Annotated in this window: 41 protein-coding genes; 8 read left to right on the top strand and 33 right to left on the bottom strand. The window is 41.9% G+C overall.

Annotated features, from left to right (window positions below; all coding sequences use genetic code 11):
- Nucleotides 1-422: 422 nt before the first annotated feature.
- The 11 genes from AB5213_RS15035 to AB5213_RS14985 form a co-directional block, all read right to left on the bottom strand.
- Nucleotides 423-1,124 (bottom strand): hypothetical protein, encoded by a 702-nt coding sequence (locus AB5213_RS15035; RefSeq protein ID WP_173690802.1) that lies wholly within the window; start codon nucleotides 1,122-1,124, stop codon nucleotides 423-425.
- Nucleotides 1,125-1,197: 73 nt separating this feature from the next.
- Nucleotides 1,198-2,442, bottom strand: a complete 1,245-nt coding sequence (locus AB5213_RS15030) for an aminopeptidase P N-terminal domain-containing protein (RefSeq protein ID WP_195369052.1) — start codon at nucleotides 2,440-2,442, stop codon at nucleotides 1,198-1,200.
- A 25-nt stretch (nucleotides 2,443-2,467) separates the two neighbouring features.
- Nucleotides 2,468-3,952: a carboxypeptidase M32 gene (locus AB5213_RS15025; RefSeq protein ID WP_055158218.1), complete on the bottom strand. Its 1,485-nt coding sequence runs from the start codon at nucleotides 3,950-3,952 to the stop codon at nucleotides 2,468-2,470.
- A 103-nt stretch (nucleotides 3,953-4,055) separates the two neighbouring features.
- Entirely contained in the window at nucleotides 4,056-4,892 is an 837-nt protein-coding gene (locus AB5213_RS15020) for a PRD domain-containing protein (RefSeq protein ID WP_215634610.1), read from the bottom strand.
- A 241-nt stretch (nucleotides 4,893-5,133) separates the two neighbouring features.
- Nucleotides 5,134-6,756, bottom strand: a complete 1,623-nt coding sequence (gene ptsP / locus AB5213_RS15015) for a phosphoenolpyruvate--protein phosphotransferase (protein WP_368276881.1) — start codon at nucleotides 6,754-6,756, stop codon at nucleotides 5,134-5,136.
- A gap of 4 nt (nucleotides 6,757-6,760) precedes the next feature.
- Nucleotides 6,761-7,024: an HPr family phosphocarrier protein gene (locus AB5213_RS15010; protein WP_008368491.1), complete on the bottom strand. Its 264-nt coding sequence runs from the start codon at nucleotides 7,022-7,024 to the stop codon at nucleotides 6,761-6,763.
- Between the two features lie 99 nt (nucleotides 7,025-7,123).
- Complete coding sequence (locus AB5213_RS15005) at nucleotides 7,124-9,313, bottom strand: PTS transporter subunit IIABC (RefSeq protein ID WP_055158214.1); 2,190 nt, start codon at nucleotides 9,311-9,313, stop codon at nucleotides 7,124-7,126.
- Nucleotides 9,314-9,549: 236 nt separating this feature from the next.
- Nucleotides 9,550-10,935, bottom strand: coding sequence for a sodium-dependent transporter (locus AB5213_RS15000; RefSeq protein ID WP_055249337.1), 1,386 nt, complete (start codon nucleotides 10,933-10,935; stop codon nucleotides 9,550-9,552).
- A gap of 349 nt (nucleotides 10,936-11,284) precedes the next feature.
- Complete coding sequence (locus AB5213_RS14995; protein WP_368276880.1) at nucleotides 11,285-12,019, bottom strand: amino acid ABC transporter ATP-binding protein; 735 nt, start codon at nucleotides 12,017-12,019, stop codon at nucleotides 11,285-11,287.
- Nucleotides 12,020-12,024: 5 nt separating this feature from the next.
- Nucleotides 12,025-12,669, bottom strand: coding sequence for an amino acid ABC transporter permease (locus AB5213_RS14990; RefSeq protein WP_008368496.1), 645 nt, complete (start codon nucleotides 12,667-12,669; stop codon nucleotides 12,025-12,027).
- A 46-nt stretch (nucleotides 12,670-12,715) separates the two neighbouring features.
- On the bottom strand, nucleotides 12,716-13,387 hold the full coding sequence (locus tag AB5213_RS14985) for a transporter substrate-binding domain-containing protein (protein WP_368276879.1): 672 nt from the start codon (nucleotides 13,385-13,387) through the stop codon (nucleotides 12,716-12,718).
- Between the two features lie 279 nt (nucleotides 13,388-13,666).
- Between AB5213_RS14985 and hydF the strand changes: the two genes are divergently transcribed.
- Nucleotides 13,667-14,914: a [FeFe] hydrogenase H-cluster maturation GTPase HydF gene (gene hydF / locus AB5213_RS14980; protein ID WP_055249342.1), complete on the top strand. Its 1,248-nt coding sequence runs from the start codon at nucleotides 13,667-13,669 to the stop codon at nucleotides 14,912-14,914.
- 731 nt (nucleotides 14,915-15,645) lie between these two features.
- On the opposite strand, the gene AB5213_RS14975 is transcribed toward hydF, so the two are convergent.
- The 15 genes from AB5213_RS14975 to AB5213_RS14905 form a co-directional block, all read right to left on the bottom strand.
- Entirely contained in the window at nucleotides 15,646-16,860 is a 1,215-nt protein-coding gene (locus tag AB5213_RS14975; RefSeq protein ID WP_349096604.1) for an LL-diaminopimelate aminotransferase, read from the bottom strand.
- Between the two features lie 26 nt (nucleotides 16,861-16,886).
- Nucleotides 16,887-17,714 carry a diaminopimelate epimerase gene (gene dapF, locus AB5213_RS14970; RefSeq protein ID WP_055249346.1) on the bottom strand — a complete coding sequence of 276 codons (828 nt, stop codon included), beginning with the start codon at nucleotides 17,712-17,714 and terminating at the stop codon, nucleotides 16,887-16,889.
- Between the two features lie 23 nt (nucleotides 17,715-17,737).
- Nucleotides 17,738-18,283 (bottom strand): ANTAR domain-containing response regulator, encoded by a 546-nt coding sequence (locus AB5213_RS14965; RefSeq protein ID WP_008368502.1) that lies wholly within the window; start codon nucleotides 18,281-18,283, stop codon nucleotides 17,738-17,740.
- Nucleotides 18,284-18,320: 37 nt separating this feature from the next.
- Complete coding sequence (gene glnA / locus AB5213_RS14960) at nucleotides 18,321-19,652, bottom strand: type I glutamate--ammonia ligase (RefSeq protein ID WP_055262089.1); 1,332 nt, start codon at nucleotides 19,650-19,652, stop codon at nucleotides 18,321-18,323.
- Between the two features lie 269 nt (nucleotides 19,653-19,921).
- A complete protein-coding gene (pta, locus tag AB5213_RS14955; RefSeq protein WP_055158222.1) occupies nucleotides 19,922-20,911 on the bottom strand; it encodes a phosphate acetyltransferase in 990 nt (329 codons plus the stop codon).
- A 139-nt stretch (nucleotides 20,912-21,050) separates the two neighbouring features.
- The gene (locus tag AB5213_RS14950; protein ID WP_055158205.1) at nucleotides 21,051-21,755 is read right to left on the bottom strand and encodes a TetR/AcrR family transcriptional regulator; all 705 of its coding nucleotides are present in this window, start codon (nucleotides 21,753-21,755) and stop codon (nucleotides 21,051-21,053) included.
- Nucleotides 21,756-21,959: 204 nt separating this feature from the next.
- Nucleotides 21,960-23,276, bottom strand: a complete 1,317-nt coding sequence (locus AB5213_RS14945) for an ATP-binding protein (RefSeq protein ID WP_055158203.1) — start codon at nucleotides 23,274-23,276, stop codon at nucleotides 21,960-21,962.
- Nucleotides 23,266-23,946, bottom strand: a complete 681-nt coding sequence (locus AB5213_RS14940) for a winged helix-turn-helix domain-containing protein (protein WP_008368508.1) — start codon at nucleotides 23,944-23,946, stop codon at nucleotides 23,266-23,268. The genes AB5213_RS14945 and AB5213_RS14940 overlap by 11 nt, the downstream gene beginning before the upstream one ends.
- A gap of 22 nt (nucleotides 23,947-23,968) precedes the next feature.
- Nucleotides 23,969-24,625, bottom strand: coding sequence for a phosphate signaling complex protein PhoU (gene phoU, locus AB5213_RS14935; protein ID WP_055158201.1), 657 nt, complete (start codon nucleotides 24,623-24,625; stop codon nucleotides 23,969-23,971).
- Complete coding sequence (pstB, locus tag AB5213_RS14930; RefSeq protein ID WP_055297679.1) at nucleotides 24,626-25,375, bottom strand: phosphate ABC transporter ATP-binding protein PstB; 750 nt, start codon at nucleotides 25,373-25,375, stop codon at nucleotides 24,626-24,628. It lies immediately after the preceding gene.
- Between the two features lie 13 nt (nucleotides 25,376-25,388).
- The gene (gene pstA / locus AB5213_RS14925; protein WP_008368513.1) at nucleotides 25,389-26,276 is read right to left on the bottom strand and encodes a phosphate ABC transporter permease PstA; all 888 of its coding nucleotides are present in this window, start codon (nucleotides 26,274-26,276) and stop codon (nucleotides 25,389-25,391) included.
- Complete coding sequence (gene pstC, locus AB5213_RS14920) at nucleotides 26,269-27,162, bottom strand: phosphate ABC transporter permease subunit PstC (protein ID WP_008368514.1); 894 nt, start codon at nucleotides 27,160-27,162, stop codon at nucleotides 26,269-26,271. The genes pstA and pstC overlap by 8 nt, the downstream gene beginning before the upstream one ends.
- Nucleotides 27,163-27,182: 20 nt before the next feature.
- A complete protein-coding gene (locus tag AB5213_RS14915; protein WP_215634146.1) occupies nucleotides 27,183-28,112 on the bottom strand; it encodes a substrate-binding domain-containing protein in 930 nt (309 codons plus the stop codon).
- A 228-nt stretch (nucleotides 28,113-28,340) separates the two neighbouring features.
- Nucleotides 28,341-29,048, bottom strand: coding sequence for a GTP pyrophosphokinase family protein (locus AB5213_RS14910; RefSeq protein ID WP_022220501.1), 708 nt, complete (start codon nucleotides 29,046-29,048; stop codon nucleotides 28,341-28,343).
- Nucleotides 29,049-29,210: 162 nt separating this feature from the next.
- Nucleotides 29,211-30,047 carry a glucosaminidase domain-containing protein gene (locus AB5213_RS14905; RefSeq protein WP_055249355.1) on the bottom strand — a complete coding sequence of 279 codons (837 nt, stop codon included), beginning with the start codon at nucleotides 30,045-30,047 and terminating at the stop codon, nucleotides 29,211-29,213.
- Between the two features lie 230 nt (nucleotides 30,048-30,277).
- Here AB5213_RS14905 and AB5213_RS14900 point away from each other — a divergent pair, with 230 nt between their 5' ends.
- Nucleotides 30,278-30,541, top strand: a complete 264-nt coding sequence (locus tag AB5213_RS14900; protein ID WP_055158192.1) for a hypothetical protein — start codon at nucleotides 30,278-30,280, stop codon at nucleotides 30,539-30,541.
- 250 nt (nucleotides 30,542-30,791) lie between these two features.
- Here AB5213_RS14900 and AB5213_RS14895 read toward each other — a convergent pair whose 3' ends face one another.
- On the bottom strand, nucleotides 30,792-32,807 hold the full coding sequence (locus AB5213_RS14895; protein WP_215634144.1) for a beta-galactosidase: 2,016 nt from the start codon (nucleotides 32,805-32,807) through the stop codon (nucleotides 30,792-30,794).
- Nucleotides 32,808-32,924: 117 nt separating this feature from the next.
- On the bottom strand, nucleotides 32,925-33,797 hold the full coding sequence (locus tag AB5213_RS14890) for a phosphoribosylaminoimidazolesuccinocarboxamide synthase (RefSeq protein ID WP_211134149.1): 873 nt from the start codon (nucleotides 33,795-33,797) through the stop codon (nucleotides 32,925-32,927).
- A gap of 398 nt (nucleotides 33,798-34,195) precedes the next feature.
- Here AB5213_RS14890 and AB5213_RS14885 point away from each other — a divergent pair, with 398 nt between their 5' ends.
- Nucleotides 34,196-35,527 (top strand): threonine/serine exporter ThrE family protein, encoded by a 1,332-nt coding sequence (locus AB5213_RS14885; protein WP_368276878.1) that lies wholly within the window; start codon nucleotides 34,196-34,198, stop codon nucleotides 35,525-35,527.
- Nucleotides 35,528-35,583: 56 nt separating this feature from the next.
- On the opposite strand, the gene AB5213_RS14880 is transcribed toward AB5213_RS14885, so the two are convergent.
- The gene (locus AB5213_RS14880; RefSeq protein WP_055158184.1) at nucleotides 35,584-36,336 is read right to left on the bottom strand and encodes a DUF4866 domain-containing protein; all 753 of its coding nucleotides are present in this window, start codon (nucleotides 36,334-36,336) and stop codon (nucleotides 35,584-35,586) included.
- Nucleotides 36,337-36,587: 251 nt separating this feature from the next.
- On the opposite strand from AB5213_RS14880, the gene citC reads away from it, so the two are divergent.
- Together citC and citX are read left to right on the top strand one after the other, a co-directional pair.
- On the top strand, nucleotides 36,588-37,658 hold the full coding sequence (citC, locus tag AB5213_RS14875) for a [citrate (pro-3S)-lyase] ligase (protein WP_055262075.1): 1,071 nt from the start codon (nucleotides 36,588-36,590) through the stop codon (nucleotides 37,656-37,658).
- An 11-nt stretch (nucleotides 37,659-37,669) separates the two neighbouring features.
- Complete coding sequence (gene citX / locus AB5213_RS14870; RefSeq protein ID WP_173685928.1) at nucleotides 37,670-38,164, top strand: citrate lyase holo-[acyl-carrier protein] synthase; 495 nt, start codon at nucleotides 37,670-37,672, stop codon at nucleotides 38,162-38,164.
- Between the two features lie 63 nt (nucleotides 38,165-38,227).
- Here the strand turns inward: citX and AB5213_RS14865 are convergent, their stop codons facing one another.
- The 3 genes from AB5213_RS14865 to AB5213_RS14855 are packed head-to-tail and all read right to left on the bottom strand — an operon-like array spanning nucleotide 38,228 to nucleotide 39,492.
- Entirely contained in the window at nucleotides 38,228-38,797 is a 570-nt protein-coding gene (locus tag AB5213_RS14865; protein WP_055262071.1) for a GNAT family N-acetyltransferase, read from the bottom strand.
- 16 nt (nucleotides 38,798-38,813) lie between these two features.
- On the bottom strand, nucleotides 38,814-39,203 hold the full coding sequence (locus tag AB5213_RS14860; RefSeq protein WP_044998490.1) for an HI0074 family nucleotidyltransferase substrate-binding subunit: 390 nt from the start codon (nucleotides 39,201-39,203) through the stop codon (nucleotides 38,814-38,816).
- On the bottom strand, nucleotides 39,190-39,492 hold the full coding sequence (locus AB5213_RS14855; protein WP_008368542.1) for a nucleotidyltransferase family protein: 303 nt from the start codon (nucleotides 39,490-39,492) through the stop codon (nucleotides 39,190-39,192). The genes AB5213_RS14860 and AB5213_RS14855 overlap by 14 nt, the downstream gene beginning before the upstream one ends.
- A 235-nt stretch (nucleotides 39,493-39,727) precedes the next feature.
- On the opposite strand from AB5213_RS14855, the gene AB5213_RS14850 reads away from it, so the two are divergent.
- Genes AB5213_RS14850 through AB5213_RS14840 form a run of 3 tightly spaced genes read left to right on the top strand, consistent with a single transcriptional unit; the run spans nucleotide 39,728 to nucleotide 41,595 of the window.
- Nucleotides 39,728-40,099 (top strand): GntR family transcriptional regulator, encoded by a 372-nt coding sequence (locus AB5213_RS14850; protein ID WP_008368544.1) that lies wholly within the window; start codon nucleotides 39,728-39,730, stop codon nucleotides 40,097-40,099.
- 3 nt (nucleotides 40,100-40,102) lie between these two features.
- Nucleotides 40,103-40,960: an ABC transporter ATP-binding protein gene (locus AB5213_RS14845; protein ID WP_215634143.1), complete on the top strand. Its 858-nt coding sequence runs from the start codon at nucleotides 40,103-40,105 to the stop codon at nucleotides 40,958-40,960.
- Nucleotides 40,961-40,962: 2 nt separating this feature from the next.
- Complete coding sequence (locus tag AB5213_RS14840) at nucleotides 40,963-41,595, top strand: ABC-2 transporter permease (RefSeq protein ID WP_008368548.1); 633 nt, start codon at nucleotides 40,963-40,965, stop codon at nucleotides 41,593-41,595.
- Between the two features lie 60 nt (nucleotides 41,596-41,655).
- Here the strand turns inward: AB5213_RS14840 and AB5213_RS14835 are convergent, their stop codons facing one another.
- The gene (locus AB5213_RS14835; RefSeq protein ID WP_055262065.1) at nucleotides 41,656-42,615 is read right to left on the bottom strand and encodes a bifunctional oligoribonuclease/PAP phosphatase NrnA; all 960 of its coding nucleotides are present in this window, start codon (nucleotides 42,613-42,615) and stop codon (nucleotides 41,656-41,658) included.
- Nucleotides 42,616-42,780: the final 165 nt, after the last annotated feature.

The following is a 42,780-nucleotide window of genomic DNA, read 5'->3' as shown; positions in this document are numbered from 1 at the left end:
TTGCTGTTGTGAAGCAATCCCTCACGCGACAGCTTATTTAGAATAGCATATTCATCAAGGCTTGTCAACAGCTTTTTGATTTCTTTTTGCAATTTACTTTTTTCAAAGTTTTCGTCTGAATATTCCCATACTCATGCTCGAATTTTTATGCAAAACTTTTTATTTTTCATCCGCTCTGCCTCTGCATGCCACTCCTTAGTCTCTGTCTCGACCAGCGAACGAATGTTATCTTACCACGGCTTTCCGGAATTGTCAATGTTGTTTTTATATTTTGCGCAATTCAGAATATTCTGACATCAATTCAACATGCTTTTGCGAATGGCGCGGCTGAACATCCCCTTCCATTTGCCTTTCCATTTCCTTTTTCATTTCACATTTACAAAAAGCAGCCGTACCAACACTCTGATACAACTGCTTGTATTTTAAAACATTGATTTCATTTTAATTATCAGATATATGGTTGCAAAAACTGCAAACAGATACACACACCCAATAATTGCAGAACTCTTTTTCCCTCTTCCCCATTTTTCCGTTGCAAGATACATTGCATCCAACACATCAAACAGAAAGAAAAACTGGAATACCGTATGTACAACTGCTTCGGCAAACCCTATTTTCCCACTTTTATAGGTCATACGGATCACCTGGATCCCATAAAAGCTTCCCGGTAAAATAGCAAGCCATGTTGCACCAACCGAAAAAACGACTGCTACAATCAGCCACGGCAGCAATACCGGAGCAAAGATTATCGCGGCTCCCCGGCTTCCTACCAGCACTGCCATACTTATGAAAAAATAATAAATGAACAGAACCAGAAAATTTACACAGAAAAAGACAACCAGCCCATATTTATGGATCAGCATGCGGTTCACGCATTCAATCGGATTTCCCGTTTTGTATATCTTAAATGACTGTCCAATATTTATGATTCCCACAACTGCCACAAGTCCCCAATAAAAAAACAGTGGAAGAAACACAATCATCAACGTTAATCCGATATGCCCCTCCTGTATTTTATCCAGCAGTCCCGTAACAAGAATAAGATATACATATGCAAGTGGTACACATAAAGTTAATAGTATTACATAAAGAAATGTACTTTTCCGTGATTTTCTATTTTCCATATCCTGGCTCTCCATATTTCAGGAAAAGGGAACCGTAATTTTCTATACAGCTCCCCCTTTCCCTGTTTTCTATTTATCTGCGTCCCATAAATGCTTCAATCTCATCGATCTGTCTCGGAATTGCTCTTGACAGATTTTCACATCCGTCTTCTGTGATCAGGCAATTATCTTCCAGACGGAATCCAATGCCCCATTCTTCATGGTAAACACCGATATCTACACAGAATACAACACCCGGTACAGCAAGTCCGCTTCCTTCTACCACGTCATGTACATCAAATCCAACATGATGTGCTCCACCGTGCCACATGTAAGTCCCAATATCTTCAAAATTTTTGCATACTCCTGCTTCTTTTAACTGTTCAAATGTATATTTACGGATGATCTTATCCACATCCAGAAGCGGTACACCCGGTTTCAGTGTACTAAACATATATTCTGAAGTATTGTAAATGCACTCATAAAGCAATTTCTGACGGTCATTAAATCTTCCATTGCACGGAAATGCCCTGGATACATCGTTGATCTCATAATCCCATACAGCACCAACGTCATTCAGGATCATATCTCCATCCTGGGCCTGTCCGCGATAATCATAGTAATGAATTTTAAAGTTGTTCTTTCCTGATGAAATGATAGACGGAAATCCTGGTGAAAGCACTCCCCTCTGAGCCAGTGCATAATCAAATTCTGCTTTATACTGGTATTCGTACATTCCCGGTTTAGATGTTTTCATCATTGCTTCGATTCCGGCCTTTGTGATCGTTTCCGCTTTCTTCATTGCCTCAATCTCACATGGCTTCTTGATCAGGCGAAGCTGTTTCATGATCGGATGAAGGTTGCCAAGTCCAACAAACGGAGCATGTTCTTTCAGATACTTGCCAAGGCGGTATGCTTCTACTGCCGGCGTATTTTCATAAACCTTGTCAAAATCAAGATAAACTTTCTTAACATTGCCAGAAAATAATTGTCTGGAAAGATCATTCCGGAATGCTGCCACATATTTGTAATTCGTAATTCCGGAAAGTTCTTCTGCTTCCTCTTCTTTTATACGTCTTCCGGTCCAGCGTTCTGCAAATGCATCCGGTGGAAGAAGATACAGAGTTTCTTCAATTGTTCCCTCTCCGACATAAGCCATCAGTACAATATTTTCCTGCTCAATTCCTGTCAGATACAAAAAGTTACGATTTGTAAAAAAAGGATAATTCTCATCATTGGTCTTGATCGGTGCATGTCCGCTGAATACAACCACCAAAGATCCCGCTTCAAGTTTCTGATACAGGCTCTTACGATTTCCTGCGTAAAATTCTTTATTCATTGGTCAATCCTCCTGCCCTCTGCGCTTAGTGTAAATATTTTTCTTTCAGATATTCAATATAATAACCGGTATTCAGCTCTTCTCCTGTTGCTTTTTTGAGCATCTCGCGCGCAGAATAGGTCTGTCCGTACTGGTGAATATGTTCTTTTAACCAGTTTCCAATTACAGATGAATCTCCTTTTCCCAGCTTTTCAAATGCATCCGGGCAATCAGCAAGAAGCTTATGAGCAAACTGTGCTGCGTAAGCATCTCCAAGTGCATATCCCTGAAAATATCCTACACATCCTGAAGCCCAGTGCACATCCTGCAGGATTCCTTCCTGATGATTCTTTGGAGTAAATCCCAGATATTCCTGATATTTTCTGTTCCATGCTTCTTCAATTGTATCCACTGTCAGTTTTCCATCGAAATATTCTTTTTCAATTTCGTAACGGATGATGATATGCAGGGTATTGGTAAGCTCATCCGCTTTCAGACGGATCAGTCCCGGTTTTACTTTATTGAGTGCCGCAAGGAATGTATCCAGAGAAATCTCTTTGTATTTTGGCACTTCCTTCTGCAGATATGGGTACAAGTTCTCCCAGAATTCTCTGGTTCTTCCTACATGATTCTCGTAGAATCTGGACTGGGATTCATGCATTGCACCTTCAATTCCGCCCCAGAGTCCGCTTTCTGCAACCTCATCGTTCGCATTATAATTATAGAGTCCGTGTCCAGTCTCATGAACCACTGCCAGAATCGCATGGATCAGCTCATCACAGTTTGTGGATGGTCTGGAATCACGAGGTCCGGTGCAGACACATACCGGATGATGGATCTCAAATAAAGTACTCTTATCTTTATCAAGTCCCAAGATCTCCTGCGCTTTCTTCACAATACGAAGTACTGTATCATGATCTGCTTCACATTCCAGAATGGAATCATCAATCTTACTCTGTTCTTCTCTTACCGCATTTAAAATTTCGCAGACAGCATCTTTGATTTTTGCCAAAATTGCATCAATCTCTTCCAGACGATAATCCTTATCAAACCGGTTCACCAGAACCTGATATGGTTTTTCATCCGGATTGATCGCTGTTGCTATCTTCTCCTGTAAATCAAACTGTTTTTTCAGTACCGGCTTAAAGCTTTCAAAATCATCTGCCTCATAGCATTTTCCCCATGCCAGCTGTCCATCTGCATTTGCCTGATTCAATTCTCCCTGCAGGCTTGCCGGAATCTGTACTGCTTCTTTATACTTTCCGATCAGATAACGTACCATACCTTTGTCTGTATCTGAATCAAAAGCTGTCTCTCCTTCCAGTGACTCTACCAGTTCTTTTGTCTCTTTGCTCGTCAGTTTCTCATTAGAAAGCTCTGTCAGATATGCTCCGACTTTCCCTTCATAATCAAATCCGTCCTTCGGGCAGTTATTCCATCTGTCATAGTAAATGATATTATCCATACACTCCAGATAACGGAGTTTCACAACAATATCCTTCACCTTTTCCATCTGTTCTTTTGTAGCCATTACCGTACCAACCTTTCTCCTTAGACTAATGTTCAAACTTTGGTCCGATTATACCATTTGTTTCTCCGTAGTGTCAATCTTTTGGCAAAAGCCGGTTCCTCTGTTATGCCTTTATTTCTTCACTGTAGATTCGTTCGATATGCATTGCCAGATACCCGATTTCCATCTCATCAAGTTCTTTTCCAATACTCTTTCCGAGCATATCGCAGACTTTTTTTGCAGTCATATACGCTTCCGGAAATTTGGATTCTATATATTCATTCATATTGATACGAAGATCCTCCCCCGTCATAGCACGTGCTACCATATATTTGATATGGTTCATCAGACGATTATAGGAAAGCGAGATCACATCGATCTTTTTTCCTGTTTCTTTTTCGATCATCTCAATACATTCTCTCACTGCACGGGCCGTCTGCATTGCCACAGACACTTTTTCATCCTCGATTGCTGAATGAATGTGAAGTGCCACGTATCCGATTTCATGCTCATCGATCGTGATCTGCATTCTCTTCTGCAAAATATCTCTGAGCACGGATGCTGCTTGAAATTCATTATGAAAAAGTACTCTGATATCATCTGTCAGTGGATTGCTGATCTGCTCCTGATTCCGGATTCGCGAAACAGCAAAGGAGATATGATCTGCCAGCGGGATCATGATCCGGCGGTCTACTTTCCCAAAAACTTTTTCCGCTTCCCGGATCACCTCATCTGCAATTTCCAGAAATTCCGGATCCATCTCCTGCACCAGAGATTTGGCAGATCCTCTGTCTGTCTGTTCGGTCAGGCGGTAAGTTGCTGTATCTTCTGTCACTTCAAAACACTGACTGACCTTCTTTCCAAAGCCAATTCCTTTACCGAGAAGAACGTATTCCTGGTTATCCTCTGTATTGATTGCGATCACGCCATTATTATTCAAAATTTTGCTTACTCTGTACATATCTGATTCTCCCGAAGACGAGTTTTAAGTTCTGATTTTATCCTAGCAGAGAATGAGGGGAAAGTCAAAAAAAGGTTGAGAAAAAGGGAACGCAAATTTGGCTGTTTTCTGACGGGTGTGAAATAGCTTCCGCAAAAAACAAATAAAAGCAGAACGGGGCTGTTGCACGATGAATCGTGCTTAGCCCCGTAAGTTTGTTTGATGTTTTTGATGTGATTATCACAAAATCTGTGAATAGATTTTATTTGGTTTCCCGGATCTTCTTTCTGAGCGGAAGTACCATTGCAGGGGATACAGATAATTCGTCTAATCCCATGCTTAAGAATTCTTCGGTCAGTTCGAGGTCAGCTCCGAGTTCGCCGCAGATTCCGATCCATTTGCCTTCTGCGTGGGCATTTTCGGCTGCCATGCGGATCATTGCAAGGACTGCCGGGTGGTGCGGATCGTAGAAGGCATCCAGCTTCTGGTTCTGACGGTCGATTGCAAGCGTGTACTGGGTCAGATCATTGGTCCCTACACTGAAGAAATCCACTTCTTTTGCAAGCTCACGGCTCATCATAACGGCAGCCGGTGTCTCAATCATGATTCCCAGTTCCACATCCTCACGGAACGGGATCTGTGCCTCACGAAGCTCTTCTTTGACCTCCTCGATGATCACCTTGATCTGCTTCACTTCTTTTACCGAAATGATCATCGGGAACATAATGGCGATCTGTCCATAAGCAGATGCCCGGTACAGGGCACGAAGCTGGGTCTTGAAGATCTCCGGTCTTGTCAGGCAGATACGGATTGCCCGGTATCCCAGTGCCGGGTTCTCTTCTTTGTCAAGTCCAAAGTAATCCACCTGCTTGTCTGCCCCGATATCCAGGGTACGGATAATGACCTTTTTGCCTGCCATATTTTCTGCAACCTGTTTGTATACCTGGAACTGCTGTTCTTCGGTCGGGAAATCTTCGCTTTCCAGATACAGGAACTCACTTCGGAAAAGTCCGATCCCTCCTGCATCATTTTTAAGTACGGCGCCCACATCGGAAAGATTACCGATATTCGCATAGACATTGATCTTCTGTCCGGAAAGGGTGACATTCTCTTTGCCCTTCAGTTCTTCCAGAAGCGTTTTCTGTCTGCGGTCTTCTTCGCGCTTTTCGGTCATAGCCTTCATGGTCTCTTCATCCGGATCAATGTAGATGGTCCCGGTAAAGCCGTCGATGGCTGCCATATGTCCGTCATATTCTTTTGCAAGCCCTTCTCCCAGACCAATAACGGCCGGGATGTTCATGGTCCTTGCAAGGATTGCCGTATGGGAATTTGCTGATCCGTACATGGTTGCAAATGCAAGCACTTTGGACTTGTCGAGCTGAACAGTCTCACTCGGTACCAGATCATCTGCTGCCACGATCACCGGTTCATCTGCCACAACACCGCTTTCCCCGGCATCCGAAAGGATACCGAGAAGTCGGTCCGATACATCTTTTACATCGGCCGCACGTCCCTGCATGTAAGCATCATCCATAGATGCAAACATCCGGGAGAAGTTATCTCCTGTCGTCGCAACAGCATACTCTGCGTTGACTTCCTGGGTGGCAATAATATTCTTAATCGAATCCACATAATCCAGATCCATCAGCATCATCTGATGTACTTCAAAAATTGCCGCATTGGCTTCTCCTACATCTTCCATTGCCTTGTCATACAACTCACCGAGCTGTGCGATCGCAGTCTCCTGGGCATCCTCAAAACGTGCCGCCTCTGCTTCGGTATCCTCTACATGATACCGTCTTACCTGCTTTTCCTGTCTTTTATAGAAAGCAATCTTCCCGATGGCTACGCCACCAAAAACACTTTTACCACTTAGTGTAATCATAATCCTACAGATTCTCCTCTAATACTTTCTGGATTTCGGCGATTGCGTCTTCTTCGTCTTCGCCTTCAGCTGTGATGATAACCTCATTTCCTTTTTTTACGCCAAGACTCATAACTGCCATAATGCTCTTTGCATTAACTTCACGTGTATCTCCTGCTTTTTTGATCTTAATATCTGAAGTTTTTTTCGCAATTGCTTTTACCAGAATTCCTGCCGGTCTTGCGTGGATTCCCTGTGCATCTGTTACTACATACTTAAATTCTTTCATGATAAATTCTCCTCGTCTTTTTCTTTCATTTTTAGTTTACTTTTTTGACAGCGTTTTGCTTGCCAAAACGCCGCCATTATTAAAACAGCTTTCGCTGTTCTATTCTACTGTATCTACGGCAAATAGTGGATCGCCGGCTTTAACTTCTCCCGTCGCAAGGAGACGTACTCTCTGATTCTCTTCCAGTTCTGTACAAAGTACCGGTGAACAAAGAGACGGTGCATGCGAAGTCAGGAATGGAATATCGATCTTCATAAGCGGATCCCCCTTCTTCACTTTCTGACCATTTTCTACAAATACTTCAAATCCTTCACCGTTCAGAGATACGGTATCAATACCGATGTGAAGCAGCATGCCAAGTCCGCTTTCTGTCTGGAACCCAAGTGCATGCTTTGTTTCAAATACGAAAAGCACTTCTCCATCTTCCGGTGCGCAGATCACAGCATCTTCCGGTGTAACAACAGCTCCGTCACCCATCATTTTTCCTGCAAATCCTTCATCCGGACAGGTTGTAATATCGCCTGCCATACCGGTGATCGGACTGGATACAACAATTGTATTTACCACTTTTTCCTGGGTTTCATTATTTTCATTTACAGTATCTGTATTTTCTTCAGCTGAATTCTCTTCTGACACAGCAGCGCTCTCATAATATTCATCCGGAGCTGTTTCCAGATAATCTTCCAGTTTAGACTTAATCACAGTTACCTGCGGACCATAAATGATCTGGACACCCTGTCCCTTTTTCACGATTCCTCTGGAACCTGTTGTCTTGATGATCTCATCATTTACGCGGGCTGCGTCATGAACTGTGATACGAAGTCTTGTTGCACAACAATCCACATCACTGATGTTTTTCTTTCCGCCAAGCCCCTGTGTGATTGCCTCACTTACCGGATCTGCGGTCCCTGTATTCCCTGCTGTTTCTTTTCCTGCTTCTTTTCTGGCATTTACATCTGCCTTTGTATATAATTTTGTCTCTGTATCATCATCTTCACGTCCCGGTGTCTTGAAGTTAAACTTTTTGATCAGGAAACTGAAGATAAAGTAATACAGGAAGAAATAAATAATTCCAACCGGAATGATCCGAAGCCAGCTTGTCTTTGCATTTCCCTGCAGGATACCGAAAAGGAACAGATCCAGAAAACCACCAGAGAAGGTAAGTCCTACTGCTATATTCAGGATATGCGCGATCATGTAAGCAGAACCTGCAAGCACTACCTGTACAGCAAAAAGTGCCGGTGCAACAAAAAGAAATGAGAATTCCAGTGGCTCTGTAATACCCGTCATCATGCAGGCAAGTGTTGCAGAAAGTAGAAGTCCTCCTGCCTGTTTTTTCTTTTCCGGTTTTGCACAGCGGTACATCGCAAGTGCCGCTCCCGGAAGTCCGAAGATCATAAAGATAAATTCACCTGAGAAATATCTGGTCGCATCTGCGCTGAAATGTGCGATATTTGCAGAATCAGCAAGCTGTGCAAAGAAGATGTTCTGTCCTCCCTGTACCATCTGTCCCGCAACTTCCATTGTTCCACCGACTGCTGTCTGCCAGAATGGCATGTAAAATACGTGATGAAGTCCGAACGGAATCAAAGCTCTCTTAATAATACCAAAAATCAGGGTTCCCAGATATCCGCTTCCGGTTACCAGTCCGCCAAGTGCATAAATTCCATTCTGTACAACCGGCCAGGCAAAATACATTCCAATCCCAACAAACATGTACACCAGTGTAGAAATGATCGGAACAAATCTGGACCCTCCGAAGAATGATAACGCATTTGGAAGAACGATTTTGTGAAAACGGTTATGCAGAGCAGCAACACCAAGTCCTACAATAATACCACCAAACACACCCATCTGTAAGGACTGGATTCCGCAAACAGAAGTGATGGTTCCTTCCAGTACATTCGAAGCGATCGTTCCATCTGCGGTAATCTCTCCTGTGATCACAAGCATTGCATTGATTGCAACATTCATAACAAAGAATGCGATCAATGCAGAAAGTGCCGCTACTTCTTTTTCTTTCTTTGCCATACCGATTGCAACCCCAACCGCGAAAATCAGTGGCAGGTTGTCAAATACAGCACTTCCTACTTTGTTCATGATAATGAGTAACGAATTCAGGATGGTTCCGTCTCCTAAAATTTTCTCCAGACCATAAGTCTGGATTGTGGTAGCATTGGTAAACGAGCTACCGAATCCCAGCAGCAGACCCGCTACCGGAAGAATTGCGATTGGAAGCATGAAGGATCTTCCTACTCGCTGCAATACGCCAAAAATTTTGTCTTTCATTGCATGTACTCCTTTTCCTCAAGAAATTTTAATTACCTGGCTTATGCCAATGATATTATTTTCTTTCGTGGAAGCCTTTTATCCAAATTTTTGACGCAAAAAAGGCACTAACCCACACAAATATCAAAATAATATCTATGTATGGTTAATGCCTGCCGTACAGTTACACACCAAAATCTGTAACTTACAATAATTTATTTTTCACTAAATGTCAAGCCTTTTCTGAAATTTTCTTTTTATAATCCTACGGACTGCACTAAAAGAATCAGAAGCATCAACGGTGCAATTACCTTGATCATTGCAACATAAAGCTTTTCTCTGCCAAACCTGTATCCGCCAAGTGTCACTTCATCGATGATCACTTTTGGTTTTACAACCCATCCGATCAGAATACAGGTAAGCAGTGCCACCATCGGCATCAGACAGTTATTGCTGATATAATCCATCACGTCCAGAATCTGCGCTACCGTGCCGTTCGGAAGTTTCAGTTCGAAATAAAGCTTGTTGTATCCAAGACATACGATCACACCAACGATCATTCCATATAAAGTAGTCAGGATCGTTCCTTTTTTTCTGGATACATGGAATTTATCCATCATGCTTGATACGATTGCCTCCATAACAGATACAGAAGAAGTAACCGCTGCAAAAGATACCATCAGAAAGAATACAATTCCTACCAATACTCCTGCTGCCCCCATTGCTTTAAATACTTTTGGCAGAGATACAAACATCAGTCCCGGTCCTGCAGACATTCCTTCGGTTCCCATAAAAGTATAAACAGCCGGAATGATCATAAGTCCTGCCAGAAGCGCTACAAGCGTATCAAAAAACTCAATCTGGTTGATCGACTTCATCAGATTGGTCTCTTTCTTCGCATAGGATCCGTAAGTAACCATAATTCCCATCGCCACGCTGATTGAGAAGAAAAGCTGTCCCAATGCATCCATCACAACCGAAAGGAAACTTTTAACCGTCATCCCTCTAAAATTCGGGATCAGGTAAATCGCCAGTCCCTGCATACCGGTTCTTGTCACTCCATCTGCATTTGTATGTTTCAGGGTAATGGAAAATACAGAAATTCCCGCAATCAGTACAAACAGGATCGGCATCAGAATCTTACTGTATTTTTCAATTCCTTTATTTACTCCTTTATAAACAACCGTTGCCGTAATAAGCACATAGATCAGCATCCATATGATCGGCTGTCCGACCTGTGTAATATAGCCTGTAAAATATCCGTCTTCTGCTGCCTGCGCCCCATGACCCGTGAGAAATGCCGACAAATATTTGAGTACCCATCCACCAATCGAGCAATAATACGGAAGAATGATAACCGGTACTGCACATGCAAGCACACCGATTCCTCCCCATCCTTTATGCATCTGTTCATATGCAGTAAGCGGACTCTGTCCCGTCTTACGTCCGATCGCGATCTCTGTTGTCAGCAACGTAAACCCAAAGGTAAGTGCCAGTACCACATAGCACAGAATAAACACTCCGCCTCCACCTTTTGCTGCCAGATACGGGAATCTCCAGATGTTCCCCAGCCCGACTGCACTTCCCGCAGCCGCCAGCACGAATCCGATCGAGCCGGTAAAATTACTCCTCTTCTTTTCCATCTTTTCTACACTCCTTTTACAGTGGTGCCTCCGTACACACCATCTCCAGCTTTTTAATAATATGATGTGAGTGTCAATAAGTATCAATTGCTTATTTGTGCGAGCACAAACGCAATTGATACTTTTGACACTTACATCATAATATAGAAATTATATTTTTCTATAAGCCAAAAACACCTCCGCCGTATGGCGAAGGTCCCTTCTTTAGCTTTCTTCTTATTTTAACAATCGGATATAGGAAAGTCAATGGAAGTATTTTACTCATTTTCTTGATCTTTTTTACACTGGGGCAGGCTCTCACCTGCCCCTTTATGAGTAGTATATCAATAATTTTTACAAAACGTCTTATTTATGCAGTTGCCGGAAGAACACGGGATAAGAATGACTGCGTCCTTCTTTCTCTTGGTGCTGTAAAAATTGCATCCGGTCTGCCTTCTTCAACAACATATCCGTCTGCCATAAAGATGACCCGGTCTGCCACATCACGTGCAAAGCCCATTTCATGTGTTACAACGATCATCGTCATTCCTTCTTTCGCAAGAGATTTCATAACATCAAGTACATCTCCTACCAGTTCCGGGTCCAGCGCCGATGTCGGCTCATCAAACAACAACGCTTTCGGTTCCATTGCCAGTGCTCTTGCAATGGCAACTCTCTGCTGCTGTCCACCTGAAAGTGTACTCGGATATACATCCGCTTTATCCTTTAATCCTACCTTATCCAGAAGTTCCAGTGCTTTTGCATGCGCTTCTTCCTTATTCATGTGTTTGGTAAGGATTGGTGCCATCATAACATTCTGAACAACAGTCTTAAGCGGAAACAGATTGAATTTCTGGAAAGCCATTCCGACTTCCTCACGGAATTTGCGGATGTCACAATTCTTATCGAGAAGATTCTTTCCCTCATACTGTACGGTTCCGCCTGTCGGTCTTTCAAGCTGATTGATGCATCTTAAGAAAGTACTCTTTCCCGATCCGGAAGGTCCGATGATACAGACCACTTCACCTTCATTGATATCAAGATTGATATCCTTTAATACCTCCAGGTTCCCAAATTTCTTCGACAAATGATTTACTTTAATCATACCAATCACCTCATTTTCCTTTCTATCTGTTTCTGGACAATTATCAGTACCGAAAGTATCACCAGATAAAACGCTGCCAGTGCTGTGTATGTAGGAATTGCTTTAAAGCTCAACGCTGCATACGCCTGTGCCTGATGCGTGATCTCATTAACCGCAATCGCAGATAAAAGTGCGGTATCCTTAACAGAAATGATAAACTGGTTAAATAATGCCGGAAGTGCCGCTTTAAATGCCGGTGGGATAACCAGATGGATCATCGTCTGTGCACTTGTAAGTCCAAGTGATGCACCTGCTTCTTTCTGTCCCGGATCAATGCTCATCAACGCACCTTTTACAATTTCTGAAATAAATGCACCGGAATTCAGTGCGATAACGCCAATTCCCACTGCAGTGCTTCCAATATCGACACCCAAAAGCTTCGGAATTACAAAATATCCGTATAAAGCCTGCACCATAAGTGGTGTCGCACGAATGATCCAAATGTAAACTTCTGCAATTGCTTTCCCTATTTTATATTTCGACTGAAGCAGGTATCCACAGAGGCTTCCGATCAGGAAGCCAATTGTGATACCGACAACAGCAATTAAAATCGTAAGTTTTAATCCCTCAAACATCATTGGAAGTAAAACATTCAAAAAAGTCATATCCATATACTATCTCATCCTATCTTCTTTTTAGTTGCTGTCTGTTCTTTGATTATTCACACCATTTCGCATAGAGTTCATCTGTTGTGCCATTATCAATCAGTACCTTTACAGCTGCATTGATTTCATCATAATATTTGCATTCTTTAGAAATTGCTACGCAATACGGTGCCTGGCCCTGATTAAACTCATCCCCGACTACCTCCAGGTTGCTGTCCGGTGTTGTCTTAATATAGAAATATGCTCCAGGTCCATCCTGAATAACAGCATCTACTTTTCCCTGCTCCAAAGATTCATATGCAGTTGTGATCGTGTCATGTACTTCAAGCGTTGCACTTGTAAGGTTCTTGCTTGCATAAGTATGAGATGCGGTTCCCTTTTCAACGGCTATTTTTTTATCCTTCAGATCATCAACACTCTTAATTCCTTTATCGTCATTTTTATTTACCATAACGACCTGACCGGAATCACAATAGATATCACTGAAGTCCATAACTTCTTTTCTTTCATCTGTTGCACAAAGTGCTGCTGCTCCGATGTCCAGTTTATTTTCAGCAAGTGAAGTAGTAAGTGCCGAATAATCCATTGCCTGGAGGCCACCATCGATTTCGAATCCCAGAAGCTCCTGCAGATCATTTAACAGATCAACATCATATCCGATCAGCGTCTTTCCGTCCGCAGACACTCTCTCGTTCCCGGGATTGTTTGAGAAATTACTTTGCACTTCTGATTACTTTCTTTTCTGAAATACAAAAAGGATGCCGCATCTGATGCGACATCCTTGTCTGTTCGGTTCTTTATGAACTTGTGATTATTTTACCGCACTTTCACACTTTAGTCAATGAAACTTTTATCTAAAATTGCCAGTTTTATATGTTTCTTTTAAGTAAATTTTCACAAAATTGATTTTCTATAGTATATGTGATACACTATTTCCAGATTCAAACTGACTGCAAAGGAATTCCTGCGCAAAAAGAATACAAAAAAGGAGATTACAAAAACTATGAGTCTTAACAGCACCCCTTCTGCAGATCGTGTACATATCGGTATCTTCGGTCGCAGAAATGCCGGAAAATCCAGCATCATCAACGCTATCACCGGACAGAATCTTGCCATTGTATCTGATGTTCTCGGAACAACTACCGATCCGGTTCCAAAGGCAATGGAACTTCTCCCCCTCGGACCTGTCGTGATCATTGACACCCCGGGGCTTGACGACATCGGAGAACTCGGTGAACTGCGTGTCAAAAAAGCCTACCAGATTTTAAACAAAACAGATATCGCTGTTCTGGTAATCGATGCCTCTCTTGGCATGACACCAGAAGATTTATCCATCTTAAAGAAAATACAGGATAAGAAGATCCCTTACGTTGTGGTAAAAAATAAATCTGACCTCTGCTCTTCTGCTGAAAATGGCGCAGTCTGTCCGAACCTGGATTCTATGCCGGATGCTTCTTTTCATATAGATGCTTCCAACAGTATCGAAGTCAGCACAGTAACCGGATACCATGTTCATGAATTAAAAGAACTGATCGCAAGCCAGGCTCCGGAAGAAGATCAGGATAAATATCTCGTCCGCGATCTTTTAAATCCAAATGATTTTGTCGTTCTGGTCGTCCCGATCGACTCTGCCGCCCCAAAAGGACGTCTGATCCTCCCGCAGCAGCAGACCATCCGCGATGTACTGGAGGCTGGTGCAATCTCTATTGTAACCCGTGACACAGAATTGAAGGAAACACTTTCGTCTCTTGGCAAAAAGCCACGCCTTGTCATCACCGACAGCCAGGCATTTGCCAAAGTGTCTGCCGATACACCGGAAGATATTCCACTGACCTCTTTTTCCATCCTGCTTTCCAGATACAAAGGAAATCTGAAGCTTCAGGTCGAAGGCGCACAGATGCTGGACAAGTTGGAAGATGGTGACAAAATCCTCGTCTGTGAAGGCTGCACCCACCACAGGCAATGTGATGACATTGGAACAGTGAAGCTTCCTCGCTGGATCCGCCAGCATACCGGAAATAAAGACCTGCACTTTGAATTTACAAGCGGGACCGAATTCCCGGTAGATCTTTCACCTTATAAACTCATTATTCACTGTGGTGGCTGCACCCTGAACGAACGCGAAATGCAGTATCGCCTCAAATGCGCCGAAGATCAGGGCGTACCGATCACGAACTACGGAACCGCTATTGCTCACCTGAAAGGGGTATTGGAGCGGAGTCTCATACCGGTTAGGGGAAGTTTGGAATAAGGTTACGGGCGAAGTGGGGACGAGGTGACGGTTTCACGCCGGTCTTCATCGCCTGCATTCTGTAAAATTTAATCGGGACGGAAGTTGCGACACCGGACTGATTCGCTGGAAAATCTGATGATTTTCCGGCTCAGGCAGTCCTCAGATTCCGTACTTGTAGTACGAAATCTGGTCACAATTTCCGTCCCGATTAAATTAACAGACTGCACGGCTCTTACGAATGGCGTGAAACCGTCACCTCGTCCCCGCTCAGCCCTTACGTTATTCAAAGCTTCCGCATTGGCACATCATAGATGCGCCTCGCTGTGGATGGAAGGATTGTTTGTTCAGAATTGAAATTAATTCTTATTGTGTTTACTTTTATTCTGGCTTATATGTTATGAGTGATTTTGTTTTGGTATAGACACACATAACGGTTGAATAAAGCTTAAAGCCAGGTATCATTTTAAATTGTCTGCAGCGCCAAGGGCGTCGGATCACGGTGTGGATTTGGCGGTATATGGCGGCGTGTTACAGCCTGTTAATGAAAAAAAGAGAAAAGTGTGATCGGATTTCGTACCCCAAGTACGAAACTCCGAAAACTCCTGAGATGGAAAATCATCAGATTTTCCGTCGAATGAGTCTGGTATCACACTTTTCTCTTTCTTTTCATGTTACAGGCTGTTCACGCCAGAGTCCACTGCCAAATCCACACCGTGATCCGACGCCCGTCCCTGCAGTCAAATTTTCAATTAAATATTCTCAATTCTCCTGATCGCTTCCAACGTATTCTCGTAACTTCCAAATGCTGTCAGACGGAAGTATCCTTCCCCGCTCGGTCCAAATCCTGATCCCGGAGTTCCAACTACATTTGCTTTTTCAAGAAGGAAATCAAAGAATTCCCATGAAGTCATGTTATCCGGCGTCTTTAACCATACATATGGTGAGTTCACTGCTCCGGATACCGTGTATCCGGCATTCTTCAGACCTTCATAAATCGTTCTTGCATTCTTCTGATAGTATGCGATCTGCTCTTTGATCTGTGCTTTTCCGGCCTCTGTATAAACAGCAGCTCCGGCTTTCTGTACAATATAAGGTGCTCCATTGTATTTTGTTCCGTGACGTCTTGCCCACAGCGAATGAAGCATCACATCTCCACACTTAAGGTCTTTCGGAATGATCGTTGCGCCAAGACGTACTCCTGTAAATCCGGCATTCTTAGAAAAACTTCTAAGTTCGATTGCACAGGTTCTTGCTCCTTCACATTCAAAAATACTGTGTGGTACATCTTCCTCTGTGATATATGCTTCATATGCAGCATCATAAATGATCACTGCCCCGTTTTTATTTGCATAATCTACCCATTTCTGGAGTTCATCTTTTGTGATAGCCGCTCCGGTCGGATTGTTCGGGAAGCATAAATAGATCATATCCGGTACTTCTTTTGGCAGTTCCGGTACAAATCCATTTTCTGCTGTACAAGGCATGTAGATTACATTGCTCCATGTTTCTGTCTTTGGATCGTAAGTTCCGGTACGTCCTGCCATTACGTTTGTATCCACATATACAGGATATACCGGGTCTCCTACTGCGATTCTGCAGTCAGGTCCAAAGATCTCCTGGATATTTCCAGAATCACTCTTTGCTCCGTCTGAGATAAAGATCTCATCTGCAGCAATATCACATCCTCTTGCCTGGAAATCATTCTTTGCGATCGCGCTTCTTAAGAATTCATATCCAAGATCCGGTGCATATCCGTGGAATGTCTCTGCGTGTGCCATCTCATCAACTGCACTGTGAAGCGCTTCGATGATCGCAGGTGCAAGCGGCTGTGTTACATCACCGATTCCCAAACGGATGATCGGTGCATCCGGATTCGCTGCTGAAAACGCTGCAACTTTTTTGGCAATATTGGAAAACAGATAGCTTCCCGGTAACTTTAAGTAGTTTTCATTTACACTGTACATATGTCGTCTCCTTTGTGATTTGATCTTTATAGTACACCATCAAATACTTTAACCGCAGGCCCCTCCAAAAATACATGATTCACCTTACGGTCCCATCTGACAGATAACTCTCCACCTAATAATTTAACGATTACTTCCTCATCTGTCAAGTCATTCAGCACAGAAGCCACAACTGCTGCACATGCTCCGGTTCCGCAGGCAAGCGTTTCACCAACCCCCCGCTCCCACACACGGATCTCCATCCGGTTCCTCGCAGTCACATGACAGAACTCGATATTTGCCCTCTCCGGAAATCTCGGATGAAATTCTAACTCCCTTCCTGTCTCTTCCAGAGAAATCCCGTTTATCTCTTCTAAAAAGATTACCGCATGCGGATTTCCCATCGAAATCCCGGTCATGCGGTAGTTCTTCTCCTGTACCTCAATCGGATCATTGATCACCAGATCCTTTTCACTCAGGATTGGAATGCTGTGTGCGTTCAGTCTTGGAACACCCATATCTACCATAGCACCGCAGGCTTTCCCATCCTGAATATGAAGGTGCATGTTACGAATTCCGGATTTCGTCTCGATACTGAGAGTTTCCTTTCCGGTAAGTCTGTAATCATATACATATTTTCCAAGGCATCGGATGCCATTGCCGCACATCCCGGCAACAGATCCATCCGAATTGTATATCTCCATTTTAAAATCAGACACCTTTGACGGACATATCAGAATCAGACCATCCGCTCCGATCCCGTAATGCCTGTCACAAAGTGTTCTTGCAAATCCAGGTGGATCTTCCACCCTTTCTCTGAAGCAGTTTATACACACATAATCATTTCCAAGACCATGCATTTTTGTAAAGATCATATATCCTGCCTCTTTAATCTCCTTTATTCCGCCATAATACTAAGTACCATCTGAGCTGTCTCCACCATATTGACACCGCTCTCCATACTACATTTCTGCAGATAGCGATGCGCTTCTTCCTCCGTCATATTATTACGTTCCATCAGAAGACTCTTTGCCTCTTTTACAAGTGCCTGCTGCTCCGGATTCCGGTTCTTAAGCTCTGCTCTTCTTTTCTTTCTCCGCCTGCCAATCGATTGTGCCATCATCTCGATCGTGTTCATCAGATCAAATACCTTAAATGGCATCGACAGGCTGATCACTCCCGGCGTCCTGTCACTGCATTTCTCCGGCGATGCGATCAAAAGCATCTCAATCGTACTCGGCAGATAATCTCTCAATTCATTATATAACATATCTGTCATTTTATAACCACAAACTACAATTCCATCATCCAGATTATCTGCCAATTGAACCGCCTGTGCTCCGGTTACCCCCACACCAATCACGTCAAATCCATTTCGTACCAGTATATTGCGAATATTGGTTGCAATCTCCTTTTTTGGAAATACAACAATAATACTGCTCATAATACCAGCCTCCTGCCTTTAGAATTGGAAAGTTTCTTTAGAATTTCTGTAAGTACTCATTAATTTCCCATTCTGTAACCTGAGTGCGGTATGCTCTGTATTCTGCACGCTTTGACTCGATCAGCTTCTGTGACAGTTCTTCTCCCAGTACTTCCTGCATAAACTGATCTTTCTGGAATTCTGTGATTGCTTCTCTTAAGCTTGCCGGAAGCTCCTCAATTCCAAGTGCATTTTTCACCACATCTGTCATTTCGTAAATATTCTCATCTACACTCTCCGGCGGCAGGATCTTGTTTTTAATTCCTTCCATTCCGGCAGCCAGACATACGGCAAGTGCCAGATATGGATTTGCTGCCCCGTCCGGACTTCTGAGTTCGACTCTTGTGCTTTCCCCTGATACCCGTGGAATACGGATCAGAGGAGTCCGGTTATTCGCTGACCAGGCAATATATACCGGTGCCTCATATCCGGGAACCAGTCTCTTATAGGAATTCACGATCGGATTTGTGATAAAGCTGATCGCTTTGATATGCTTCATAAGTCCGCCGATAAAATAGTAAGCCTCCTTGCTCAGACCATTCGGATCTTTTTCATCTGCAAAAACATTCTTTCCATCTCTTGACAGAGACATATTCAGATGCATTCCTGAGCCATGGATACCATCCTTTGGCTTTGGCATAAATGTAGCATGAAGCCCGTGTCTTTTTGCGATTGTTTTGGTAACAAGCTTAAATGTCATGATATTGTCTGCTGCATCCATCGCCTCTGTATATTCCAGATCGATCTCATGCTGTGCCGGTGCCATCTCGTGATGAGATGCCTCCACACCGTACCCCATATCTTCCATTGTAAGAACAATATCACGTCTTGCATTCTCTCCCTGGTCCAAAGGTCCCAGATCAAAATATCCTGCACGTTCATTGGAAATCGTCGTCGGATTTCCCGCATCATCCGTCTCAAACAGGAAAAATTCGCATTCCGGTCCTACGTTAAAGTCATATCCCATCTCTTTTGTCTCGGAAAGTACCTTCTTAAGAACATGTCTCGGATCGCTTTCGTAAGCTGTTCCATCCGGTCTGTAAATATCGCAGATAAATCTTGCAACCTTTCCCTGCTGCGGTCGCCACGGGAAAATTTCAAATGTATTCAGATCCGGGTGCAGATACATATCCGATTCTTCGATTCTGGCAAATCCTTCTATCGAAGATCCATCAAACATACATTTATTATCCAGTGCTCTCTTAAGCTGGCTTACTGTAATCGCTACATTCTTCATTGTTCCGAAAATATCGGTGAACTGCAGCCTGATAAATCCCACGTCTTCTTCCTCGACAAGATTCAGGATATCTTCTCTCGTATAATTTTTCATATTCATACAAATCCTCCCGTTTTTACTACTCATAAATAAAATGATGATACCAGGGTCAAAAGGTCAGAAAGCCGATGCAAGCTTGCTTGCAAGAGGATTTTTTACCTTTTCCAACATCAGGTGATGTACATTCGCCAAATGCAGATCCGTTGTGCAAGCACAAATCTGCACTTGGCTCATCGCATCCACAAAAAGGGCGTTCTCAATCCATTTTGAAAACGCCCTTGTTTGTTATATTATAATTTTCGTCTGAATATTTGTCAATACTCTTAGTCTTCTACGAGTGCTGCTGTAATGATTGCCATAGAATAAACTTCTTCTGCATTGCATCCACGGGACAGGTCGTTGATCGGTGCATTAAGACCAAGAAGGATCGGTCCGTATGCATCAAAGTTACCAAGTCTCTGTGCGATCTTATATCCGATGTTACCTGCGTTGATATCCGGGAAGATAAATGTATTTGCCTGACCTGCTACTTCACTGTTCGGGCATTTTGTTCTTGCAACACGCGGAGATACAGCTGCATCAAACTGAAGCTCTCCTTCGATCGGAAGTGAAGGATACAGTTCTTTTGCTTTTGCTGCTGCATTACGCATCTTATCTACATCTTCACCCTTTCCAGATCCAAGTGTAGAGTAGCTTAAGAATGCAACCTTTGGATCGATACCAAAGTGTTTACCACATTCTGCAACTTCCCATGCGATTTCTGCAAGCTGATCCTCTGATGGTTTGAGATTAATCGCGCAGTCACCCATAGCAAGAACTTCGTTCTCACCTGTAGCTGACGGACGAACCAAAATGAAGCAGGAAGATACACAGCTTGATCCCGGTTTGGTCTTGATCAGCTGAAGTGCCGGACGTACGGTATCTGCTGTAGAGTAAGTAGCTCCTCCAAGAAGTGCGTCTGCAACTCCCATCTTAACCAGCATGGTTCCAAAATAGTTGTTTTTCTTAAGTGTCTTTGCTGCCTGCTCCGGTGTAACACCTTTGCTCTTACGAAGTTCGCAGAACAGTTCTACCATCTCGTCAAATCTCTCATAATCATCCGGATCAATGATCTCTCCGCCACGGATGTTGTATCCATACTTTTCAGCTGCTTCTAATACTGCTTCTTTATTTCCAACAAGAATTGGTGTAAGGAAGCTTCCTGCTAAAAGACGGGAAGCTGCCTCAAGAATTCTCTCATCTGTTCCTTCTGTAAAAACGATCGTTTTTGGATTTTTCTTCAGCTCTTGAATCATCATGCCGAAGCCTTTCATATTGTCCATTAAATTGCCTCCTTATTTCGTGTGTTCGATACTTTCACATATACTTTACCACGTTTTTTGGGGATTGCAATTTAATTAAATTTTTAACAAGGATTGTATTTAAAAATAACCAAAAACCGGCGTTTTTTCCTTATTTACGGTATCCTTTATAGCCTTTCAGATTGTTGGCAAGAGCCATAACGATCGTATCTACATCATCTACCATCAGTTTTACACGTTCCGGAATCTGCTCTTCCCCTATCCCGTTTTCATATACATCTTTGAAGTAGCCTTCAAAGAGCATGCACACCATCCGGTTTAATTTTACTGCATTGTCATATGTAATACCACCAACATTGATACACCGCTTGCACATCTCAAAATCACGTGCCAGAAAGCTTGGTGTCTGAAGCATATTGTAGAAAAAGCGGTTAACATTTACAATATCTTCCGGAAACATTTCATAATATTCCCGCATTGCTTCTTTGAGTTTTACATTGTTATACTCAAAAAATAACAGATTATATGCTTCCGGATTATGAAATGCCTCCGTTGCATAACAATCCCACACACCTACATATACCTGCCACATATTCTTCCAGGATTTCTCAGCCTCATTCAGCCTGTCTATGTAACCGGTTAAAATTCTGAGTTCTGCATAGTATAAAAGTTCAGACACATTATCAAAGTACCTGTACAGACTTGCTGATGAGCACCCCATCTCCTTAGCAATCCTGCGGATAGATACTGCCTGAATCCCTTCTTGCTGAATGATCTCATGTGCTTTCTGGATATAATCCCTTCTGGATAATCCTTTAAAATAATTGCTGCTCGTACTCTGCTTCTGTTCTTCCATAGTTGCCTCTCATTTTCCATGTGAATCTCTACACAGATTGTATCCGGCACTCTTCCATACCGAATTCAACCATTTTTTAATTTTAGTCATATTACTCTTTATTATACATGATTCTGTTTTTGATATAAAATAGAAAAAAGCTATAATATTTCATAGCTTTTTTCTATACATTATACATTTAATTTCCCAATTGTAAACAGTTTTTTAACAATGAAAAATAAGCTCCATTTTTGTACCTTTTCCTTCTTCACTTTCCACATGGATTTCTGCGTTATGCAAAAGTGCTCCATGCTTTACAATTGAAAGACCCAGACCTGTTCCACCGGTCTCTCTGGAATGGCTCTTATCCACCCGGTAAAAACGCTCAAAAATACGATCCTGATGCTCTTTTGGGATTCCGATTCCGGTATCCTGGACAATGACTTTTTTCCCATTCAGTGTATTTCCAACCCAGATATTTACTTTTCCATTTTCTTTATTGTATTTGATCGCATTTTCACAGATGTTGTAGATCATCTCATCCAGGATCTGACGGATTCCAAAACATTCCACATGTTCTCCTACCACTTCAACCTGTATTCTGCGTTTTTCTGCCTGAAGTGCCAGACGGCTCACAATCTCCCTTGTCATCTGATACAGATCCACATTCTCTTTTTCAAGCTCCACACTGCCCTCATCCAGCTTTGACAGCTTGATAATATCACCGACCAGGGTGATCATCCTGCTTGCCTCTTTATAGATCCGTTCACTGAATCCCTGCATATCTTCCGATTTTACAAGACCGTTCATCATAATTTCTGCATATCCCGAAATCGAGGTCAGAGGAGTCTTCAGCTCATGGGAAACATTTGCAGAGAATTCTCTCCTCATCTGTTCAATTGCTGCTTTTTCTTTATTCTGCCTGTCAATTCTTTCAAGCAGCGGATGCAACTCTTCATATACATCATTTTCCAGTGGTTCTTCCAGATCCAGATTGTTAATCGGTGCAATCAGCCTTTTCACCTGATGCCTTGTCATAAACCATGCAACACATGCCATCATGACCCCGATCGCAATCATATACGGTAAGATCATAAATGCTGTATTCCAGACCGTATCCATGCCTCTTGACACACGCAGGACAGAGCTATCATCCATCTTCAACGCATAATAGTACATCTCCTGTCCTTTGCTGTCTGACATACGGATATCCTGCCCACTGCCATTTGCCAATGCCTCTTTGAATTCTTTTCTTGATTTGTGGTTTGCCAGCGTTTCCTGATCATTTCCGGTATCATAAAGTACTTTTCCGTCTTTATCGATCCATGTTACCCTGGTGCGCTTACTGACCTTATCCATGGTGCCAAAATATTCTTCTCCGGATATTTCTATTGCCGCCCGGATATATCCTGCCTCCTGAACCAGTTCACTGCGCCGGATATCCAGCGCCTGCCGGTAAATAACCAGAGTAACCAGAATATACGAGATCAGTAGTGACATCGTAACCACAAAAATCATACTTTTCTGGATTCTATTTCGCATCGATCTCTCCTATACGGTATCCAACTCCACGGACAGTCTCAATATATTCTCCTGCCTGTCCCAGCTTCTGGCGCAGGGTTCTTACATGGACATCTACCGTTCTGGTCTCACCGTCAAAATCATATCCCCAGATTTCTTCCAGTAATTTATCTCTTGTCAGAACAATATTCTGATTCTCCATAAGTTTTCTCAACAGCTCATATTCTTTCAATGTTAATGCTACCGGTTCTCCCGCTACCGTTACTTCATGCTTTTTACGGTCCATGCGGATCTCACCCAGCACATAGGTATCATCCTCTTCTTTTTTCGATGTCCGTCTGAGTACTGCACGGATTCTGGATACCAGTTCCATCATTCCAAATGGTTTGGTCACATAATCATCTGCTCCCGCATCCAGTCCCATGACCTTGTCATATTCTGCACCCTTTGCCGTAACCATGATGACCGGAATATCTTTGGTTCTCCCGGAAGTCTTCAGCTTCTTCAGGATCTCCATTCCATCTTCTCCAGGGAGCATGATATCAAGCAAAATCAGCTCTGGCAGTTCCTCTGCCAGAGCTTCAAAGAATGATGTGCCTTCTTCAAATCCACGGGCCTCAAATCCCGTAGTCTCAAGTGTATATACTACTAATTCCCGGATGTTCGCTTCATCCTCCACACAAAAAATCATTCTCGTTCTCCTTTAATTTCTTTTAGATTGCAGTTCCGCCTGCATGAATACCTGTAATTGAAAATTCAACCCACTCTGCAATATTTGTTGCATGATCTCCGATCCTCTCCAGATATTTTGCGATCATGATCAGGTCGATCGCCTCATCTCCGGCACTTCCTTTGTGATCGGAAATAAATTTTATCAGATCTCCTTTTACCAGATCAAAAAGATCATCTACCTCATCATCTGCATCCATGACTTTTCTTGCAAGCTCCAGATCTTTCTGTACATAGGCAGATACACTGTCTCTTACCATCTTTACAGTCGCCTCTGCCATCCGGTTAATATCCTTCAGATTCTTTTCCTCTGTTGATTTTGTTGCGATCACAATATCTGCAATATCCGCAGTCTGATCTCCGATACGTTCCATATCCGTGATCATCTTAAGTGATGCCGAGATCCTTCGCAGATCCCGCGCTACCGGCTGTTGCTGAAGCAAAAGCTTCAGGCAGAGATTTTCAATTTCTTTTTCCATCTGATCGATCTCGCTGTCTGCTGTAATGACAGCCTTTGCTCTGGCAATATCATGTCCTTCCAGAGCTCCTGTTGCTTCCTCGATTGCCGTCTCGCAAAGTTCTCCCATATGGATAAGCATCTCATTAAGTTCTTCCAGCTGTCTGTCAAATCTGTTCCGCATTTAACCAAACCTCCCTGTAATATAATCTTCTGTCCTCTTATCGGACGGAATCGAGAATAATTTTTCAGTATCATTATATTCTACAACTTCTCCAAGAAGGAAAAATGCGGTATTGTCCGACACTCGGACTGCCTGCTGCATATTATGTGTTACCATAACGATAGTATAATCTTTTTTCAGTTCCATCGCAAGGTCTTCTATCTTGGATGTTGAGATCGGATCCAGTGCGGAAGTCGGTTCATCCATCAGAAGTACTTCCGGTTCTACTGCAAGTGCACGTGCAATGCAAAGTCTCTGCTGCTGTCCACCGGACATGCCAAGTGCACTCTTTTTCAGACGGTCCTTACACTCGTCCCAGATAGCTGCATTACGCAGTGATTTTTCTACAATATCATCCAGTTTTGCCTTTGAACGGATTCCATGCGTTCTCGGTCCATAAGCAATATTATCATAAATGCTCATCGGGAATGGATTTGGTTTCTGGAATACCATTCCGACTCTTTTTCTCAGGACATTTACGTCCATTCCTTTAAAAATATTCTGTCCGTCCAGAAGGACTTCGCCGTCAATCCTGCATCCTTCTACCAGATCATTCATACGGTTGATCGACTTGAGAAGTGTGGATTTACCACAACCACTCGGTCCGATGAACGCGGTGATCTTATTTGGCTCGATCTCAAGGTTAATGTTTTTCAGCGCCTTGAAATCGCCATAATATAAATCAAGATTTTTTACACTTATCTTTGACATTTTCTTTTCCTCTCTATGCTTTCGTCAGTTTCTTCGCAACCACACCGGAAAGGGTGTTGATCGCAACAACCAGTACAAGCAAAATAACAGCTGTCGCATACGCCTGGTTCATATACAGCCCTTCGCTTGACAGCATATACATATGGATTGCCAGTGTCCGACCGGAACCAAGTACATTCTTTGGCACCTGTGCAACCGTTCCTGCTGTATAAATCAGTGCTGCCGTCTCTCCTACGATACGTCCAATGGCAAGGATCACACCTGCAAGGATTCCAGGAACTGCCGATGGAAGCACGATACGGAATACGGTACGGAGCTTTCCGGCTCCAAGTCCAAAGCTTCCTTCTCTGTAAGAATCCGGAACTGCTTTAAGTGCTTCTTCTGTCTGGCGCATGATCAGCGGAAGAATCATGATCGATAAAGTAAATGCACCTGCCAGAACGGAAAATCCCCATTTCAGCGTATTTACAAAGAACAGCATACCAAACAGACCATATACGATAGACGGAATGCCCGAAAGAGTCTCCGTCGTCAGGCGGATCACTTCGATAAATTTATTCCCCTTTCCTGCGTATTCCACAAGAAAGATTGCTGAAAAAATGCCAAATGGTACTGCGATCAAAAGCGAAAGCAGTGTCATAACAACCGTATTGATCAATGCCGGTATAACAGATGCATTGTCCGATGTATAATGTAATGAAAATAATGACGGTTTAATGTACGGAATTCCATTGATCAAAATATAAAAAATCAGGAACAGGAGCAATGCAAACGTGATAAATGTCGCAAGCATCACAAGAAACATCAAAATCATGGATCCCGGATGTCTCAGATAGCTTTTTATCTTATCTGTAAAATTTTCCCGGTTGATATAAACAGGTTTTTTCGTCTGATCACTCATGTTCACCCCTCCTCTTAAGCAGCGCAACACTAAAATTGATGATCAGGATAAATACAAAAAGTACAACTCCTGTAGCAATCAGCGCTTCCCTGTGAAGTCCGGTCGCATATCCCATCTCAATTACAATATTACCAGTCAGAGTACGGACACCGAGCAGAATATTATTGACCAGTCTAGGCTGGTTTCCTGCGATCATAATAACTGCCATGGTCTCACCGATCGCACGTCCGATTCCAAGTACGATTCCTGTGATCACACCGGACTTTGCCGCCGGAATCACAACTTTGAAAATACTTCTTTCCTGGGTTGCGCCAAGTGCCAGCGAGCCTTCATAGTACTGTGGTGGTACTGCACGCATTGCACTTTCTGTTGTCCCGATGATCGTTGGAAGGATCATCATACCAAGTACAATTGATGTAGTCAGGATTCCTTTTCCATCTCCGGATTTTTCAACCAGTCCCATCATCTTTAAAGTTCTTCCGAAGTCCCGAATGATCGGAACTACGATCACCATGCCGAAGAAACCATATACAACTGACGGAATTCCCGCAAGCAGTTCAGTTGCTGCTTTTAACGGTCTGTAAATTTTCTTCGGGCAATACATAGCCATAAATACCGAAGTCAGAATTCCGATCGGTACACCAAATATAATTGCTCCTGCCGTCACATAGATACTTCCGATGATCATCGGAAAAATACCAAAAAGTTCATTTCCCGGACGCCAGATATCACCGGTTATAAATTTTACAAATCCTATCTGTCTGATTGCAGGGATTCCATTTGCAAACAAGAAGATGCAAATGAGAGCTACCGCCAGCACCGAAGTGCAGGCGGCAATGAAGAACACTCCCTGCATGACTTTTTCAGTCCATGCTTTTGATTTCATTCTTTAATTTCCTCTTTTATTTATTTGGAAACTTCATCCCATGTTGTAACATCCCCAACATAGATTGATTTTACCTGATCTGCTGAAAGCTCATCTGCCGTGTTAGCTTTATTTACGATCACTGCAATACCATCTGTTGCGATTACTGTTGCTTCAAGTTCTGAAGCTTCGTCATCTTTCAGTTCTCTGGATGCCATACCGATGTCATAGCTTCCTTCGATCGTAGATGTCATACCTGTTGTAGAATCTGAAGTCTGAAGCTCAATGTCTGCATTTGGGTTTACTTTCTTATATGCTTCAATCAGTTTTTCCATCAGCGGTGATACGGAAGAAGATCCACCTACTACACATTTTCCAGATGGTTTTGATCCTGCATAAGCTTCTACATCCGATACCGGAATGTATTTTTCATTTGATACGATTTTCTGTCCTTCTGTACTCATAATATATGCCATAAAATCTTTTGCAACTTCATTATCAAGATCTTTCTTCACTGCAATATTGAAAGGTCTTGACACTTTGTAAGAACCATTTTCGATATTGTCTGCTGTGGCTTCTGCTCCGTCAATCTTCAGAGCCTTTACGCTGTCATTTAAAGATCCGAGTGATACATAACCGATTGCATATTCGTCACCTGCTACAGTTGTAAGCATTACCGATGTATTATTTGTAATCTGCGCATCTGTTGTTGTCATATCTACTTTCGTTCCGTCTGACTGTTTTTCTTCTATTCCGAACAGCTCAATGAAAGCTCCTCTTGTACCGGATCCATCTTCACGGGATACAATTGTAATATCATTTGATGTATCAAAATCACTTCCGCCATCTGCGCTGCTGTTATTCGTACTGCCCTCTGCGCTCTTGTCAGATGATGATCCTCCGCATCCAACTGCCATTGTTGCTGCCATTGCTGCTACAAGTGCTACTGCCATTAATTTTCTGAATTTCATAATACTAAAATCCTCCGTTTTATGTGTTTTTATTTTTTCTTTTCTTCACGGTCTCTATCATATAAAATGGTTGTAAAATCTGAAATCCTGGCTGTGTAAAGTTTTTGTTAAATATGATTTTTTTCTGTTCGGTGTCAAAAAAGCAGGAGCAGTCAGTTAACGTTGAGTATACTCCTCAACAATCAATTGACTGCTCCTGCTTTCTTATAATTACTTTCTTGTGTTTCTTTATCGGATCATAGGATTCTCAATGATCTCCGCATCCACTTCTTCTGTTTTCTCCGGAACCGGCTTCTCACCGCCTTCTTTCAGACATTCCAGAATTGCTTCATTCAGTGACAGCATCTTGTCATCCAGTGCCGATACCATATCTGCACATTCCTTTAGTTCCCGGCTGATATACTCCGGTGCCTGCCCTTCAAACTTGTAATAAATCTTATGCTCCAGACTCGCCCAGAAATCCATCGCAATTGTCCTGATCTGGATCTCGACCTTCGTATCCACCACACTGTCCGACAGAAAGATTGGAACGGACACCAGCATGTGGTAGCTCTTGTATCCACTTTCCTTCGGATTCTTGATATAGTCTTTGATTGACAGAACCTTTAAGTCGCTCTGATTCCCTATCATCTCCGCAAGCCGGTAAATATCGGATGTAAACGAACAGATCAGACGGACTCCTGCGATATCATTGACATAGCGTACCATGTTCTCAATACTTGTCTCATATCCGTACCGCTTCAGCTTTTTCACAATACTTTCTGCGGATTTGATCCTGGTCTTGATATGCTCGATCGGATTATATCTGTGTACATGTTGAAATTCATCGTTCAGTATCTCCAGCTTCGTCCCTACTTCTTTCAATGCGGAATTGTAAAGAAACATGACGGTCTTCCAGCTGTCTACGTCATCGTAATACTTCATTGCTGACTGCATGTAATCTCCCCTTTTTATGTATACTTCCCTCCGGAATCTATCTCCCTTTTTCGTCCCGAAAGTAAAACCAGTATACCATTTTTTCTCTTTGAAATCTATACAGCCCGGGCAAGCTTCATAGTATTTTAATAAATTAGATAATCTCAATCTGACACATTTCTTTTATTTTCGCATTGCATGAATCATTTCTACAATGTCGTATCCATAACGTTCACCCGTTGCCCAGCCATACCCTTCCGGATTTTCTTTCTGCCCCAGCCACTCTACATACGGTGCGCTCCCCTTTGTCACGTAAGAGTAACGGTCATCTACACATTCCTTGACAAGTGCTTCGTCTGTCGCATAAGCTTTCAGATGCTGGATCTGTGCCCGGATCCCGGTTCTGACATCCGGGTAGGAATTCCCCGGTACGCCTCCTCCCGTCGTCCCGATCCCGGCAAAATTATACTGGGTGATCTGCATATCCCCACCATACTGCAGCCAGCCTGTCTCCTTCATCGCCTGTGCAAATGCAACCTCCGGACGGACGCCTTCTGCCGTGGCTTCTTCATAATACATCTGTGCAAATGTCTCAATATCCGGTGCACCTCCCTGCGTCAAAACTTCTGCCGGATAAGTGCTTCCATACGCTTTAAAATAATTTACCAATTGCCAGGCGCGGATACTGCTGATCCCCATCACCGGATACTGTCCCGGCTGGATGGATGCTTCTACCGCTTCAGCCTCGGCAATGCCTTTTGCTTCGGTGTCTGATAGCTGCTGCGCTTCTGTCATCTGGGCTTTAATTGTGCTGTCTGCCTTTGTTGATTCCGTGCTGTCTTTCCTGCTTTTCTCTGTGTTCTTCTGCTTTGCAGTTTTTTCTGATTCTTCTATATAGGTTCTGCCTTTTTCATCTGCGTTCCCGGCTTTGGACTTACCATATATCATACCAATCGATACAAATATCATACAGATTCCCAGTATAACCCGGATTATAGTTTCTCGTTTTATTCCAGACATTTTTCTGATTCCCTGTCTTTTTTCTCTATCCTATTCCATGTTATTGAGAATGATTCTCTTTCTTTCATAAACTTTAGTATCAATATAGCACATCATATCAGAGAATCATAGAATAAAATCTGTCTCCTTTACTTTCTCCCCTAAATCCGCTATACTGAAAATCACTTGATACAAAAACATTCTTCGCCTGACCGGCATTTTTCATAATTTTTTTAAAGGAGGATTTTACCATGTTCCGCTTATGGGGAAAAGAATTTAAAGACAATCATATGATCAAAGATACCACCATCTGTGATGACAGTGACGATACAAGAACCCACAAGATTTTCAATGCTCTGGATGAGATCTGCTATGAATTTGATCTCAGCAAACCGATCTGGCTGGATGTGAATATCAACGAATTCAAGCGGCATTCCAAAGCGAGATTCTATCAGGACAGTTTCGTGGATTCGATTGATTTTGATTTTCTGGAAATCCAGGTGATTGAAGAATAGAAGAAGATTCTTCCCTGCATTTTCAGCTCTCTTTGCCACCTTGATCGCAGCCCAGAGCGCTGCTCCTGATGAAATTCCAACCGAAATTCCTCCTGTCTTTGCAGAAAGTCTTGCCGTCTCATAGGCATCCTCATCCGTCACAGTAATAATTTCATTAAATAATTCCCGCCTAACCCAAAGAAGCAGGAATCTCTGACAGCCTTACACCTGTCTGAAATTCCTGCTTCCTTTTATTTTCAATCTTAAATTTTTATTCCACTACAATCTTCACACCAAACTTCGGAAGTTTTTCTCCTTTTCCTACTGCATTCCCACTCAGCAGATCTGTTTTGCCTGCAAATTCTTCCGGAATTTCCAGCTCTTCATCCCTGAAGTTCATCACAAAATAGAAGCTCTTTCCTTCTCTGTTACGTTTCACGATCTCCAGACCGTTTCCAGCTCCTGCAACCGGTTCTGCTCCTGCATCCTCTACTGCCATGGAAAGAATCTTCGCAATTCCATCTTCTTCCATACAGGTTCCGATGTAATACAGTTTTCCTTTTCCATAACTATGTCTGGTCACTGCCGGCATGCCTGCGTAGAAATCTTCCGTATATTCGCCAAGAGACTCCGCTCCCTCCAGATGCATCAGATCACATACGATCTTACATTTGCTCCGGCTTCCGTCTTTGAACGTCACAATGTTATGCTGTTCCGGTGCAAGGGCATCGATTTCTTCCACCCAGACACCAGCCATCTCTTTTAACGGTCCCGGATATCCGCCAAGGTATACATTATCTGACTCTCCAACAATACCACTCATATAGGTTGTCACAAGAATACCGCCATTTTTCACATACTCTTCCAGTGCTTCTTTCATTCCCGGTTTTACCATATAAAGAACCGGTGCAACCACCATCTTATATTTTGAGAAATCCGCATCCACCGGAATCATACTGGTGCCAATATTTTTTTCATAGAAATAACAGTAATAGCGGTGGATCTGGTCCACATATTTGAGACTGATCGACGGGCCGCTTGTGTATTCCAAAGCCCAGTAATTATCCCAGTCAAAGATCACTCCAACTTCTGCTTCATTTACAGATCCCGGGATCAGGTCACTTAATCTTTCCAGTTCTTCACCAAGCTGCTTCACCTCGCGGAAGACTCTTGTATTTTCCGTTCCTGCATGTGCAATGACAGCACCGTGGAACTTCTCACATCCGCCTACACTTCGGCGCAACTGAAAGAACTGGATTGTATCCGCACCGTGCGCCATGGTCTGATAGCTCTGCGCGCGCATCTGACCCGGACGTTTAAGTGAGTTATATGGCTGCCAGTTCTGTTGGCTCGGTGTCTGTTCCATCAGCATAAACGGCTGATCTTTGAGTCCACGCATCAAATCATGCTTCATTGCGACCAGACTCCATGGTGTATTATAAGAAGGATAATTATCCCAGGAGATCACATCCATTTCCTTTGCCCATTTGAAATAATCAAGTCCTTTAAAGGTTCCCATCATATTTGTAGTGATCGGTGTCTCTTTGTCAAATTTACGGATTGCTTCTTTTTCCATCTTGAAGTTATTCAGCATTCCGTCTGAATTAAAGCGACAATAATCAATCGATAGTCCGGCAAAAGCTGTCATATGCGGTTCTGCCGCATCTTCAATCCCGTCACCAAGAGCATCTGGAAGTACTACTTCATCCCAGTCATAAATCGTATGTCCCCAGAATTCGGTATTCCATGCTTTGTTAAGTTCATCCAGTGTCTGATATTTTTCACGCAGCCAGACTCGGAAAGCTTTCTCACAATTTTCGCAGTAGCATTCTCCACCATACTCGTTGCTGATATGCCAGCAGGTTACATGTGGATTGTTCCCGTAACGCTCGGCAAGCTTTCCGGCCAGACGGGATGCAAATTTCTGAAACACAAGGGAATTCGGGCAAGCATTATGACGCTGTCCGAATTTGTGATGTCTTCCCTCATAATCAGTCCTTGCGACCTCCGGATAACGCTTTACCATCCATGCCGGCAGCGCTGCTGTTGATGTAGCAAGCACGATATCGTAATTCTCCTGGCTGAGCATAGCAATCACTTCATCCAGCTCTGTAAAATTGTAAGTATCTTCCGATGGCTGGATCTTTGCCCATGAAAATACATTAATCGTTGCACTATTGATACGGGCATCTTTGAAAATGCGCATATCTTCTTTCCAGACCTCTTTTCCCCACTGGTTCGGGTTATAATCTCCGCCGTATAAAATCCTCTTAAATGGTCGTTTCATAAGATTCTTCCTTTCTCATTGATATTTTCCTATTATTATAATAGCAGTTAATAAAAGGACCGGCAATTAAAAGCCGATCCTTTTGTATTTTTATTCTTATGATATGAAATGCAATAATTATGCAAGTTTTTCTCCAGTAAGCATCTCATATGCCTGCAGATATTTTTCAATTGTTTTGTCCACGATTTCCTGTGGAAGTGTCCAGTTGTTATCTGGATTAGCTGTAAGCCAGTCACGTGCAAACTGTTTGTCAAAAGACGGCTGTCCGTGTCCCGGTTCATATCCGTCCGCCGGCCAGAATCTTGAACTGTCCGGTGTCAGCATCTCATCACCGATCACCATATTGCCTTCTTCATCAAGACCAAATTCAAATTTGGTATCTGCAATGATAATTCCTTTGCTGAGTGCATATTCTGCACATTTTTTGTAAAGAGCAATGGTGTTATCACGAAGCTTTTCAGCTAATTCTTTTCCTCTTCCCGGAAAATATTTTTCCAGGTGATCTACACTCTGTTCATAAGAGATATTTTCATCATGATCACCGATCTCAGCTTTTGTAGATGGTGTATAAATCGGTTCTGGCAGTTTGTCAGATTCTTTTAATCCTTCCGGAAGTTTAATTCCACATACTGTGCCATTTTCCTGATAGCTCTTCCAGCCGCTTCCTGTGATATAACCACGAACGATACATTCGATCGGAAGCATGTTGAGCTTTTTACACATCATGGATTTCCCTTCATATTTCTCCTGCTGGAAGAATTCCGGCATATCCTTTGTATCTACAGAAATCATATGGTTCGGAAGAATATCTTCTGTCATATCGAACCAGAATTTTGACATCTGTGTCAGAACAGTACCTTTCTTAGTTACTTCATTATTCAGAATCACGTCAAAGCAGCTGATACGGTCTGTTGCAACCATGATCAGGCTGTCGCCATTGTCATAAATCTCACGTACTTTACCTTCTTTGATCGGTTTTAATTCCTGCATGTTCTTACACCTCATTGATTCATTTTCTTAATAAATAAACGGAGTTTTCTTAACTCTCAATAACCGTAACACCTAACATAATGAGTGTCAAGAAAAACAGGCTTTCTTGCTTATTAGCATTTTTTATTAGCATTTATTACTTTAAAAACTGCCGGTGTTTTCTACATACTTTTTCTTATACACATTAGACAAAAAATGGTTTTTCATTTTATGCACATTGCCTCGGTCATGTTTTTAAATCCACATTGGCATATTCTTATCCTTTTTCAGGATTTCTCAACTCTTCTATTGACTTTTGCATTTCGATGATTATACTTTATTATGATAAATCAATACCAATAATACATATTTAATATATTGTTCATATATTATTGGTATAGCAAAAGGAAGTGAAATTTATGCAGCAAGGCATAATAGAAAAAAATCATATGGACATTCTATGGCATGATTATGCACTGAATAAAGAAGATACCATTCCTATCACCAAGGCCGGGCTAATTGAAAAAGCCTCCGTTGTCGGTAGATGTGGCATGATGCTTCTTTCCTGTGGAACCGGAGCATGGCGTGTTCGAAGCTCTATGAATACCCTTTCCAGAGAACTGGGAATCAGCTGTACCGCCGACATCGGCCTGATGTCCATTGAATACACCTGTTTTGACGGTGAAAACTGTTTTTCACAGTCGCTGTGTCTGACCAATACCGGTGTTAATACTTCGAAATTGAACCGACTGGAAAACTTCATCAACGATTTCCCAACAAAGGAAAAATATCTTTCCGGTGAACAGATTCATTCTTATCTGGATGAGATTGAACGGATCCATGGCCTTTACTCTCCAGTTGCACTCGGATTTGCCGCAGCATTTGCCTGTGGGGCATTTACCTTTCTCCTTGGTGGCGGACCGGTAGAAATGCTTCTTGCTTTTTTCGGTGCCGGTATCGGCAACTTTGTAAGATGTAAACTGACTAAGCATCATTTCACATTATTCTTAGGCATTACTGCCTCTGTTGCTGCTGCCTGCCTTATCTATGCTGCACTTTTAAAAACAACTGAACTGTTGTTCGGCATTTCTCTTGCTCATGAAGCCGGATATATATGCTCTATGCTTTTCATCATTCCCGGTTTTCCATTTATCACCAGCGGAATCGACCTTGCAAAACTGGATATGCGATCCGGCCTGGAACGACTTGCTTACGCAATGATCATCATTCTTGTCGCAACCTTGACCGCCTGGATCATGGCACTTATCCTTCATTTAAAGCCAAGTGATTTCCCACCTCTTTCTCTCACACTCTGGCAACATATACTATTCCGGCTTCTCGCCAGCTTCTGCGGGGTGTTCGGCTTTTCTGTTATGTTCAACAGTCCTAAAGAACTCTCTGCCACAGCCGGTATCATTGGAGCAATTGCCAATACACTCCGTCTTGAACTGGTAGACTTGGTCTCCCTGCCTCCTGCAGCCGCAGCTTTTATCGGTGCCCTGACTGCCGGAATTCTGGCTTCTGTATTAAAAAGCAAAATCGGTTACCCGAGAATTTCTCTGACTGTACCTTCTATTGTCATCATGGTACCGGGACTTTATCTTTACCGGGCAATCTATAATCTTGGAGTGATGTCTCTGCAAACCTCTGCATCCTGGTTTGCAGCTGCAATACTTATCATTCTTGCCTTGCCTCTTGGACTTATCTTTGCAAGAATTCTGACGGACAAAACATTCCGTTATTGCACGTAAAAAAGAATTTTAAATAAAAAGATGCATCTGATCTTTTTTCAACCAGATGCATCTTTTTATTTACCATATACAATTTGATCCGCTTTTTCTATATGCCTTTCCAGTCTGTCAGAAAAGTGTTCCAGCGGAAGGAAAACCCCCATTTCATCAAATCTTTTTCCTTCTTCCTGCAAGAAATCCTGTCCGTAATATACCACAGAATTTGGCAGTTCCTTTTGAAGTTCCATCATAATATCCCACACAGCTGCATAAGCTTCAGCCTCCGTCTTTTTTTCTTTTACGGTATCCGGAAGTTCATAGATCAGAAGTACTCCGTCATGCTCTCCCATCTTATATTCCTGTGTTTCCATTGTTTCTGAATCATAACAATGCCTTTTCTTATATCCATGTGCCAGATACATTTTTACTTTATCACGCTTCTGATAAACTTTTCGAAATTTTTCATATTCTTTTTCCTTTACATGAATCGGAAGATTTTCCAGAAGCTTTCCCTCTTCATCTGTCAAAAAAATAGGATTTGTCTGTCCATCCGCATTAAATTTAAACGGTATCAGAAAAGCATTTCTTAAAAGATCGAACATACTGTTTTGGCACACAGCCATGAGAAATGCAGTCAGATCTTTATTTTCATATGCATCGAATAATGCAGCGGTGAACTGCTTTGCGGGAAGATTTTCTGTCACAAACTCATCTCCGGAATCAATGGCATCATAAAAAGTTCTTTTCAGTCGCCTGCATGCCTCCGGGTTTGCAAGAATCTTGTCAAATAACATCTCGGCTTTTTCTTCTCTTGGGAAAATGGTTGCCATATCTATCCTTCCTTTACTATAAATCATACGATTATTTTTTATCCAACTATATTATAGGGTTATCCTGGTTATTAGTAAATTACATAATTCATATTGTGATCATATCAATATGACATAAATCCAATTTGTATTTTTTTAAGAATAATGCCTGATTTCTTTCTTGAATCCTTGCTCCTCTTTACATTTTCTATACACATGTTAAAATAATTTCATCAAATATTTTGAGCTACTGTGCAGAAAGGAATTTATCTATGTCAGATTATTATATTTCTCAAATCTATCCTTCTGACAAGCGAGCCAACGATGAAGTGGACGCGCTCCTTATCTCAGAAGGGATCCGCAGAGATGCTAACCTGGATTACACCTGCGGCATGTATGACGATGAGATGCACATTATCGCAACAGGAAGCTGTTTTGGCAACACCTTACGATGTTTTGCCGTAAGCCATGAACATCAGGGAGAAGGACTGATGAATTCCATCGTCTCTCATCTGATTGAATTTCAGTTTTCAAGAGGGAATACACACCTTTTTCTTTACACCAAATGTAATTCTGCCAAGTTCTTCGGTGATCTTGGATTCTATGAAATTGCCCGGATCGATGGACAGATTGTCTTCATGGAAAACCGAAAAACCGGATTTCAGAATTATCTGCGTACTTTTGCAAAAGATGCACTTCCAGAAGGATTGACTGCTGAGACTCCCACCAGAAAGATTGCTGCTCTCGTCATGAACGCCAACCCGTTTACCCTCGGACACCAGTATCTTATAGAAAAAGCGGCTGCTGAAAATGATCTGCTTCATCTCTTCATTGTCAGTGAAGATGCCAGCCTGGTTCCATTCAAGATCAGAAAACAACTCGTCATGAAAGGAACAGCACACTTGAAAAACATCTGTTATCACGACAGTGGTCCATATATTATCAGCAATACTACTTTTCCAAGCTATTTCCAGAAAGATGAGAATGCAGTGATTGAAAGCCACGCCATGCTGGACCTGACGGTATTTACGCAGATTGCAAAGGTGCTCGGTATCACTCGCCGTTACGTAGGGGAAGAGCCTACTAGCCTGGTTACCGGAATCTATAACCGGATCATGTCTGAAAAATTACCGGAACAGGGCATCGAATGTATCGTTGTCCCAAGAAAGACCTGTGAGGATACACCGATCAGCGCTTCCAATGTACGTCTTGCCCTGCAAAATGGTGACTATGATACCCTTTCGAAGCTGGTACCGCAAACCACACTGGATTATTTCAAAAGTCCGGAAGCAATTCCTGTAATCGAACGGATCAGACAACAAGAAAATGTTATTCATTATTAGGAGGATCTGCTATGAAAGGACAGGAAGTAGTATTAACCGACATGCTCGCCTGCCGCGAGCGCCGCGTTAATATACAAAATGAATATATTCAAAGATATCATTGCCCAGTGATTTCATTCTGCATGAATATTCCGGGACCTATAAAGACGAATGAACAGATCAAAAAAGCATTCCTTTCCGGAAAGGAAGCACTTTTTGCTGTATTACAAAAAGAGAACATTCCGATTCTTACCCAAACTGAGTTTGATGAGAAGACTGGAAATGAAATTATTCTTACAGTCGACTATCCGGCAGATAAAATTAAAGAACTAACAACAGAACTCGAAGAAAACCATCCCTTCGGACGTCTTTTTGATATGGATGTGATTGGAACAGACGGAGAAAAACTCTCCCGCGGCGTCTACCGCAAATGTTTGATCTGCGGCTGTCAGGCACAGGAATGTGCCCGGTCACGAAAGCATACCGTCGCTGAAATGCAGGCGAAGATCGAAGAGATGCTCTCATAACAATATTGAGAAACGGGAGAATGCATTTTCAAACAGCATTCTCCCGTTTTTTAATTTCCATCACTATATTTCTGAAAATCTCTTTACCTGCTCCGGTTTCTCCGGATGTTCTCCTATCATCTTCTCCATCCAGACCATATGGTACCAACGCCCAAATTTATAACCACACTTCCGGAATTCTCCGATCAAACGGTATCCCAGATGTTCATGGAACTGCTTGCTGTTCTTTGTCAGATATTCATCGTCTTCTTCCGGATATCCAATGCATGCATATAGATTGATGATATTCTGTGCTTTCAGTGCAGTTTCAAGTGCCTGATAAAGCAGTTTTCCAACACCACTGTGACTGCAGCCCTTCTTTACATAAATCGTAGTTTCTGCCGACCAGTCATATGCAGCCCGCCCATAAAAAGCTCCTGCATATGCATAACCGATAATCTCGCTGTCTCTTACTGCCACCAGATACGGATATTTCTCCAGTGTGTGACGAATCCGTCCCGTAAACTCTTCCAGTGTCGGAACATCATATTCAAATGTAATTGCTGTGTCCGTTATATAGGGTGCATAGATATTTAAAATTTCTGCTGCGTCCGCTTCGGTTGCCGGGCGGATCTTGATTTCATTTGTATCCATTTTATGCTCCTGACTACTATATCCAATTCCTGTCAATTTCTTCTTTTAATTCACAGAACATTTTATAAAACTTCTGTTTTGCCTGCGTAATAATCCCCATTGCAATCTTTCGGTTATAAGAATGTGTTACATTATTTCTTTCTTGTAATGCAGATAACCATAGTTCTTCATCCTTTATCATACCTGCTTTATATGCTGTTCTGAGAATCATTTTCGGAGAACTTGTTGCTCCTTCTGCAAATCCATGTATCTCCAATATTTCTTTCATCATCTTCCATGACTGCTCAAATGTAATTTCATATAATCCAACCAAACCAGTTAGAACGACATTATCATACGGTTCTTCGTAATTATAAATATCCTTCATATTTTCCAATGACACACAAAAATTTTCATACTTTTTCAAAAAGAATTTTCCCCTCTCTCCGTATCGATTCTCGTAAGGCGTCTTGCATATCTCTATCCAGGTCCACAATGTCAAATTCCAGCAACGTGGATGTCTCTTCATCAACATCTAATGCAAAACGATCAAAATCACCACCACTTGCCGCAATATCAATATCGCTCGTCCTCTTGAAGTCTCCCCTCGCTCTGGATCCAAAAAGAATCACACAATGTATATCATGTTTTTTTGCAAATGAAATAATTTCGTCTATAACTTCCGTTTTTATTCCTGTATTCGCAAAAGTCTGCATTTTTCCTTCCTCCCACTACCTTAACTTTAATCAGAGAAATCATTATATTTATTCTCCTACTCTTCATACATTGATTTCTCCAGATATTATTCGACTGGTAATTCCGTTTAATCTATGAAAGTTATCATACCATGAATCAAATTTCTATACAAGCAGGATTGTTTCTCTTGACACACCTTTGCCAACTGTATATACTGTATATATACAGTTATAACATTTTAAGCGAGGTGAAAACGTGAATATATTCATAGATAACAAAAGTGGTGCACCCATCTATGAACAGATTTTTACACAACTCAAATCGCAAATTATAAGTGGAACATTACCATCTGACGAAGCTCTTCCTTCCATTCGAAGCCTTGCCAAAGATCTACGAATCAGTGTCGTAACAACCAAGCGGGCTTACGATGAACTGGAAAAAGAAGGTTTTATTTACACGATTGCAGCAAAGGGCTGTTTCGTTGCTCCACTTAATACGGATCTTTTGCGTGAAACAAATCTGAAAAAAATTGAAGACTACATGGAAAAAATAGTACATCTTGCAGCTTCCTGTAATCTAAGCGAACAGGAACTTACTGAGATGCTTCATTTCATGATGGAGGAATAGCTTATGGCCACATTTGAAACAAATGCTTTAGAAATAAACGATTTGAATAAGAACTATCCTGGATTTTCCCTGAATCATCTAAATCTCACTCTTCCCAGTGGATGTATCTTAGGACTCATCGGTGAAAATGGTGCCGGAAAAACTACCACCATTAAACTAATTCTGGATATCATAAAAAAAGACAGCGGTTCGATTCGAATTTTGGGAAGAGACTGCACTTCTGCTACTACTATCTTGAAAGAAGAAATTGGCGTTGTATTAGATGAAGTTGGTTTTCAGGAATGCCTGACTCCTTTACAGATTGGACGCATTATGAAGGATATTTTCCACAACTGGGATCCTTCTCTATACGACCAATATCTCCAAAAATTTAACCTTCCAAATAAAAAAGAATTTGGTAAGTTTTCAAAAGGAATGAAGATGAAACTGGGAATTGCAGTTGCTCTCTCTCATCATCCTAAACTTCTGATCCTTGATGAAGCAACAAGCGGTCTTGATCCTGTAATGCGCGATGAAATCCTTGATATTTTCAATGATTTTACCAGAGATGAATCTCATGCAATTTTAATTTCTTCCCATATTGTAAGTGATCTGGAGAAAATTTGTGATTATGTTGCCTTTCTTCATAAAGGTAACCTTGTTCTTTTCGAAGAAAAAGACCGGCTTCTGGAAAAATACGGTATCATTCAATGTACAAAGGAACAGCTTCAGGAACTCGATCAATCTGCGGTCATCGGAGTCAAATACTCTTCTTACAATGTAGAAGCAGTAGTTCTTCGAGATCAGATTCCGGAAGGATTTAAGGTACATCCGATCAGTATAGAAGATTTGTTTATTTTTATGATAAAGGGGGTTCACTGAATATGAAAGGATTACTTCGTAAAGATCTTTATCTGATGATAAAATATTGTCGTTTATTTTTTATTCTGATTATTGTATTTTCCTTTGCCGGAGCATGGAATAACAATCTGTTTTTTGCATTATATCCTATTACAATTTCCAGCATTATCCCGGTAAACCTGCTTTCTTACGATGAAAAATCAAATTGGAGTCTCTATGCCTGTACCTTTCCCTGTAGCCGAAAAGAAATTGTATCCTCCAAATATATTTTAACAGTATGTACCCTTACACTTTCTGCCATCATTGTTGAAATTGTGCAAATAATCAACATGATTATAAGACACAACTTTTATATTTCCGGTCTTCTTACTATTTTTACAATTATCTTTATAGCCGGATTACTGCCACCTGCCTTTATGTTTCCGTTTACCTTCAAACTAGGTGCTGAGAAAGGTCGGTTTGCTTATTATATTGGATTTATTTTATTTTTCGCATTGCTTGGTTGGTTGCAATCTTTCATAAAAAATTTGCCTCTCGGACTTGCACATTTCCCTTTCCGAAGTTACTATATTTTGATTCTTTTTTTCATAGGTTTATTACTGTATATGATTTCCTGGATTCTATCCATAAAATTCTATCAGAACAGGGAATTCTAACATCATTATAGAAAGAAACAGCGGTTTACTTCCTTTTTTGTAAACCACTGTTTCTTTTTTTTATTTCATGATTTTTTCCATTCTCTCTTTGATAATGTCTGCAATTTCCCATCCTGCATAACTTTCGCAGATACAATCTCTTGAAATCACACCGCCGGCTTTATCTATATGGCCACCACCGCTTCCGATTCCATCGCAGAGCTTTTCTGCCACTTCATTTGCAAGATACTCCCGATCCGCACTTCTTATTGAAACCTGATATCCACTGTCAATATCCGTATATGCAATGCTAACTTTGGCAACATCAACCTTTATTGCCATATCACCAATGATTCCAAGCACTGATTGCTCACAATGCATTGCACTGATCAAAAGATATTGCTTCTCTTTATCAAAATATGCATGGTACAAAGCTTCTCCTGCAATCATGAGGTCCTCCAGACTCATGGATGATTTTTTTAACCGTTCCAGTTCCGGATAATCTTTGCTTAACTCATCGCGCATCGCAATGTCATGCTTCTTGTACAAATCTACATAGGAAGAAGTATCTGTATACAATCCATATAAAAATGCAATACTTAACTTTTCATTCGCCTTTACATCATATCCTTCTTCTTTCAAAAGTTCCCAGACAATTGTAGAACAGCTTTGATAAGAATAGTCAATAAAAGCATTTTCTGTTTTTTTCATGGAAGGCATATGATGATCGATCATTGCTATATTATCCGCTTCAAAACGATATACATTTCCTCTTCCATATTGCCCATCAACCAGTAGTAGAAGATCTGTCTTGGGTAACTCTTTTACATATTCTACCGGAATCTCACAGATATCAATCATGTACAAAAGATCTTTTTTTTGGATTTCATAATCTCCACTGTAAATAATTGACACATTGATATCCTGTAGTTTTAAATATGTATACACCCCATATGCCGCAGCCAGTGCATCTGCATCTGGACTGTTATGACATTGAATACATATATTTTTGTACTTTAATAGCTGATTTAAAAAACCCATTTGCTCATGCCTCTTAAATTACTCTCATTCTTTCAGCATATTACCACATTTTTCCTTAAAGGTAAATAATTTCCTATATAATATATGTAATAAAAAAACTGCAAACCCTTACGGTCTACAGCTCCCTTACTTTCTACATGTACCTTCAAAACCACATACAAATTT

This window comes from Coprococcus sp. RTP21204st1_G4_RTP21204_210225, assembly GCF_040915385.1.
GTDB classification, from domain to species: Bacteria; Bacillota; Clostridia; order Lachnospirales; family Lachnospiraceae; genus Allocoprococcus; species Allocoprococcus comes.
The sequence above is the reverse complement of the archived record's forward strand: the minus strand, read 5'-3'. Positions and strand labels throughout refer to the sequence as shown.

What these genes read in the sequence shown, in the direction of transcription:
- AB5213_RS14975 (WP_349096604.1), bottom strand. Translation starts at nt 16,860, where the DNA reads ATGTACAGTGTAAATGAAAACTACTTAAAGTTACCGGGAAGCTATCTG.
- AB5213_RS14940 (WP_008368508.1), bottom strand. Translation starts at nt 23,946, where the DNA reads ATGATTTTTTGTGTGGAGGATGAAGCGAACATCCGGGAATTAGTAGTA.
- pstA (WP_008368513.1), bottom strand. Translation starts at nt 26,276, where the DNA reads ATGAGTGATCAGACGAAAAAACCTGTTTATATCAACCGGGAAAATTTT.
- citX (WP_173685928.1), top strand. Translation starts at nt 37,670, where the DNA reads ATGAAAGGACAGGAAGTAGTATTAACCGACATGCTCGCCTGCCGCGAG.
- AB5213_RS15020 (WP_215634610.1), bottom strand. Translation starts at nt 4,892, where the DNA reads ATGTACAGAGTAAGCAAAATTTTGAATAATAATGGCGTGATCGCAATC.
- AB5213_RS14950 (WP_055158205.1), bottom strand. Translation starts at nt 21,755, where the DNA reads ATGGAAGAACAGAAGCAGAGTACGAGCAGCAATTATTTTAAAGGATTA.
- AB5213_RS14890 (WP_211134149.1), bottom strand. Translation starts at nt 33,797, where the DNA reads ATGCAGGAATTAAAACCGATCAAAGAAGGTAAAGTACGTGAGATTTAT.
- AB5213_RS14900 (WP_055158192.1), top strand. Translation starts at nt 30,278, where the DNA reads ATGTTCCGCTTATGGGGAAAAGAATTTAAAGACAATCATATGATCAAA.
- AB5213_RS14945 (WP_055158203.1), bottom strand. Translation starts at nt 23,276, where the DNA reads ATGCGAAATAGAATCCAGAAAAGTATGATTTTTGTGGTTACGATGTCA.
- glnA (WP_055262089.1), bottom strand. Translation starts at nt 19,652, where the DNA reads ATGAAAAATTATACGAGAGAAGATATCCTGAATCTTGTCGAGGAAGAA.
- AB5213_RS15000 (WP_055249337.1), bottom strand. Translation starts at nt 10,935, where the DNA reads ATGGAAAAGAAGAGGAGTAATTTTACCGGCTCGATCGGATTCGTGCTG.
- hydF (WP_055249342.1), top strand. Translation starts at nt 13,667, where the DNA reads ATGAGTCTTAACAGCACCCCTTCTGCAGATCGTGTACATATCGGTATC.
- AB5213_RS15035 (WP_173690802.1), bottom strand. Translation starts at nt 1,124, where the DNA reads ATGGAAAATAGAAAATCACGGAAAAGTACATTTCTTTATGTAATACTA.
- AB5213_RS14885 (WP_368276878.1), top strand. Translation starts at nt 34,196, where the DNA reads ATGCAGCAAGGCATAATAGAAAAAAATCATATGGACATTCTATGGCAT.
- AB5213_RS14990 (WP_008368496.1), bottom strand. Translation starts at nt 12,669, where the DNA reads ATGGATATGACTTTTTTGAATGTTTTACTTCCAATGATGTTTGAGGGA.
- dapF (WP_055249346.1), bottom strand. Translation starts at nt 17,714, where the DNA reads ATGATCTTTACAAAAATGCATGGTCTTGGAAATGATTATGTGTGTATA.
- AB5213_RS14915 (WP_215634146.1), bottom strand. Translation starts at nt 28,112, where the DNA reads ATGAAATTCAGAAAATTAATGGCAGTAGCACTTGTAGCAGCAATGGCA.
- AB5213_RS14965 (WP_008368502.1), bottom strand. Translation starts at nt 18,283, where the DNA reads ATGAGCAGTATTATTGTTGTATTTCCAAAAAAGGAGATTGCAACCAAT.
- AB5213_RS14910 (WP_022220501.1), bottom strand. Translation starts at nt 29,048, where the DNA reads ATGCAGTCAGCAATGAAGTATTACGATGACGTAGACAGCTGGAAGACC.
- AB5213_RS15025 (WP_055158218.1), bottom strand. Translation starts at nt 3,952, where the DNA reads ATGGCTACAAAAGAACAGATGGAAAAGGTGAAGGATATTGTTGTGAAA.
- AB5213_RS14855 (WP_008368542.1), bottom strand. Translation starts at nt 39,492, where the DNA reads ATGCAGACTTTTGCGAATACAGGAATAAAAACGGAAGTTATAGACGAA.
- phoU (WP_055158201.1), bottom strand. Translation starts at nt 24,625, where the DNA reads ATGCGGAACAGATTTGACAGACAGCTGGAAGAACTTAATGAGATGCTT.
- AB5213_RS14835 (WP_055262065.1), bottom strand. Translation starts at nt 42,615, where the DNA reads ATGGGTTTTTTAAATCAGCTATTAAAGTACAAAAATATATGTATTCAA.
- AB5213_RS14840 (WP_008368548.1), top strand. Translation starts at nt 40,963, where the DNA reads ATGAAAGGATTACTTCGTAAAGATCTTTATCTGATGATAAAATATTGT.
- pstC (WP_008368514.1), bottom strand. Translation starts at nt 27,162, where the DNA reads ATGAAATCAAAAGCATGGACTGAAAAAGTCATGCAGGGAGTGTTCTTC.
- pstB (WP_055297679.1), bottom strand. Translation starts at nt 25,375, where the DNA reads ATGTCAAAGATAAGTGTAAAAAATCTTGATTTATATTATGGCGATTTC.
- AB5213_RS14995 (WP_368276880.1), bottom strand. Translation starts at nt 12,019, where the DNA reads ATGATTAAAGTAAATCATTTGTCGAAGAAATTTGGGAACCTGGAGGTA.
- AB5213_RS14895 (WP_215634144.1), bottom strand. Translation starts at nt 32,807, where the DNA reads ATGAAACGACCATTTAAGAGGATTTTATACGGCGGAGATTATAACCCG.
- AB5213_RS14880 (WP_055158184.1), bottom strand. Translation starts at nt 36,336, where the DNA reads ATGGCAACCATTTTCCCAAGAGAAGAAAAAGCCGAGATGTTATTTGAC.
- citC (WP_055262075.1), top strand. Translation starts at nt 36,588, where the DNA reads ATGTCAGATTATTATATTTCTCAAATCTATCCTTCTGACAAGCGAGCC.
- AB5213_RS15010 (WP_008368491.1), bottom strand. Translation starts at nt 7,024, where the DNA reads ATGAAAGAATTTAAGTATGTAGTAACAGATGCACAGGGAATCCACGCA.
- AB5213_RS14905 (WP_055249355.1), bottom strand. Translation starts at nt 30,047, where the DNA reads ATGTCTGGAATAAAACGAGAAACTATAATCCGGGTTATACTGGGAATC.
- AB5213_RS15005 (WP_055158214.1), bottom strand. Translation starts at nt 9,313, where the DNA reads ATGAAAGACAAAATTTTTGGCGTATTGCAGCGAGTAGGAAGATCCTTC.
- AB5213_RS14845 (WP_215634143.1), top strand. Translation starts at nt 40,103, where the DNA reads ATGGCCACATTTGAAACAAATGCTTTAGAAATAAACGATTTGAATAAG.
- ptsP (WP_368276881.1), bottom strand. Translation starts at nt 6,756, where the DNA reads ATGATTACACTAAGTGGTAAAAGTGTTTTTGGTGGCGTAGCCATCGGG.
- AB5213_RS14865 (WP_055262071.1), bottom strand. Translation starts at nt 38,797, where the DNA reads ATGGATACAAATGAAATCAAGATCCGCCCGGCAACCGAAGCGGACGCA.
- AB5213_RS15030 (WP_195369052.1), bottom strand. Translation starts at nt 2,442, where the DNA reads ATGAATAAAGAATTTTACGCAGGAAATCGTAAGAGCCTGTATCAGAAA.
- pta (WP_055158222.1), bottom strand. Translation starts at nt 20,911, where the DNA reads ATGAAAGGCTTCGGCATGATGATTCAAGAGCTGAAGAAAAATCCAAAA.